This is a genomic window from Streptococcus timonensis, from assembly GCF_047460355.1.
Taxonomy (GTDB): Bacteria; Bacillota; Bacilli; order Lactobacillales; family Streptococcaceae; genus Streptococcus; species Streptococcus timonensis_A.
This window is the reverse complement of the sequence record NZ_JASHGL010000002.1, coordinates 288,358-344,543: the sequence shown is the minus strand read 5'-3', so window position 1 is coordinate 344,543 and position 56,186 is coordinate 288,358. Positions and strand designations below refer to the sequence as shown.

Annotated in this window: 69 protein-coding genes and 1 pseudogene (2 of these 70 only partly in view); 64 read left to right on the top strand and 6 right to left on the bottom strand. The window is 38.7% G+C overall.

Annotation, left to right across the window (positions count from 1 at the left end):
- On the top strand, positions 1–3,632 hold the 3' end of the coding sequence (locus QM941_RS05180; protein ID WP_414339451.1) for a YSIRK-type signal peptide-containing protein. Its footprint begins 3,661 nt before the window's first position; 3,632 of the gene's 7,293 nt are visible here — the last part of the coding sequence; the start codon falls outside the window, past its left edge; it ends in the stop codon at positions 3,630–3,632.
- 109 nt (positions 3,633–3,741) lie between these two features.
- Here QM941_RS05180 and QM941_RS05175 read toward each other — a convergent pair whose 3' ends face one another.
- A complete protein-coding gene (locus QM941_RS05175) occupies positions 3,742–4,287 on the bottom strand; it encodes a biotin transporter BioY (protein WP_414339449.1) in 546 nt (181 codons plus the stop codon).
- 144 nt (positions 4,288–4,431) lie between these two features.
- Positions 4,432–5,778 (bottom strand): glutathione-disulfide reductase, encoded by a 1,347-nt coding sequence (gene gor, locus QM941_RS05170; RefSeq protein ID WP_414339448.1) that lies wholly within the window; start codon positions 5,776–5,778, stop codon positions 4,432–4,434.
- Positions 5,779–6,017: 239 nt separating this feature from the next.
- Here gor and QM941_RS05165 point away from each other — a divergent pair, with 239 nt between their 5' ends.
- The 46 genes and pseudogenes from QM941_RS05165 (at position 6,018) to QM941_RS04940 (ending at position 39,034) form a co-directional block, all read left to right on the top strand.
- Positions 6,018–7,211 (top strand): efflux RND transporter periplasmic adaptor subunit, encoded by a 1,194-nt coding sequence (locus tag QM941_RS05165; protein WP_414339446.1) that lies wholly within the window; start codon positions 6,018–6,020, stop codon positions 7,209–7,211.
- Positions 7,195–7,896, top strand: coding sequence for an ABC transporter ATP-binding protein (locus QM941_RS05160; protein WP_414339444.1), 702 nt, complete (start codon positions 7,195–7,197; stop codon positions 7,894–7,896). Before QM941_RS05165 ends, QM941_RS05160 begins: the two co-directional genes overlap by 17 nt.
- Position 7,897: 1 nt before the next feature.
- A complete protein-coding gene (locus QM941_RS05155; protein WP_414339443.1) occupies positions 7,898–9,157 on the top strand; it encodes an ABC transporter permease in 1,260 nt (419 codons plus the stop codon).
- A gap of 133 nt (positions 9,158–9,290) precedes the next feature.
- Complete coding sequence (metG, locus tag QM941_RS05150) at positions 9,291–11,288, top strand: methionine--tRNA ligase (protein WP_414339442.1); 1,998 nt, start codon at positions 9,291–9,293, stop codon at positions 11,286–11,288.
- A gap of 98 nt (positions 11,289–11,386) precedes the next feature.
- Positions 11,387–12,313: pseudogene (locus QM941_RS05145) on the top strand (aldo/keto reductase).
- A gap of 92 nt (positions 12,314–12,405) precedes the next feature.
- A complete protein-coding gene (locus QM941_RS05140; protein WP_000141913.1) occupies positions 12,406–12,642 on the top strand; it encodes a DUF2829 domain-containing protein in 237 nt (78 codons plus the stop codon).
- Complete coding sequence (locus QM941_RS05135) at positions 12,635–13,333, top strand: 3-oxoacyl-ACP reductase (protein WP_049527858.1); 699 nt, start codon at positions 12,635–12,637, stop codon at positions 13,331–13,333. The genes QM941_RS05140 and QM941_RS05135 overlap by 8 nt, the downstream gene beginning before the upstream one ends.
- Positions 13,334–13,369: 36 nt before the next feature.
- On the top strand, positions 13,370–13,699 hold the full coding sequence (locus tag QM941_RS05130; RefSeq protein WP_049527860.1) for a hypothetical protein: 330 nt from the start codon (positions 13,370–13,372) through the stop codon (positions 13,697–13,699).
- A 25-nt stretch (positions 13,700–13,724) separates the two neighbouring features.
- On the top strand, positions 13,725–14,144 hold the full coding sequence (locus QM941_RS05125; protein WP_414339439.1) for an SMI1/KNR4 family protein: 420 nt from the start codon (positions 13,725–13,727) through the stop codon (positions 14,142–14,144).
- Between the two features lie 18 nt (positions 14,145–14,162).
- Positions 14,163–14,501, top strand: coding sequence for a hypothetical protein (locus tag QM941_RS05120; protein ID WP_414339437.1), 339 nt, complete (start codon positions 14,163–14,165; stop codon positions 14,499–14,501).
- Positions 14,502–14,556: 55 nt separating this feature from the next.
- On the top strand, positions 14,557–14,943 hold the full coding sequence (locus tag QM941_RS05115) for a hypothetical protein (RefSeq protein WP_414339435.1): 387 nt from the start codon (positions 14,557–14,559) through the stop codon (positions 14,941–14,943).
- A 43-nt stretch (positions 14,944–14,986) separates the two neighbouring features.
- Positions 14,987–15,394: a hypothetical protein gene (locus QM941_RS05110; RefSeq protein ID WP_414339433.1), complete on the top strand. Its 408-nt coding sequence runs from the start codon at positions 14,987–14,989 to the stop codon at positions 15,392–15,394.
- The gene (locus tag QM941_RS05105) at positions 15,391–15,951 is read left to right on the top strand and encodes an immunity protein (RefSeq protein WP_414339431.1); all 561 of its coding nucleotides are present in this window, start codon (positions 15,391–15,393) and stop codon (positions 15,949–15,951) included. The genes QM941_RS05110 and QM941_RS05105 overlap by 4 nt, the downstream gene beginning before the upstream one ends.
- A gap of 19 nt (positions 15,952–15,970) precedes the next feature.
- A complete protein-coding gene (locus QM941_RS05100) occupies positions 15,971–16,420 on the top strand; it encodes an Imm26 family immunity protein (RefSeq protein ID WP_414339429.1) in 450 nt (149 codons plus the stop codon).
- An 80-nt stretch (positions 16,421–16,500) separates the two neighbouring features.
- Entirely contained in the window at positions 16,501–17,127 is a 627-nt protein-coding gene (locus QM941_RS05095; RefSeq protein ID WP_414339427.1) for a hypothetical protein, read from the top strand.
- A 74-nt stretch (positions 17,128–17,201) separates the two neighbouring features.
- A complete protein-coding gene (locus QM941_RS05090; protein ID WP_414339425.1) occupies positions 17,202–17,591 on the top strand; it encodes an Imm50 family immunity protein in 390 nt (129 codons plus the stop codon).
- A gap of 164 nt (positions 17,592–17,755) precedes the next feature.
- Positions 17,756–18,493, top strand: a complete 738-nt coding sequence (locus tag QM941_RS05085; RefSeq protein WP_414339424.1) for a hypothetical protein — start codon at positions 17,756–17,758, stop codon at positions 18,491–18,493.
- Between the two features lie 100 nt (positions 18,494–18,593).
- Positions 18,594–19,112: an Imm26 family immunity protein gene (locus QM941_RS05080; RefSeq protein ID WP_414339422.1), complete on the top strand. Its 519-nt coding sequence runs from the start codon at positions 18,594–18,596 to the stop codon at positions 19,110–19,112.
- 48 nt (positions 19,113–19,160) lie between these two features.
- Positions 19,161–19,634, top strand: a complete 474-nt coding sequence (locus QM941_RS05075) for a hypothetical protein (protein ID WP_414339420.1) — start codon at positions 19,161–19,163, stop codon at positions 19,632–19,634.
- A gap of 114 nt (positions 19,635–19,748) precedes the next feature.
- On the top strand, positions 19,749–20,189 hold the full coding sequence (locus QM941_RS05070; RefSeq protein ID WP_414339418.1) for a hypothetical protein: 441 nt from the start codon (positions 19,749–19,751) through the stop codon (positions 20,187–20,189).
- A 98-nt stretch (positions 20,190–20,287) separates the two neighbouring features.
- Positions 20,288–20,572, top strand: a complete 285-nt coding sequence (locus tag QM941_RS05065) for a hypothetical protein (RefSeq protein WP_223339167.1) — start codon at positions 20,288–20,290, stop codon at positions 20,570–20,572.
- Positions 20,573–20,629: 57 nt separating this feature from the next.
- Positions 20,630–20,884 carry a hypothetical protein gene (locus QM941_RS05060; protein ID WP_414339416.1) on the top strand — a complete coding sequence of 85 codons (255 nt, stop codon included), beginning with the start codon at positions 20,630–20,632 and terminating at the stop codon, positions 20,882–20,884.
- Positions 20,885–21,031: 147 nt separating this feature from the next.
- Positions 21,032–21,190 (top strand): hypothetical protein, encoded by a 159-nt coding sequence (locus QM941_RS05055; RefSeq protein WP_414339414.1) that lies wholly within the window; start codon positions 21,032–21,034, stop codon positions 21,188–21,190.
- Positions 21,191–21,223: 33 nt separating this feature from the next.
- Positions 21,224–21,913: an SMI1/KNR4 family protein gene (locus QM941_RS05050; RefSeq protein WP_414339412.1), complete on the top strand. Its 690-nt coding sequence runs from the start codon at positions 21,224–21,226 to the stop codon at positions 21,911–21,913.
- A 158-nt stretch (positions 21,914–22,071) separates the two neighbouring features.
- Complete coding sequence (locus QM941_RS05045) at positions 22,072–22,815, top strand: hypothetical protein (RefSeq protein ID WP_223340907.1); 744 nt, start codon at positions 22,072–22,074, stop codon at positions 22,813–22,815.
- A gap of 83 nt (positions 22,816–22,898) precedes the next feature.
- Positions 22,899–23,297, top strand: a complete 399-nt coding sequence (locus tag QM941_RS05040; RefSeq protein ID WP_223339171.1) for an NTF2 fold immunity protein — start codon at positions 22,899–22,901, stop codon at positions 23,295–23,297.
- 88 nt (positions 23,298–23,385) lie between these two features.
- Positions 23,386–24,315 (top strand): hypothetical protein, encoded by a 930-nt coding sequence (locus tag QM941_RS05035; protein WP_414339410.1) that lies wholly within the window; start codon positions 23,386–23,388, stop codon positions 24,313–24,315.
- A gap of 122 nt (positions 24,316–24,437) precedes the next feature.
- Positions 24,438–24,785 carry a hypothetical protein gene (locus QM941_RS05030; protein WP_414339408.1) on the top strand — a complete coding sequence of 116 codons (348 nt, stop codon included), beginning with the start codon at positions 24,438–24,440 and terminating at the stop codon, positions 24,783–24,785.
- A 207-nt stretch (positions 24,786–24,992) separates the two neighbouring features.
- The gene (locus tag QM941_RS05025; RefSeq protein ID WP_414339406.1) at positions 24,993–25,568 is read left to right on the top strand and encodes a hypothetical protein; all 576 of its coding nucleotides are present in this window, start codon (positions 24,993–24,995) and stop codon (positions 25,566–25,568) included.
- A 224-nt stretch (positions 25,569–25,792) separates the two neighbouring features.
- Positions 25,793–25,927 carry a hypothetical protein gene (locus QM941_RS05020; RefSeq protein WP_414339404.1) on the top strand — a complete coding sequence of 45 codons (135 nt, stop codon included), beginning with the start codon at positions 25,793–25,795 and terminating at the stop codon, positions 25,925–25,927.
- A gap of 16 nt (positions 25,928–25,943) precedes the next feature.
- Positions 25,944–26,873 (top strand): hypothetical protein, encoded by a 930-nt coding sequence (locus QM941_RS05015; protein ID WP_414339403.1) that lies wholly within the window; start codon positions 25,944–25,946, stop codon positions 26,871–26,873.
- 251 nt (positions 26,874–27,124) lie between these two features.
- Complete coding sequence (locus QM941_RS05010; RefSeq protein ID WP_414339402.1) at positions 27,125–27,817, top strand: Imm43 family immunity protein; 693 nt, start codon at positions 27,125–27,127, stop codon at positions 27,815–27,817.
- A 100-nt stretch (positions 27,818–27,917) separates the two neighbouring features.
- The gene (locus tag QM941_RS05005) at positions 27,918–28,238 is read left to right on the top strand and encodes a hypothetical protein (protein ID WP_414339401.1); all 321 of its coding nucleotides are present in this window, start codon (positions 27,918–27,920) and stop codon (positions 28,236–28,238) included.
- Between the two features lie 9 nt (positions 28,239–28,247).
- Positions 28,248–28,841, top strand: a complete 594-nt coding sequence (locus QM941_RS05000; protein ID WP_414339400.1) for a DUF4304 domain-containing protein — start codon at positions 28,248–28,250, stop codon at positions 28,839–28,841.
- Between the two features lie 100 nt (positions 28,842–28,941).
- Positions 28,942–29,328 carry a hypothetical protein gene (locus QM941_RS04995; protein ID WP_414339398.1) on the top strand — a complete coding sequence of 129 codons (387 nt, stop codon included), beginning with the start codon at positions 28,942–28,944 and terminating at the stop codon, positions 29,326–29,328.
- Between the two features lie 105 nt (positions 29,329–29,433).
- On the top strand, positions 29,434–30,078 hold the full coding sequence (locus QM941_RS04990; protein ID WP_414339397.1) for a pentapeptide repeat-containing protein: 645 nt from the start codon (positions 29,434–29,436) through the stop codon (positions 30,076–30,078).
- A 119-nt stretch (positions 30,079–30,197) separates the two neighbouring features.
- Positions 30,198–30,557, top strand: coding sequence for a hypothetical protein (locus QM941_RS04985; RefSeq protein ID WP_414339396.1), 360 nt, complete (start codon positions 30,198–30,200; stop codon positions 30,555–30,557).
- A gap of 64 nt (positions 30,558–30,621) precedes the next feature.
- Entirely contained in the window at positions 30,622–31,203 is a 582-nt protein-coding gene (locus QM941_RS04980) for an SMI1/KNR4 family protein (RefSeq protein ID WP_414339394.1), read from the top strand.
- Between the two features lie 29 nt (positions 31,204–31,232).
- Positions 31,233–31,784 (top strand): hypothetical protein, encoded by a 552-nt coding sequence (locus QM941_RS04975; RefSeq protein WP_414339393.1) that lies wholly within the window; start codon positions 31,233–31,235, stop codon positions 31,782–31,784.
- 59 nt (positions 31,785–31,843) lie between these two features.
- Positions 31,844–32,449 carry a DUF6707 family protein gene (locus QM941_RS04970; RefSeq protein ID WP_414339391.1) on the top strand — a complete coding sequence of 202 codons (606 nt, stop codon included), beginning with the start codon at positions 31,844–31,846 and terminating at the stop codon, positions 32,447–32,449.
- A gap of 40 nt (positions 32,450–32,489) precedes the next feature.
- Positions 32,490–32,975, top strand: coding sequence for an NUDIX hydrolase (locus tag QM941_RS04965; protein ID WP_414339389.1), 486 nt, complete (start codon positions 32,490–32,492; stop codon positions 32,973–32,975).
- The gene (locus QM941_RS04960) at positions 32,968–33,867 is read left to right on the top strand and encodes a putative PEP-binding protein (protein ID WP_414339388.1); all 900 of its coding nucleotides are present in this window, start codon (positions 32,968–32,970) and stop codon (positions 33,865–33,867) included. Before QM941_RS04965 ends, QM941_RS04960 begins: the two co-directional genes overlap by 8 nt.
- Positions 33,812–34,252: an ASCH domain-containing protein gene (locus tag QM941_RS04955; RefSeq protein ID WP_414339386.1), complete on the top strand. Its 441-nt coding sequence runs from the start codon at positions 33,812–33,814 to the stop codon at positions 34,250–34,252. The genes QM941_RS04960 and QM941_RS04955 overlap by 56 nt, the downstream gene beginning before the upstream one ends.
- 121 nt (positions 34,253–34,373) lie before the next feature.
- Positions 34,374–36,920 carry a M1 family metallopeptidase gene (locus tag QM941_RS04950; protein WP_414339460.1) on the top strand — a complete coding sequence of 849 codons (2,547 nt, stop codon included), beginning with the start codon at positions 34,374–34,376 and terminating at the stop codon, positions 36,918–36,920.
- A gap of 115 nt (positions 36,921–37,035) precedes the next feature.
- A complete protein-coding gene (locus tag QM941_RS04945; RefSeq protein WP_414339385.1) occupies positions 37,036–37,707 on the top strand; it encodes a response regulator transcription factor in 672 nt (223 codons plus the stop codon).
- Positions 37,700–39,034: a sensor histidine kinase gene (locus QM941_RS04940; RefSeq protein WP_414339383.1), complete on the top strand. Its 1,335-nt coding sequence runs from the start codon at positions 37,700–37,702 to the stop codon at positions 39,032–39,034. Before QM941_RS04945 ends, QM941_RS04940 begins: the two co-directional genes overlap by 8 nt.
- 26 nt (positions 39,035–39,060) lie before the next feature.
- Here QM941_RS04940 and QM941_RS04935 read toward each other — a convergent pair whose 3' ends face one another.
- Entirely contained in the window at positions 39,061–39,336 is a 276-nt protein-coding gene (locus tag QM941_RS04935) for a DUF3270 family protein (protein WP_414339381.1), read from the bottom strand.
- A 371-nt stretch (positions 39,337–39,707) separates the two neighbouring features.
- Between QM941_RS04935 and QM941_RS04930 the strand changes: the two genes are divergently transcribed.
- The 10 genes from QM941_RS04930 (at position 39,708) to QM941_RS04885 (ending at position 49,024) form a co-directional block, all read left to right on the top strand.
- On the top strand, positions 39,708–40,763 hold the full coding sequence (locus QM941_RS04930; RefSeq protein ID WP_414339458.1) for an ABC transporter permease: 1,056 nt from the start codon (positions 39,708–39,710) through the stop codon (positions 40,761–40,763).
- A gap of 13 nt (positions 40,764–40,776) precedes the next feature.
- Positions 40,777–41,457 carry an ABC transporter ATP-binding protein gene (locus tag QM941_RS04925; protein WP_414339379.1) on the top strand — a complete coding sequence of 227 codons (681 nt, stop codon included), beginning with the start codon at positions 40,777–40,779 and terminating at the stop codon, positions 41,455–41,457.
- 111 nt (positions 41,458–41,568) lie between these two features.
- A complete protein-coding gene (locus QM941_RS04920) occupies positions 41,569–42,498 on the top strand; it encodes a peptidase U32 family protein (protein WP_414339378.1) in 930 nt (309 codons plus the stop codon).
- 104 nt (positions 42,499–42,602) lie between these two features.
- Positions 42,603–43,286, top strand: a complete 684-nt coding sequence (gene rpiA, locus QM941_RS04915) for a ribose-5-phosphate isomerase RpiA (RefSeq protein WP_414339376.1) — start codon at positions 42,603–42,605, stop codon at positions 43,284–43,286.
- 12 nt (positions 43,287–43,298) lie between these two features.
- Positions 43,299–44,510, top strand: a complete 1,212-nt coding sequence (locus QM941_RS04910; RefSeq protein ID WP_414339375.1) for a phosphopentomutase — start codon at positions 43,299–43,301, stop codon at positions 44,508–44,510.
- Between the two features lies 1 nt (position 44,511).
- Positions 44,512–45,072 carry a DUF1697 domain-containing protein gene (locus tag QM941_RS04905; RefSeq protein ID WP_414339373.1) on the top strand — a complete coding sequence of 187 codons (561 nt, stop codon included), beginning with the start codon at positions 44,512–44,514 and terminating at the stop codon, positions 45,070–45,072.
- On the top strand, positions 45,069–45,878 hold the full coding sequence (locus QM941_RS04900; RefSeq protein WP_414339371.1) for a purine-nucleoside phosphorylase: 810 nt from the start codon (positions 45,069–45,071) through the stop codon (positions 45,876–45,878). The genes QM941_RS04905 and QM941_RS04900 overlap by 4 nt, the downstream gene beginning before the upstream one ends.
- 2 nt (positions 45,879–45,880) lie before the next feature.
- Positions 45,881–47,161 carry a chloride channel protein gene (locus QM941_RS04895; RefSeq protein ID WP_414339370.1) on the top strand — a complete coding sequence of 427 codons (1,281 nt, stop codon included), beginning with the start codon at positions 45,881–45,883 and terminating at the stop codon, positions 47,159–47,161.
- Between the two features lie 268 nt (positions 47,162–47,429).
- Entirely contained in the window at positions 47,430–48,140 is a 711-nt protein-coding gene (deoD, locus tag QM941_RS04890) for a purine-nucleoside phosphorylase (protein WP_414339369.1), read from the top strand.
- A 152-nt stretch (positions 48,141–48,292) separates the two neighbouring features.
- Positions 48,293–49,024 carry an NAD-dependent protein deacylase gene (locus QM941_RS04885; RefSeq protein ID WP_414339367.1) on the top strand — a complete coding sequence of 244 codons (732 nt, stop codon included), beginning with the start codon at positions 48,293–48,295 and terminating at the stop codon, positions 49,022–49,024.
- A 91-nt stretch (positions 49,025–49,115) separates the two neighbouring features.
- Here the strand turns inward: QM941_RS04885 and QM941_RS04880 are convergent, their stop codons facing one another.
- From QM941_RS04880 to coaA, 3 genes are all read right to left on the bottom strand, one after another.
- Positions 49,116–49,622, bottom strand: coding sequence for a DNA topology modulation protein (locus QM941_RS04880; RefSeq protein WP_414339366.1), 507 nt, complete (start codon positions 49,620–49,622; stop codon positions 49,116–49,118).
- Between the two features lie 65 nt (positions 49,623–49,687).
- Positions 49,688–49,936: a 30S ribosomal protein S20 gene (gene rpsT, locus QM941_RS04875; protein WP_029689886.1), complete on the bottom strand. Its 249-nt coding sequence runs from the start codon at positions 49,934–49,936 to the stop codon at positions 49,688–49,690.
- A gap of 52 nt (positions 49,937–49,988) precedes the next feature.
- A complete protein-coding gene (gene coaA, locus QM941_RS04870; RefSeq protein ID WP_414339364.1) occupies positions 49,989–50,909 on the bottom strand; it encodes a type I pantothenate kinase in 921 nt (306 codons plus the stop codon).
- A gap of 126 nt (positions 50,910–51,035) precedes the next feature.
- Here coaA and QM941_RS04865 point away from each other — a divergent pair, with 126 nt between their 5' ends.
- From QM941_RS04865 to QM941_RS04835, 7 genes are all read left to right on the top strand, one after another.
- On the top strand, positions 51,036–51,314 hold the full coding sequence (locus QM941_RS04865) for a 1,4-dihydroxy-2-naphthoate prenyltransferase (protein WP_373113171.1): 279 nt from the start codon (positions 51,036–51,038) through the stop codon (positions 51,312–51,314).
- A 57-nt stretch (positions 51,315–51,371) separates the two neighbouring features.
- Entirely contained in the window at positions 51,372–51,962 is a 591-nt protein-coding gene (locus tag QM941_RS04860) for a class I SAM-dependent methyltransferase (protein WP_414339362.1), read from the top strand.
- Positions 51,959–53,242 (top strand): pyrimidine-nucleoside phosphorylase, encoded by a 1,284-nt coding sequence (locus QM941_RS04855; protein WP_414339360.1) that lies wholly within the window; start codon positions 51,959–51,961, stop codon positions 53,240–53,242. Before QM941_RS04860 ends, QM941_RS04855 begins: the two co-directional genes overlap by 4 nt.
- Positions 53,243–53,259: 17 nt before the next feature.
- Complete coding sequence (deoC, locus tag QM941_RS04850) at positions 53,260–53,922, top strand: deoxyribose-phosphate aldolase (RefSeq protein WP_414312787.1); 663 nt, start codon at positions 53,260–53,262, stop codon at positions 53,920–53,922.
- Complete coding sequence (locus QM941_RS04845) at positions 53,909–54,298, top strand: cytidine deaminase (protein WP_223339199.1); 390 nt, start codon at positions 53,909–53,911, stop codon at positions 54,296–54,298. The genes deoC and QM941_RS04845 overlap by 14 nt, the downstream gene beginning before the upstream one ends.
- Before the next feature lie 90 nt (positions 54,299–54,388).
- The gene (locus QM941_RS04840; protein WP_414312788.1) at positions 54,389–55,441 is read left to right on the top strand and encodes a BMP family lipoprotein; all 1,053 of its coding nucleotides are present in this window, start codon (positions 54,389–54,391) and stop codon (positions 55,439–55,441) included.
- A 144-nt stretch (positions 55,442–55,585) separates the two neighbouring features.
- Positions 55,586–56,186 carry the start of an ABC transporter ATP-binding protein gene (locus tag QM941_RS04835; RefSeq protein WP_414339357.1) on the top strand. The gene runs 935 nt beyond the window's last position, so the window shows 601 of its 1,536 coding nt (coding positions 1–601); it begins with the start codon at positions 55,586–55,588; the stop codon falls past the right edge of the window.

Sequence of the window (56,186 nt, the reverse complement as noted above, 5' to 3'; positions counted from 1 at the left end):
ACGGTAAAGATGGTAAATCACCAGTCGTAACCGTTAAAGATAACGAAGACGGCACTCACACAGTTAAAGTTGTGAACCCAGATGGAACAACAACAGAAACAGTTATCAAGAACGGAGTAGATGGTAAGACACCTACAGTAACCGTTAAAGATAACGGTGATGGCACTCACACAGTTAAAGTTGTGAACCCAGATGGTGAAACAACAGAAACAATCATCAAGGACGGTAAGAACCCATCAGTCACAACAGAACGTGGTGAAGACTCTGAAGGTAACACAGGTACATGGGTAATCACTCATGACCCAGAAGGTACTGTAACAGGCCGTACATTCATCAAGGATGCCAAAGACGGTAGAGATGGTGTTGACGGTAAAGATGGTAAATCACCAGTCGTAACTGTTAAAGATAACGAAGACGGTACTCACACAGTTAAAGTTGTGAACCCAGATGGTGAAACAACTGAGACAGTTATCAAGAATGGTAAAGATGGTAAGACACCAACTGTAACCGTTAAAGATAACGGTGATGGCACTCACACAGTTAAAGTTGTGAACCCAGATGGTGAAACAACAGAAACAATCATCAAGGACGGTAAGAACCCATCAGTAACAACTGAACGTGGTGAAGACTCTGAAGGTAACACAGGTACATGGGTAATCACACATGATCCTGCTGGTACAGTAACAGGTCGTACATTCGTTAAAGATGGTAAAGACGGTAGAGATGGTGTTGACGGTAAAGATGGTAAATCACCAGTCGTAACCGTTAAAGATAACGGTGATGGTACTCACACAGTTAAAGTTGTAAACCCAGATGGTGAAACAACAGAAACAGTTATCAAGAATGGAGTAGATGGTAAGACACCTACAGTAACCGTTAAAGATAACGGTGATGGCACTCACACAGTTAAAGTTGTGAACCCAGATGGTGAAACAACAGAAACAATCATCAAGGACGGTAAGAACCCATCAGTCACAACAGAACGTGGTGTAGATGCTGAAGGTAACACAGGTACATGGGTAATCACACATGATCCAGCTGGTACTGAAACTGCTCGTACATTCGTTAAAGACGGAAAAGATGGTAAATCACCAGTCGTAACTGTTAAAGATAACGAAGACGGCACTCATACAGTTAAAGTTGTGAACCCTGATGGTGAAACAACTGAGACAGTTATCAAGAATGGTAAAGATGGTAAGACACCAACTGTAACTGTTAAAGATAACGGAGATGGTACTCACACAGTTAAAGTTGTGAACCCAGATGGCGAAACAACAGAAACCATCATCAAAGACGGTAAGAACCCATCAGTAACAACTGAACGTGGTGAAGACTCTGAAGGTAACACAGGTACATGGGTAATCACACATGATCCTGCTGGTACAGAAACAGGTCGTACATTCGTTAAAGATGGTAAAGACGGTAAAGATGGTAAAGACGGTAAATCACCAGTCGTAACTGTTAAAGATAACGAAGATGGTACTCACACAGTTAAAGTTGTGAACCCAGATGGAACAACAACAGAAACAGTTATCAAGAATGGTAAAGATGGTAAGACACCAACTGTAACCGTTAAAGATAATGGTGACGGTACTCACACAGTTAAAGTTGTGAACCCAGATGGCGAAACAACAGAAACCATCATCAAAGACGGTAAGAACCCATCTGTAACAACAGAACGTGGTGAAGACTCAGAAGGTAACACAGGTACATGGGTAATCACACATGATCCTGCTGGAACTGAAACAGGTCGTACATTCGTTAAAGATGGTAAAGATGGTAAGTCACCTGAAGCATCAGTTAAAGATAATGGTGACGGTACACACACAATCACTATCACTGATCCAAATGGTGTAACTACTCAAACTATTGTTAAAAACGGTGAAAATGGTAAATCACCAAGCGTAACTGTTAAAGACAATGGTGACGGTACTCATACAGTTAAAGTTGTGAACCCAGATGGTCAAACAAGTGAAACAATCGTCAAAGACGGTAAGAACCCATCAGTAACAACTGAACGTGGTAAAGATGCTGAAGGACGTACTGGTACATGGGTAATCACACATGATCCTGCTGGTACAGAAACAGGTCGTACATTCGTTAGAGATGGTATTGACGGTAAAGATGGTAAAGATGGTAAATCACCAGTTGTAACCGTTAAAGATAACGAAGATGGTACACATAAAATCACTGTTGAAAATCCAGACGGAACTAAGACTGAAACTATCATCAAAGATGGTAAAGATGGTAAGTCACCAAGCGTAACTGTTAAAGATAACGAAGATGGTACACACACAGTTAAAGTTGTCAATGTCGATGGTCAAACAACAGAAACAATTATCAGAGATGGTAAATCACCTCGAGTTTCTACTGAACGTGGTAAAGACACTGACGGTAACGATGGTACTTGGGTAATTACTCGTGATCCAGAAGGAAATGAAACAGGCCGTACATTCGTTAAGGATGGTAAAGACGGAGTAGATGGTAAAGATGGTAAAGACGGAGTAGATGGTAAATCTGCGAAGGTTACTGTTACTGAAAATGGTGACGGTACACATACGATCACTGTTGAAAATCCAGATGGAACTAAGACTCAAACAATCATCAAAGATGGTAAAGATGGTAAGTCACCAAGCATTACTGTTAAAGATAACGAAGATGGAACTCATACTGTAACTGTTATTAACGTTGACGGTCAGAAGGTTCAAACTATTATCAAGGATGGTAAGACTCCACGTGTAACAACTGAGACAGGCAAAGACAAAGATGGTAATACTGGTACTTGGGTAATTACACATGATGGTGACGGCAAAGAAACTGGTCGTACATTCGTTAAGGATGGTAAAGACGGTAAAGATGGTAAGGACGGTAAGACACCAACTGTTACTACTGAACCTGGTAAAGACAAAGAAGGAAATACTGGTGTTTGGGTAATTGTACGTGATTCTGAAGGTAACATCACTAGCCGTAACTTTATCCGTGATGGTATTGATGGTAAAACACCAAAAGTTCGTACTGAACCTGGTAAAGATAAAGAAGGAAATACTGGTGTTTGGGTAATCACTGAAGATGGTGATGGAAACATCACTAGCCGTACCTTCGTTCGCGATGGTAAGGATGGTAAGACACCAAGTATTACTACTGAACCTGGTAAGAACAAGGAAGGTCAATCTGGATACTGGATTATCATCAAAGATGGTGATGGTAAAGAAACAAATCGTATCTTTATCCGTGATTGTGGATGTCCTAAGAAAGAGGATCCAAAACCACAACCACAACCACAACCGGATCCAAAACCACAGCCACAACCACAACCAGATCCAAAACCACAACCACAACCAGATCCAAAACCACAACCACAACCGGATCCAAAACCACAACCACAACCAGATCCAAAACCACAACCACAACCAGATCCAAAACCACAACCAAAACCACAACCGGATCCACAACTTCCACCTCAACCAATCGAAGACAAGATTATCCCAATCAACAAGTTTAGAGATAATGAGCCTCAAAAAGAATTACCAAATACTGGTACAGAGGATCTTCCATTCCTATCACTTGCAGCGATTTCTGGATTGGCAACAGCTGGATATGCTTTGTCTCGCAAGAGAAGAGAAGAAAACTAAACAATCATCGCTTTTCTAACTGATAAGTGCTGAATTGAATAGTTTAAAAAGAGAGAACAATTGTTCTCTCTTTTTTGTTTTTAAATAATAATGAATCAATAACTTTTTTCTAAGAATGATTGAACGTAAAACTCTTATCTTTTGTTAATCGTTTAAGTAGAGCTTTTCCAATGAAACTGATGGCAATAATTTTTGCTAGATCTGGTATGATAAAGGGAATGACTCCGACAGCGAGTGCCTTATCAAAAGGCATCCCAGCTAGGAAGTGGAGACTGAGAATACCACCTACAAAGACAAGAGAATCACCCAAGAGATTCGCAAAGAAAATACGTAAGACGCCACTATTTGTGTGAATGAGATAGGAAGCAAGTCCAGCATAGACAAGGTCGAACCAAAGATAACCAGCACTTGGGCCTACCAAAACATGAAAACCAGCTCCTCCACTAGCGAAAACAGGAAGACCAATGGCGCCAAGTAATAGATATAGTCCAACAGAGAGGACAGCTTCTCTAGGTCTAAAAACAGTAGCTATCAGTCCAATAGCAAAGTTCTGCAGAGTGAAAGGAACGGGACCAATGGGAATACTAATCTGGGCTAATACTGCAATAAGTGCAGCTCCTATAGCAGGAATGGCATAGATATGTGCTTTTTTCAAAATAGTTAACCTCTTTTTTTATTTATAGTAACTATTATATAATCTTGTCAGATTAAGTCAACCGTTAATTTAGAAAAAGTTAACTCTTTTTGTGACGGCCGATTGAAATCAATAAAAAAGACCTAAATGGTCTCTTTTAATTGATTAACGCATAGTAACAAATTCTTCTGAACCTGTTGGATGGATAGCGACAGTAGCATCAAAGTCTGATTTTGTAGCTCCCATCTTGATAGCAACTGCGAAACCTTGAATCATTTCGTCAACTCCGTAGCCGATTCCATGAAGGCCAACTACCTTTTCGTCTGCACCAGCTGTAACGAGTTTAAAACGAGCTTCTTGGCGGTGACTAGTAACTGCAGAATACATAGAAGCGAATTTTGAAGTATAAACTTTGACGTTTTCTTGTCCATATTGCTTAATAGCTTCTTCCTCGGTCAGACCAACAGTTCCAATAGCAGGGTGTGAGAAAACTACAGTTGGAATAGTAGTGTAGTCCATTTTGGCATTGGTTTTTCCATTGAAGAGTCGTTCAGATAAAGTACGACCAGCCTTAATAGCGACAGGAGTCAGCTCTTTTTCACCAGTTACATCTCCAAGAGCGTAGATTCCATCAACGACCGTATTTTGGTATTCATCAACTTGGATAAAGCCGCGTTCATTGAGGGTGACACCAACTTTTTCGAGTTGAAGTCCTTCAACATTTGGACGGCGACCAGTTGCCCAGATAACTTGACTGGCAGTATGAGTGCTACCATCTTCGAAATGAATGGTAATACCTTGTTCAGTTTCTTCAAGTTTAGCAGGAACCTTATGTGTGTGGAGGTTTAGTCCTGTATTTTCCATTTCTTGAACTAGACTCTCAACGATATAGCTATCAAATCCACGTAGTGGACGTTCACGACGGACAAATAAATCTGTCTGAACACCAAGTGTATGGAGTACACCAGCTAATTCGACAGCAATGTAACCAGCACCCAGAATAGCTACTGATTCAGGCAACTCTTCCCAGGCGAAGACATCATCTGAGCTACCACCTAGTTCAGCACCAGGAATAGAAGGGATATGAGGATGAGCTCCAGTCGCAATCACAATATGCTTAGCGTGGATCAACTCACCATTAACTCTGACAGTATGAGCATCAACGAACTCGGCACGTCCTTCAATCAAATAAACTCCGTTACGCTTGAAGCTTCCATCATAAGATGAACGAGCACGGTCAATATAGGCTTCACGATTCTTACGAAGAGTTGCATAATCAAATTCGTTGTCAGTGATTGTGAAACCATAGTCAGGTCCATATTTGTGGATACTCTCTGCAATTTGAGCTCCATACCACATGATTTTTTTAGGGACACAGCCGAGGTTGACACAAGTTCCGCCTAATTTCTTTTCCTCAATAACTGCCGCCTTAGCACCATGTTCACCAGCACGATTCATGGTAGCAATTCCCCCGCTACCTCCTCCGATGGCAATAATATCATATTCTCTCATAAGAAAGCTCCTTTAGTTGTTTTCTAGTCATATTCTATCCTTTTTTGGAAGTCAATGCAAAAATCTGCTACGTTTAAATTTCTTAAGAAAATGCTTGCAAAAATAAAAAAGAAGTTGTATTATATAACTAACACAACAATAAAAGATTTGGCGATTGTTTTTGGATATTTAGAAAGCAATTGTCCATTTTTAGGACTTGTGCTATAATTTTAATATATGTTTATAAAAGAGGTATTGAAATGAAAAAGAAGTCAAAATCTAAAAAATGGCCTTTATATACAGCTATTGGCGTTGCGACAGCCCTTGTACTAGGAGCAGGAGCTATCCTACTGTTCAGACAACCGGGTGAGACAGTAGCTAGTGACGAACCAAGTCATATTGTCATTGCAAAAGAAGGGACAGTTGCATCATCAGTTCTCTTATCTGGTAGTGTAACTGCTCAAAATGAGCAATATGTTTATTTTGATGGCAGCAAGGGTGAACTAGATGAGGTCTTGGTTTCGGTTGGAGATCAGGTTAGTGAAGGGCAAGCTTTAGTAAAGTATAGTAGTTCTGAAGCGCAAGCTGCTTATGATGCTGCTACTCGTGCCATTGCTAAGGCTGACCGTCATATCAATGAATTGAATGAGGCTCGAAATACTGCTGCAGCAACACCTATCCTTCCTCAAGTAGGCGAAGAAGGCGGTGCTGATTTGGCACAGACTCAGGGGCAATCAACAGGATCTTCTTTTTCTTCTATTGATTCACAAATTAGTGATGCTCGTGATACTCGTGCGGACGCGGTAGCTCAACTCGAAAAGGCTCAGGCTCAGTTAGATGCTACGACAGTCTTAAGTACAGTTGAGGGTACAGTTGTCGAGGTGAACCGAAATGTTTCAAAATCTCCGACAGGTAGTAGCCAAGTATTAGTGCACATAGTAAGTAACGACAATTTACAAGTGAAGGGTGAGCTTTCTGAGTACAACCTTGCCAATCTTTCTGTCGGCCAAGAAGTAACCTTTACTTCAAAAGTTTACCCAGACAAAACTTGGACAGGAAAGATTACTTACATCTCTAACTATCCAAAAAATAATAGTGAAGCAAGTTCAGGATTGTCTGGCTCAAGCTCAGGGGCCAAGTATCCATATACAATTGAAGTAACGAGTGAGATTGGTGATTTGAAACAAGGATTTACAGTTAGTGTCGAGGTCAAGAATAAGAGTAAGGCTTTGATTGTTCCGATTACTAGTGTGATTTTCGAAGAAGATAAAAGTTACGTTTGGATTCTTGATGAATATCAAAGAGCCAAAAAAGTTGAAGTTGGGTTAGGCAATGCAGATGCCGAAAACCAAGAAATCATATCTGGTTTGACAGATGGAGCTAAAGTTATCAGTAATCCTACAACTTCCTTGGAAGAAGGAAAAGAGGTAAAGACTGATGAAGCAACTAATTAGACTTAAAAATATCTGCCGTAGTTATCGAAATGGGGATCAGGAACTCCAGGTTCTTAAAAATATTAATCTAGAGGTCAATGAGGGAGAGTTCGTAGCAATCATGGGGCCATCGGGCTCTGGTAAGTCAACTCTCATGAATACTATTGGTATGTTAGATACCCCTACAAGTGGTCAGTATTTTCTAGATGGAAAAGAAGTAGCTGGTTTGGGTGAAAAACAATTAGCCAAGGTTCGAAATCAAGAGATTGGCTTTGTCTTTCAGCAGTTCTTTCTCTTATCTAAATTAAACGCTCTGCAAAATGTAGAATTGCCTCTAATCTATGCTGGTGTTTCTACCTCAAAACGGCGTAAACTAGCAGAAGAATATTTAGAAAAAGTAGAATTAACTGACAGAAGCCATCACTTACCATCAGAATTATCAGGTGGGCAGAAACAGAGGGTAGCCATTGCACGAGCTCTTGTCAACAATCCATCTATTATCTTGGCTGATGAGCCAACTGGAGCTCTGGATACCAAAACGGGTAATCAGATCATGCAACTCTTAGTTGAATTAAACAAAGAAGGAAAAACCATCATTATGGTTACGCATGAGCCTGAAATTGCTGCATACGCTAAACGTCAGATTGTCATCCGCGATGGAGTCATTTCGTCTGATAGCGCCCAAGTAGAAAAGGAGGAAAACTAAGATGCAGAATCTGAAATTTGCCTTTTCATCTATCATGGCCCATAAGATGCGATCATTCTTAACCATGATCGGGATTATCATTGGGGTATCATCCGTCGTTGTCATCATGGCCCTAGGAGATTCTATGTCTCGTCAGGTCAATAAAAACATGACCAAATCACAGAAAAACATTCATGTCTTCTATTCACCTACCAAGAGTAAGGACGGTTCCTTTACCCAGAAGCAGTCTGCTCTAACTCTGTCTGGTAAAGAGGAAGATGTTTTTGTTGAACCACCAAAACCTCAAGAATCCTGGGTTAAGGAAGCTGCTAAGCTCAAGGGTGTGGATAGTTACTATGTGACCAACTCAGCCAATGTGACCTTGACCTATAAGGATAAAAAGGTGGAACACGCTAACATGACGGGTGGGAATGTCACTTATATGGATGCGGTCGAAAATGAAGTCATTGCAGGTCGAAGTCTTAGAGCACAAGATTATAAGGATTTTGCAAACGTGATCATTTTAGATGAAGAACTTGCTAATAGCCTTTTTGGTTCTGCACAGGAAGCACTCAATCAGATTGTGGAAGTAAATGAAATCAGTTACCGTGTTATTGGTGTTTATGCAAGTAAAGAAGCTAAGGCTGCAAAATCCTTTGGAGTCGGAGGACTACCAATTACAACCAATATTTCCTTGGCAGCTAATTTTAACACAGACGAGATTTCAAATATTGTCTTCCGTGTCAACGATACGAGCTTGACTCAGACTTTAGGTCCAGAATTGGCAAGAAGAATGACGGAGATTGCAGGTCTCCAACAAGGGGAGTATCAGATAGCAGATGCAACGGAAGCCTTCAACGAAGTGCAACAAATGTTCGGCTTTATAACTACGATTATTAGTGCTATTGCGGGAATTTCCCTCTTTGTTGGTGGTACAGGTGTTATGAACATTATGCTTGTTTCTGTGACAGAGCGTACCCGTGAGATTGGTCTACGCAAAGCGCTAGGAGCAACACGAGCTAATATCCTGGTTCAGTTCTTGATTGAATCCATGATTTTAACCTTGTTAGGAGGGTTCATCGGTCTTGTACTGGCTGCAGGGGTGACCATGCTTGCAGGAGTTCTTCTTCAAAACTTGATTGCAGGAATCGAAGTTGGAGTATCCATCCCAATCGCTCTCTTTAGTTTAGCGGTCTCGGCTGGTATCGGCATGATATTCGGTGTTCTACCAGCCAATAAAGCTTCTAAGCTGGATCCTATCGAAGCACTTCGCTATGAATAATTTAAAAGATAAAAAACGAGATGGACATTTGTCTGTCTTGTTTTTGTATGGATTTCTCTATCGAAAATCACTAAAAATATGGTATAATGAAGTGTTAGAAAAACAGGTTTCATTAGCCTGGAAAGGAAAAAATATGTCTGAAAAGAATTTTTATATTACAACACCGATTTACTATCCATCTGGTAAACTTCATATCGGTTCTGCCTACACAACTATTGCCTGTGATGTCTTAGCACGATACAAACGTCTTATGGGCTATGATGTCTTTTATCTGACTGGTCTTGACGAGCATGGTCAAAAGATTCAACAAAAAGCAGAAGAAGCTGGGATCACACCTCAAGCCTATGTTGATGGCATGGCAGTTGGAGTCAAAGAACTCTGGCAATTACTGGATATCTCATATGATAAATTTATCCGTACAACTGACGACTATCATGAAAAAGTAGTAGCACAAGTTTTTGAACGCTTGCTTGCTCAAGATGACATCTACCTAGGTGAATACTCTGGTTGGTATTCAGTATCAGATGAAGAATTCTTTACAGAAAGCCAACTTGCGGAAGTTTTCCGTAACGAAGCTGGAAATGTAACTGGCGGTATCGCACCATCAGGACACGAAGTTGAATGGGTTTCAGAAGAGTCTTATTTCCTTCGCCTCAGCAAGTACCAAGACCGCTTGGTCGAATTTTTCAAATCGCACCCTGATTTCATCACTCCTGATGGTCGTCTCAATGAAATGCTTCGTAACTTCATTGAGCCAGGTTTGGAAGACTTAGCGGTTTCTCGTACAACCTTTACATGGGGAGTTCCAGTCCCATCTAATCCAAAACACGTTGTCTATGTTTGGATTGATGCCCTTCTCAACTATGCGACTGCTCTTGGTTATGGTCAAGATGAGCATGGTAACTTTGATAAGTTCTGGAATGGAACAGTCTTCCACATGGTAGGAAAAGACATCCTTCGTTTCCACTCCATCTACTGGCCAATCCTTCTTATGATGTTGGATATCAAATTGCCTGACCGTTTGATTGCCCATGGTTGGTTTGTCATGAAAGACGGCAAGATGTCTAAGTCTAAAGGGAATGTCGTTTATCCTGAAATGTTGGTAGAGCGCTATGGTCTCGATCCACTTCGTTACTACCTCATGCGTAGCCTTCCTGTTGGTTCAGACGGAACCTTTACTCCAGAAGACTATGTAGGTCGTATCAACTATGAATTGGCAAACGACCTCGGGAACCTCCTTAACCGTACGGTTTCAATGATTAACAAGTACTTTGATGGTCAAATCCCTGCCTATGTAGAAGATGTAACAGACTTTGATAATGCTCTTGCTGACGTTGCAGAACAATCAATCGCTGACTACAATACCTACATGGAAGCAGTTGACTACCCACGTGCACTTGAAGCAGTCTGGACCCTCATCTCACGTACCAATAAATACATCGACGAGACAGCTCCATGGGTACTGGCTAAGGACGAAGCGCACCGTGACCAATTAGCAAGTGTTATGAGCCACTTGGCAGCTAGCCTTCGTGTTGTAGCGCACTTGATTGAGCCATTTATGATGGAAACCAGTCGTGCAGTCTTGACACAACTTGGTCTAGCAGAAGTTTCTAGCCTTGAAAACTTGAGCCTGGCTGATTTCCCTGCAGGTGTAACAGTAGTTGCTAAAGGAACACCAATCTTCCCACGTCTCGATATGGAAGAAGAAATCGCCTATATCAAGGAACAAATGGAAGGCAACAAGCCAGCCGTCGAAAAAGAATGGAATCCAGATGAAGTCGAACTCAAACTGAACAAGGAAGAAATTAAGTTTGAAGACTTCGATAAGGTTGAGATCCGTGTCGCAGAAGTTAAGGAAGTTTCTAAAGTGGAAGGTTCTGATAAGTTGCTTCAATTCCGCTTAGATGCTGGTGATGGTGAAGACCGTCAAATTCTCTCAGGGATTGCAAAATACTATCCAAACGAACAAGAATTAGTCGGCAAGAAAGTCCAAATCGTTGCCAACCTCAAACCACGTAAAATGATGAAAAAATATGTCAGCCAAGGGATGATTCTCTCAGCTGAACATGATGGCAAATTAACCCTTCTAACAGTTGATCCAGCTGTACCAAACGGAAGTGTGATTGGCTAAAATAAAAAGGACCAGTTTGAACTGGTTCTTTTTCGTTTGATAAAAGTTGATAAAAGTGTCATTCTGCTTTATAATGAAGAAAAACGGAGGAAATTGCCATGAAATACATTCCATTTGGTCAAGAGAAAAGAGAATTGTCCGAAATCGTTCTAGGCATGATGCGAATCAGTGACAAGCCGGTTAAGGAAGTGGAGGAGCTGGTTGAAACAGCCCTATCTGTAGGAATCAATGCCTTTGACTTGGCAGATATCTATGGTGGAGGTCGTTGCGAAGAATTACTGGGACAAGTGTTAAACAATCGTCCTGACCTGCGAGAAAGGATGTGGATCCAGTCCAAGTGTGGCATTCGCATAGAAGAATTTACCTATTTTGATTTTTCAAAAGATTACATTTTAGAATCAGTAGACGGGATTCTAAAAAGATTGTAGGTTGATTACCTGGATAGCTTGCTTCTCCATCGTCCAGATGCTTTGATGGAAGCGGATCAAGTAGCTCAAGCCTTTGATATTCTACACAAATCAGGTAAAGTTCGAGACTTCGGTGTGTCCAATCAAAATCCCATGATGATGGAATTGCTGAAGAAAGAAGTCAAACAACCTTTATCTATCAATCAATTACAGCTAAGCGCAGCTTTCACGCCAGGATTTGAATCAGGTTTCCATGTCAATATGGAAGGTGACAAGGCAGCTTTGCGTGATGGTAGCGTCTTTGAATACTGCAAATTAAACGACATCGTCCTTCAGGCCTGGTCAGTCTTACAGTTTGGCTACTTCAAGGGTAATTTTGTCGGCAATGAGAAGTTCAAACAACTAAACCAAGTTCTAAATCGATTAGCCTTAAAATACAGTGTAAGCCCATCAGCTATTGCTATCGCTTGGGTGTTACGCTATCCAGCCAAGATGCAGGCAGTAGTAGGAACAACTAACCCTAAACATTTGATAGAAGCAAGCCAAGCAAGTCATGTCAACCTGACTCGAAAAGAATGGTATGAGATTTACCTCGCAGCAGGGAATGATTTGCCGTAAGTGGAATTTGCAATTCAGAAATCACAGTCAAAAAGCCGTTGAAAAACGGTTTTTTGTTATAATAAGACAAGAGAACTATTAAGGAGAGAAACATGACATTTGAAGAAATCCTGCCAGGACTAAAGGCAAAAAAGAAATATGTACGTACTGGCTGGGGTGGGGCTGAAAACTATGTGCAGCTTTTTGATACTATCGAGCAAAATGGCGTCGCCCTTGAAGTGACACCCTATTTCCTCATCAACGTATCTGGTGAAGGGGAAGGTTTTTCTATGTGGAGCCCAACTCCTTGTGATGTCTTAGCGACGGATTGGGTGGAAGTTCATGACTAGACGAGTTTTGGTGACAGGAGTTAGCTCAGGAATTGGTCTGGCTCAAGCTCGACTCTTTCTAGAAAAAGGTTATCAGGTTTTTGGAGTGGATCAGGGTGAAAATCCTGATTTACAGGGTGACTTTCACTTTTTACAACGTGATTTAACGCTTGACTTGGAACCAATTTTTGACCGGTGTCCTCAGGTGGATGTTCTCTGCAATACAGCTGGGGTTTTGGATGACTACAAACCTTTACTAGAACAATCCGCCCAAGAAATCCAAGAAATTTTTGAAATCAACTATGTGACACCAGTAGAGTTGACGCGACATTATCTTACGCAAATGCTGGAGAATAAAAAAGGGATCATCATCAATATGTGTTCCATTGCCTCAAGTCTAGCAGGCGGAGGTGGTCATGCATATACCTCGTCCAAACATGCCTTGGCAGGCTTTACCAAACAATTAGCTCTGGACTATGCTGAAGCTGGGATTCAGGTCTTTGGCATTGCTCCTGGTGCAGTTAAGACTGGTATGACAGCAGCTGACTTTGAGCCAGGTGGTCTGGCAGACTGGGTAGCAAGTGAAACACCTATCAAACGCTGGATTGAGCCAGAGGAAGTGGCATATCTTACACTTTTCCTAGCAAGCGGGAAGGCAAGCGCCATGCAGGGGCAAATTCTCACTATTGATGGTGGTTGGTCTTTGAAGTAGCATAGTTGGTATTTAGTGAATATGTGGAGGTGAACTATGAAAAGAGATGAGTTTGGATTTGTCTTACCCAATCTCTACTATCAGTTTTTAACGGAGTGGAAAGAGATTGACCCCTATGAAATTGGAGATTCAGGTATTTGTTTGTATGCTAAGGAGGATTTATTAGAGCGAAATGAGACCTATCAGATAGAAGTAGATGAACCAGACTTCTTTTTGATTGGTCAAGAGGGAGATTTGGCTTATTTTATCAAGAAAAATGCAGATGATTCCATTTATGAAAATGACTTGGGTGCTTTAGGATCCTTAGAAATGCAAAAAGTAGCTGCAAACGTCTATGACTTTATTGACAATATTTTAGAGGAATAATTGTAGAAAACTGAAGGGAGTAATCATGTTTAGAGTGCTAGATGCAGATTCACCGATTTCAAAAGAAGATTTTTTACAATTTGAGGAGATTCTTGGGAAGGAATTGCCAAAAACTATGTTGGACTTTTATCTCCAGCACAACGGTGGTCAACCCCAAGTAAGGGGAGTCCACGATGAACATCATCTCTTTCCTTTTAATTCCTTTGATTCACTTGATGAGATGAAGAAGTCTCTGAAATGGTTTGACGATGAGGCTGTACCTGCAGGATTTAAGGGCACAGATCTTCTCCATTTTGCCTATGATCCTGGATCTGGCAACTATGCTCTTTCCCTAAGGGAAGAGGATTATGGCAAGGTGTATTTCTATGTTCTAGAAGAAACAGCTGAGGTGTATGGTCAATGGCCATCTTTTGAGGATTTTTTGAATTCTTTTGTTGAAGAGTGAGACTAATAAGGAGAAGGGATGCGGAAACACCAAGAACTTTCACTAGAGCAGATCATCGAGCAGATGCGTGTGAACAAGTTATCATCAGATGATTTTTGCCTCTATGCCAAGGAGGATGGAGAACTAGCACTAGCTAGGTCCTATTGGGTATCAGATTATCCAGATGTTGTGGAAGACCGTGATGTCTACCCGACAGAAGTGGCGGAACAAAACCTTCAGCTAATCTACTATGGAGAGCAGTTGCTTGATGTTCTCACCGTAGCGCTTGAAGAAAAGCCAGATGCAAGTCTCCAAGACTTGGTTGATGCTTTGAATTATTATAATCAGCACGATAACTTTATGCCCTTTAGTGATTAGCTAGGTTGATTAGAGAAATGGTATCTGATGACTGATAGCATAAGGAGAGAAAATGATGAGAGAATATAAATTTGATGTCCATAACGAGATGTTTGTATCGATTCCAGAGGAAAGAGAAAAGGTCTGCCTTGCTTTAAGTGATTCTTTAGAGGTTATCAATGAGGAGTTAACTCCGTCTTATAAAGCAAAACTCGATAATCTCCTGGATCAATCATCAGTATGGTATCCAAAAGCCTTGGCAAGAATTCAGGAGGAATTTTCAGAACTAGCGCACGCCAGACTCCTATCCATTTTTATCTTGTCTGAACAGACGGACATAGACCTGATTTTTGGTTTGGAATTTGGACTAAGAGAGGACTCGGAGCATGGTAGAGGCTTTAAATTCTCCCTCAATAGTCTTGAAATATTAGAATATGGTTTAGGGGAAGTCGCTTACTACTAGGTGTATTCGATGATGAGAGAAGTACTAGAAGATGGAGCAGGATATGATAGAGAAAGAATGGCGTTTTTATTCATCAGAGGATGATAGGGAGTGGGTGATTTTATCAGATCGTGATAGAGCTGAAACAAAAGAGGATATCCACTCTGTTAATCAGAAAGAATCCGTCATGCGAATGTATCGAAGACCGGGGGACTTTATCTCAGTGTCTTTGCTGTCTGCTTCTTATGAGATAGACGATGTAACAGGGAAACTTGGACAAGAGCGAGATTTCTATTTAAAAATTGAATGCCTGCAAGATGGATGGGCCAGTATTAGTTCTCAAGTCTATAAAAAAGAGGAAGCAGTAACTTTAGCAAGCCTCTTTATGGGACTCAGAAAAGATGCGGCTATCAAGCTTTGGAAGTTAAAAAAATTGGGTGAAAAGAATCTAGGAGATCGGATAGAGAAATGACAGTCAAAATCAATGAATTAGTGAAGGAGCTTGGTTTTTGTGTGGTGCCTACAAAGGAGAAACCATTTAGTCTGGATGAGGTCCGTTTCAACCTTTTGGCATATTTAGAGGATTATTCCAAAATGGGTTTTTCTTTTGTTAAAGTAGCTACTGATCTAGTAGAACTAAGGAAAGAGCAAGAGAGTTATAGGCTTGTTGGCCAGTGTTTTTTAGGTGCTTTTGTAATTGGAGAAGAGGAACAAGTCTTCTTACTTTGCAATCGAGAAGGAAGAGAAGTTTTTCAAGAATCAATGGTTTATGTCAATTCTTCCTTACATACTTTTGTTTCCTCTTATTCGCTCTTTCTATCAAGCATCTTTCTTTTGAAAGCAAAGTTTTATGAGATTGAGCAAGATGAAGTCGAAGAAATTGCAGCAAACTTGAAGGATCAAGTACTTGCCTTGGAGAAGCCCCTTGAACAAGAATTGCCCTTCTGGGAGCACATGGCCTATTTGATAGAAGACGATGGAATCGTTCTAAGAGATGATCTCTTTCATATCTTAAATAAAGAGCAGTAGGAATAGAATTAAATTAATTATGGAGAAAAAATTGCCCCAGATAAAGATTCGTGAGTGGAATGAAAAGCCAAGAACAAAACTTCGATTTATTAAAATTGGTGATATTTTTTGCTATCAATTTTCAGAGGAAATGTTTGTATTTGGTCAAATCCTTGGAAAAGTGAACGTTGGTCATGTCATTCAATTTTTCGATATCTTTCAAGCAAGTCCTACTATAACAGTTGAGGAGCTAAGTCGTGCTCAATTTATAGGTAAGCCCATCATTATAGATTCCTACACCTTGTTTGATCGAAGTCCAGTATGGTCTTGGCAGATAATTGGTCACCAAGCGGATTTTGATCCAAGCCCTTTTAAGGATTTAGCCTTTAAATGGGGAGACCCAAATGGTCTTCACTTTGGGAAGGTCTGGCTAGATGGTAGGCGGAAACCTAAGATTTTTTCTAGGGAAGAAGTTGAGGAGCTGGACTAGGAAGCTTGTGTCGGAACTATAGTTTATAACAGAATCTTGGAAGAAGAACTGGACAAGAAAATGAAATAAAGGAGTTTGAGATGGACTATGTAGATGAGTTAACTTCAGGACGTACGCCCTTGGTAAAAAAGGCAGCGAAAAAGATTTTAAAGGGCAGACTAAAAGGATATGGACCATTCTTGCATCAGGCCTTGGAAGGGGAGATGGAAAAGCCTAGATCGTGGGAATCACAAATGTACTTGCTCTACGCCATGGCCGCAACGGATTGCACAGAAGAAGTCCCCTATCTCAAGTCATTGCTGCTGAGAGATATTCCAACCCCTGTAACCTACCGCTCTCTAGCAGTAGCGATTGCTTATCTAGAAAATTCAGAAACAGAGAACTTGTCTTTTGTCTATGAGTCTTTGGAATCGAATAACCCATCTCAAGCTGCAGGTGCTTGTGCTGCTATTTATATGAAAAAAATAGTACTTAAAGATGGCGATTTTAACAAAATTATGTCTTATGTAACTCAGCCTAAATACCTTGAGCATATTGGCAAAGTCACAAATCCATTTTTATTTATCTTAGCAGCATCTTATCTATATCCAGAAGAAAATCGCCAGAAAATTGTAGACTTTTCCCGTCAGTTCGATATATCTATCGTCAAGGACTTAATCAATGACGTTATGAAAGGAAAGGACGGCAGGAGGGTCAGTCTATTCTAAAATCTCCTTAAAGAGCGAAACAATAACTCTTAAAAACAAGACTTTTATTCATTTTTAAAAAAGGAGTTCATATTGTGAAATGGTTTGAAAAAGCAGTGGGCAGGGAAAAGATTATTCATCTGTTTGATGGTGATTTGGAATTGAAGAATGTATTTCTTGATACTGTATTATGTTACGATTACAAATTAGATCTTGTCTTTTATTTATTTGATTTGCCAACTAATTTCCCTGAAAAGTGGCAGAAAAGTGCATTTAATGCCATAAAAATTAATTTAGAGTTTTTTAATTTAGATGAAATCCATTTTTATTCTAAGGGGATTCATAAGGTGAATGGTCAACTGGAACTGCTTTTTTTAGAGAATAAGGTTGAATTCAATTTTAAAAACCAAAATGATGTGATGTTATCAGGATCTTCTGACCTTATTAGAATTGCTGAGATTGGTCCTGTGAAGATTGATACTTAAAGATGTATTCCTAGCTTATTTGCGGAGATTCTGGATGATCAAACAATCCTCCATTGCTAGTAGGGACACCGAGACTATGGGAAAAAGTGAAGGAAGAGCACAAACATTAGACCTTGACCTAAGGCTAAACCTTTCTGCAAGAAAAAAACGACGAGACCACGAATATGAAGTTACAGTATTTTGAATTAGATAAGCCCTATGTGGAAAATCAACAGAGGGTTGAGGAGCTGATGGACTCCGCTGCGCTAACTTACGAGGAAGCTAGAATTAAGGACTATCGACAGAATTGGAAAGACCTGCGAAGAGCGTTCGTATATGAATCCAAATGTATGACCTCTATGGTAGAGCGCCTCTTCAAACCAGTTGTGACCAAGGATTGTTGGAAAATCATCGTAGAATGTGTAGATACGATTAGCAATCCAGCTATTATGAACCTACTTGGTGTCTATACTGTCCAGGTCCTATTTGATTTTTCTAGCTATAAAACCTTGAGTCCATTGGAACAGAAAAAGCTACTCTTAGAAGCCTTGCTAAAAGGGGTAAAGAGCGTGTTTCAAGAGCTCTCTATTCCCTGCTCCTTGATAGAGGATGTAGTCAATGAAATAGAGAAAAACGATTACGAAAATAGCTGGGAGTGGAAAAGGAAGAAGATCCAATCCACGATCTATTTCATTCAAGTGGAGCATCAGCTTGATAAGGTGGATTTGTTTTGGAAGATAGAGCATAAGGATAAGAGCATCCGTCAGTTGATTCAATCCTGCCCTGCTCACGAGATGGACTATGGGGCTAAGCTTGGTAAACTGGAAACAAAAGGGAACTTCCTTTATCTGTTGGATAAACAGAATGAGGTTGTGAGCAAGCTAGAGTTCGAAAACATAGCTGAACGAACCCAAAAAAACTAGCCATTGTCCATAAAATACTTGTCAATAGCAAGTAATTAAGGTAGTCGAAAATAGCAAAATAGGACAAGGTAGAAATATAAAAAGTTGAGGCTCAAAAACTATGGTAAATAAATTAGCAAATGTTACCGGTGGAGATATTTTCGCAATTCCTTTGTTTTTATCTGATAGATCCGAATTAGAGCGGTTTAAAAAGTCTAATTTCTTAGGAGAAGATAAAAAATTCGCTTATTGTCGGGTCATTAAGGATCTTGGCGGTGGAGGAATACTTATAGAGGTTTTTAACTTAATTGATGGATTATCACCTACAGTAGATGGGATCATTCAATCAGGAAGGTTATTTCCACCAATTGCGATCAATGGACTTGGTATATATAAGAAACGCTGGCCAAAAGTCGGACAAGAAGAGAAGTATGACTGCGAAATAGATTCTCATTTTTCTCAAATACAGTTGCTACTTCCGGCATTACCAGGTGAATCACCGAGATTATGGCAGAATGGGCAAGAAAAGTTTATTTCTCTTGAGGAAAGTAAGGATTATGAAGAATGGACAATTTGGCTTTCTTCTCATTTAGAAAAAAGAATTATTGAAAGTTTAAAAGCAAGAGGAATCAACATTTAGTTATGAAATCAGATAATTTTTTTAAATGACAGAATTGAGGTAGACTGGATGACTTGGGATGATGAGATTGAACGTCTTATAAAAAGTGATTTCTTTTTTAAAATGGGAGAAACTGAACAAATAGATCATGTTATCTTTATAAAAAACGTCAATGAAGCTTTTATAAATCCTACGGAAGAAGCTTTTGAGAATCTATATAGAAAGATGAATTGGCTTCCGTCGTCGCTGAGTGATAAAGATCCATTTTATGGGGATCTTAAGGTTCCAGAGGAACTTGTATATTATAGGAAAAGGGTTAGTCAAATTATATTCCAAAAGGCAAGAGAGATGGATAAAAGCCTGTTTGTATCCAGAGCGCATGATTTCTCAAATGTTGCTAAAATGGGAATGGCCTTTGCTTTTAGACAATATTTAGTAGAAAAGTCCTTGTCGTTAGGGTCTTATTGGGAAAATATTGTTAACTTGTATTATATGGGACATTGGCCGATAGGGTATTTTGAAGGGATCCTGTTTGCTATTTAAGATAACATGATTAAAAGTAAATATAAAAGTATGAGGCTTTGCTAGAGACTTATTCTGACCTATCAATGTTTTTCATGAAGCAAGCACCCTTTAGCTAACGAGAGAGCAAGAACCATGAGTGACTTAAAAAAGAGATTATCCTTATTAAAAGTAGAAAAACGAATCAATCAGTTGAGGGGAGTTAAGGATGTCCATTTTCTGACCGATAAACCTAAAGAAATTGATTGGTATGCTGGGGAGTTGAATCCTATCGATTCTCCGATTTCTTGCCTTTATGAGTTTTCTATCGACCTTACTACTAAAGATCTAAGTAGGTCAATTCAAAGTCTTGTTGGCAATAGCAGTCGGTTTATCCTAGTTTTTTGGGAGTTTTCACCAGTTTACGTCTTGTTTCAAATGGAGTCTTTGGATGACCTTTTGCCCTCTTATTTTACTGAATTTTCTACTAAGGACCTGACACTTTTCTTTCAAGACCAGGAAAAAGTACTGGATCTCCATTTAGCGGAGGATAAAGTAGAAGTGAGAGTCTTGGAGAATAAGGCTAAGAACCGGTAGATTCTATAAATTGAAAATGAACATAGAATTAATAGATGAAAGAGGCAAATAGGAAAGAATGCCATTCTTGGAGAGACAAATGATAAAGGAAGATTCTAATGTGTGAAAAAGAATATTATTATTATGGCAATAGTGAGTTTATGTCAGGCCTAGGAGTTATTTATACAGAGTTTACTGGTCAGTGTGCAAGTCGACAAATTAACGTTTTGAATGGGCACTCTTATGCTTCTTCTTGCCTACAGGATTATGTTCCAGAAGTAGGGTTTCTACTCTATGATGGTCGAAAAGATGAGTTGGATCTATCAGACTCCATCAAGATTAGTCAAGAGGAATTTGAACGAATTTGGGCTCAGGCTGTCGCTAACGGTCAGAATGATACGTAATCGTCAGTTGAAAATAGCCAAATATAATCCCAAAAATGTGAGAGGAGTCCAATAGTGATGCTCAATTTGTTGAAGGAATTCGTAGAAGTCTATCATAGAAACAAGGGCTTAGGAGAGCTTGTATTTACTAGTGACTGTCTCCATGTCGAAAAGCCAGATTTGTCTGGTCAATTGAAAGAGTTCTACCAGCATTTAGACTTTGATGAAGAAGCTTATTTTAGAGGAGCTCCCTATGATCTTGCTCTAATTCCTCTCCCTCTATGTGAAGATGCATCAGAAGGATGGCAGGATCCTAGCTGGAAAGAGAGTTAGATGGTTTTTGCTCACATGATGGGAGATGAGCCAATATTTTGTGATCTAACTAGTGAGCTTAGTCCTGTATATGGCAAGATTCCTGGAAATTCCAAGCTCTATAGCTTAAGCCCCTCTTTATCTACTTTTTTGTCTACCTATAGTCAGATGAAAAAGCTAGAAATCACCAAGTTTGAGAATAGCATCTACATTGATGAGGACTTGTCGGACTATAAAGAAGGTTTTTTAACAGGAATCAATGCTATTATCGAGGAGCAACTTCCTGAAGACTATCGAAAAGACTTTATTGAATTTATGCTTGGTTAAAGCCAAATAGAGAGAGATGAGAAGCAAATGGAAATGAAGAATTTTTTAAAATGTTGTGAGGATCTGGTCATACAAGAAAGTGGGGCCTCAGCTCTTGAACTAGAAAAACTCAAAGCCAGACAGTTTCCTCAAGCTCACCTGGATTTGCTCTCCATAACCAACGGCTTGGAATTTTATGGTGGCTATTATCGTTTGTTTGGTACAGATTCTGCTCAAGCCATCACGCTGGACTCTTGGAATTCGGATGAGCTATGGAAAGATGTCTGGAGAGATTATGCATCAGACTACTATTTTTTTGGTATGTCTGCTATTGGAGATCAATTCGCTTATAGATTGAAGGATGGGAACATTCAAAGTCATCAAGTTTATTATTTAGATGGGATTACTATGGATGTCATCGAGATCTACGACAGTTTTGAAGCATTTTTCGAGAGGGAATTTATTCTGAAAGCCCAAGGTGGGATGGAATCTATTTTTGTGTCTGCTAGGGAGCGATTTGGAAATCTAGACCTCTCCACAAGCTGTATTTATTCCCCTTCCTTAATGATTGTGAATGATCCAAGCGTTGAGAATCTCATGCTTTTACCGACAAAGGATGTCATGACTATCAATGGGGATTTGCTTGTTCAATTATCTGATTCGGAGGAGTCGATTACGAAACTGGAGCAATATCTAGACGCTTTGGGTAGAGCTAGAGTCAAGGTTATCTTTGATCGAGATTGAGCAAGCAGGATAAAGTTTATATAGAAAAGAATACTCTTGAGATTCATGATTTTAGTTTTTGAGACAAGCAATGGCTTATTCTTCTTGTAAAAGTGTCATTGTAAAAATAGATAGGTTGAACAAAGAAAACGAAGTATGATATTCATGAAAAAAGGTGAATGATGACCAGTTTAGATAAATATTTAGAGATCATTAAAAAAGGATTTTCCGAAAGAGAGAATCTAATGGCAATGGAGCCTCTACATTCTATTGAAGAGATTGCACCATTATTGGATGAAACATTGACTTATAAAGAATTCATCGATATCAATCGCTTATTAAGACAAAAGTACATTGTTGAAAACCCAGAGGATATGCTGAAGAATGTGGATTTTAATCAGCTTTCGTTACCTAGCAATACGAGAGTGATTTACTTGATGGGAAGTAAATCTGATGTGCTAGACTTTTCAACATACGAACAAGTAGAAAAGATTTTATTAGTTGGGGCTAGAAGAGTAAGAAAGATCATCTTACCCCAGAAAGATTGTGTGAAAGCTCTAGGGATATCTTCTATGACAAATTTGGAGACGATAGAGAACATTTCTTTTCATACAGGTATGCGTTATCTGCACGTTGATTATGGTGTAAAGTTGCCGGACTTTGATTTTATAAGGGATTTAAATCAGTTGCTCTATCTTTCATTTACAGCAAATAAAAATTTACCAGAATTGGATTTTATCCAGTCCTCTAGTGAGCTTCGTTTTTTAGATTTTGTTGACACGTCTATTTTTAACTACGCATCAACAGTTAGCTACTTGAAGAGTCTGAAACATCTTCGTTTTTTAACAACGGGAAGAACAAATCAAAAGCAAAGGGAACTTCTTAGAAGCGAGTTACCACATGTTTGCATGCGTGAGGAGTAAAAAATGCCTTTAATACAGCTTTTTATGACCGATGTCTTCATAATAAACGAACCTTTAGTCCCGTTGTTTAAGTAGGAGGAAATATGAGCCATACGAATCGAGCAAAAGAAACCTTACTCCAGTTTATGCAGGCTATGTATTCTTGGGAGAAAAAGGCCACTAGGAGCCTAAGAAACAAAGCTGATAAAGAGATGTTGAAGGATGAATTAGCTCCGATTTTTGATCAGTTTTGTACATCTAAAAAAACACTCAGAGCAAGGGAAGTATCTTTATCTGTCCGATTTCCGTTTGACTATAAATTGGAAACGCATCCCATCGTGGATGAAGAGCATGACGGGAATCAAGCTTATTTCTACATCAAGGAGAATCGTTCTGGTATAGAAACTCTCTATCGTTTTCAAATGGTGTTTCAAAAGGGAAAATGGTGGATTAATAAGAAAGAATGGCTTGATGATGGGAAGTGGATTAATTCTTTCTTGTGATATACTAGATGGTATAGGAATGTAGGAGAGATGTACATCAAAAAACAGTAGTAGTTAGGTGTAAGTAATGAAATTCGACGAGGTAAATATGAACAAAATACTTTCAAATCAAAAAAGGAAATTAGCAACCAGCAGAAATCAAGTACTCATGGAGAGAGATTTTGCTCTTGAAAAAGAACAGCTTTCTACCACAGAAGCAATTTTAGAAGCATTAAAAGCTGGTAAAAAAAGCCTTGTACTTAGTAGTGAAGTAAATGGAAAACTAAGAACGTACTCTTATCAATACGTGAAAATGATTCAAGCTATTAAACCATATACTTTGGTTTCTAAGTTTATTAAAAACAAGACATCAGAAACCTATCAATCTCTACTAAATGGCTGTTTTTGCTCGGTAATGGCAGATATAGCTTCAGCTAAATATTTAGCTGAAGGTGGCTCAAACTTTGATACAGATATTTGTTTGAATATATTATTTGCCTTAGCTTATTTAGATCATACCTATGTAGAGCTTTTAATTGATAAATTAGTTTATTTTAAAGAAGTTCAAGTTAAGAAAGGCGAAAAATGCATTTTCCTTTCGTCTGGTAGTTTATTGCCTTTAGTTGTTTTTCTTTATGGAAATGGTAAGGGTAAACGACTTGCTAACCTACTGGAAGATACTTGTGATGCTACATATAAACCATTGAACTCGAATCCTTATTATAATGTAAATGATACCTATAAACGGGTTATTGAAACTATTTTTTCAGGGGATATTGATGTTTTTAGAGAAACAATTTTATCCATGTGTGATTATCATTTAGAGAATACTCAAGATAGCCATTTAGTAGAATTCAATACCTTGCTTTGGAAATATTTTCCAATTGAAATCTTAGTTTTATTAAAAGAACGCCAAAAAAGAGGGTTACCAATAGACGGTATTGACCATCTCTTGATTAATGACTTCCTACCCTATTTCATGGATGACTTTCAGATATCCGAACAAAACAAGATGATTCTAAAAACAATTTTAGACTAGTTGTGTAGGATAGAAGGGAATTGTCAACATCCCGTGGAATCGATTGTCATTGTAAGGAAAAGACTGAAAAGAGGGGAAAACACGTGAATCTAGAATCTATAAAATTTGATGATGGTCTTTAAATGAACGTTTTTATATCAGAGCAAGAAGATTCTATTCGTCTGGTTCTATCGGATGAGCTTGCTTTAGCAGATGAAATAATGGCTAATGACTACAAAGAAAAAATCGTTCATATGCTTGGGTCATCTGCTTATTGGCATGAGTTAGCTGAAAAACGAATCTTTTCGGAACTATCCATGATGGGGCAGTTAATGGCGATCTATCTGCTCCCCGAACAGACATCATCCGATTTTATTTTTGGCTTATTATTTAGAGTGGACGCTGAAGTAGAGCATGGAAGAGGAATGAAGATTTCACTTGAAGAGATGACTATCATTGACTATGGAGATACTGATAGAGCATTTTGTTAGATTAGAAATGCAAATTAGTGAGTTTAACGAATTGCGAATCATACTCTCATTCAAAACCATTAGCATCCTAGTGGAATAAACATGTTCATTTATTCCAAGGACATGGGGGACTACAGGCAATAAAATAATAGGGCTCTTAATAGATCGTGAAGCGACATTAAAACAAAGATTCAATCAACAACAAAGTAAATGTCCGTAGGAGGCTATATGAATTTAGAAAATTTATTACCAGATTTAGTGAAATGTTTTTATTTTAGCGATCCCATAGGTGGAGATATCGAATATACAAAAATGCCGATAAAAGTTAATGCAGAGAATATTTCTGGTCAATTGTTGGAATACTATCAACATCTTTCTTTTGAAAGTGATTGTTATTTTGGCGATCAATTTTTCGGATTAGTATTGTTCTCAATACAATCAAATGGTAGAGAATTAAGTTCTTGGGGGCTAGAAGATATTCATGAATGGAAAAATGGAAGGTATACAATCTTTGCTAAAAATACTTCAGATGATGTTATCTTTTGTGATACTAGCGATGAGAAATGCCCTGTTTACGGGATAATTTCAGGGGGGGAGTATCATCACGAGTTAGGTGATTCTTTATATGATTTTTTATCTTTTTCTATCAAACTTATTCGCTTAGAGATAATAGACTATCAAGGAGAAATTTATTCTGATAATAATTTTAATATAAAAGAAGAGTTTATTAATGATGTATCCAGTCTAATAAATAGTAGTTTTTCTGGAAAGGCTCGAGAAGGAGTTACTAAATTTTTATTATAACTAGATAGATGGAAATCATTAATAACCCATGCAGTCACACGGAATTGTAGGGATAACCTATATCCATTTAGATTCCTAGGAAAATGCACTGAGGAACACTCCACATTCTGTTAGAATAAGTGAATCCTTATTAGAAGAAGGTATCACTTATTTGAAATCAAAGGGTTTTATTTTAGCCGAGCACTTTAGTCCTTTCGATTTGTTACAAGCACAAGGTGGTAGTTATGGTATATCACGGGGGTAAAGCAAGAGATATTTTAAGAAACTATGGAGATTTTAGGGTACTTGATATTTATGTGAAAAGTGGTGATAACGGTCGCTGGTATATTGATAAGACAATGATTAGTATATGGGATTAATTTTTAGGAGAATGACATGAATAAAACACTTTCAAATCAAAAAAGAAAATTAACAAGCATTAGAAATCAAGTACTGAAGGCGAGAGATTTTGATCTTGAAAAAGCACAGCTTTTTACTACTAAAGCAATTTTAGAAGCATTAAAAGCAGGTAAAAAAAGCCTTGAGATCAATTGGGAGGAAAACGGGAAAACAGAAATCTACTCCTATAAACATGTACGGATGGTTCATGCTATTAAACCATATACTTTGGTTTCTGAGTTCATTGAAAACAAGTCATCTGAAACTTATCAATCTTTGCTAAACGGCTGTTTTTGTTCTGTAATGGTTGATATGGCTTCTGCTAAATATTTAGCTAAAGGTGGCTCAAACTTTGATACTGATATTTGTTTGAATATCTTATTTGCCCTTGCCTATTTAGATGATACTTATGTAGAGTTTCTAATTGATAAATTAGTCTATTTTAAAGAAGCTCAAGTTGAAAAAGGGAAGCAACCTATTTTTTTTTCATCCAGTAGTTTATTGCCTTTAGTCGTTTTTCTTTGTGGAAATGGGGAGTATGATCGGCTTGCTAGCCTACTTGATAATGCTTGTGATCCTAAATATAAACCATTGGACTCTGATCCTTATCTTAATGTGAATGATGCCTATAAACAGGTTATGGAAACTATTTTTTCAGAGGATGTTGATGTTTTTAGAGAAACAATTTTATCCATGTGTGATTATCATTTAGCGAACACCAAAGATAGTCATTTAGTTGAATTCAATACCTTACTATGGCAGTATTTCCCAATTGAAATCTTAGTTTTATTAAAAGAACGCCATAAAAGAGGCCTCCCAATTGACGGGATTAGCCATCCATTGCTTGATGACTTTTTACCCTATTTCATGGATGACTTTCAGCTATCCGAGCAAAACAAGATGATTTTAGGAACAATTTTAGACTAGTTGTGTGTAATACATGGAGAAGTCAATAGGAACAAAAGAATTTCAAATAAAAAAGGAAACGAACAGTAATCAGAAATCAAATACTAAAAGCCAGAGACTTTGCACTTGATAATGAACAGCTTTCTGTAACAGAGGCTGCTTTAGCTGCACTAAAAGCTGTTAAAAAAGTATAGAAGTTACTGATAGGAGCAATGGTAAAACCAAAATCTAGAATTATTAATTGTAAAGGTAGATTAAGCTAGGAGAAAACGATGAATTATTATTTTATGATGGATGATAAATCCAATAAGACTTTTAATTTTGATGTTGAATATGGGCGAGTTGATTTTGAAATACAAAAAAGACCTTACGAAGAAGAATGGACTAAACCTATAGATTATATTTACGATCCAACTTCACCAGAAGTAATTTATTATAATTTCGTTAATAAAAAAGAATACTTAAGTAAAGTTAACTTTAATTATGATTATTATTGGTATGCTCATGGTTTTATACTTTCTGAAAGATTATTAAAGGTTTTTAAGGAATTCAAGATTCAAGGATGTGTTTGCAAAAAAATGAAGTTTACTGTTGGTGGAGAAATTATTGATTCACCAGATTTTTATCTTTTGAAGTTTAATACTTATAATGTAGCTAAACCAGCTCCTGATTTTGTAGACTATGATAAAACTGAATTATTACCTTCTAAAACTAATTATGTCGTTACAAAGAAATTAGTTTTAAAAGAGAATATAGACTTTGATATTTTTAAACCCGGAAAAGTTGAATTATTGGCATCAGCAGGTATAGTTGTGACAGAGAAGGTGAAAAATGCTATAGAATTTAATAATTGCGGGAGGGGGATTCGCTTTTTACCAATAGAAACTGCTCAAGAAGAATATTGTAAGAATAGTTTTAAGGATTTTACTAGTTTATTAAAAAGAGCAAAGCCTAAATTACCCTAACATTAAGTATTCCTTAAAAAAATACGACTCTAGTCTTCATTATTCTAGATTTCAGGCAGAAAATATCAGAAGAAAATGCTTCTAAAAGGAGAGATAAGATATGAAGAAAACTTACTTTGTTTATCGAGATAGTGGAGCGATAGAAAGGCAAAGTGACGGAGTTGAGTTCTGTAAAATACCTGAGTTTTATGATGATAAAATATATTTTTATTGTGATGAATATATGCTGTTCTGGACCGATATTGATAAGGTAGGGGATTTGAATAAATCTAAGGATTTTAAATTAAAAGACAAAATAGTTCCAGCAACTCTAGAGGAAATCAGTAAGGAAGGTTTGATCAGTTCCATTCATTCTGTTAAGCAATATGCGATTGAGAACGGGAAAGTTGTAGGGATAACCTATATCCATTTAGATTCCTAGGAAAATGCAATGAGAAATTCTCCACATCCTGTTAGAAATAGAGGTAATAAAATGAAAGAGGCCAAAGAACTCTTCCTAGAAAATGGCTTTTCGCGACTAAAGCGAAGCAATAACTATTATAAAATCAATCATGATTTTTACACGGTAATCTATTTTCAACGAAAATCAGATGGGACTGCCTATTTCGTGAATATTGGCATTCATCCCCTCTTTCTGGACTCGGAACTGTTAGAAGAAGTGGATTGTGCTTTAAGGACACGATTAGGTTCTATCGATCATAGAAATGGCATGGATCAAGCTGAATTGGAAAAGGCTGTGCGAGAGGCTATCGATTTTACTGCTCAGTTTTCATCGTATCCTACCGTATTTTCGAGCATAGATCCTGAGAAGGATCTTGATAAGGATTGGTTGTTAGAACAATTCTCTATCACCAAAGTGAACTTATGCAGATTGTATGTTGAGTATTATGATGCCATCGATTCTAAGAAGTTAGCTTTGGATTTTGCAAACTATGGATTATCCATTACGCCTAAGATTGCCTCTATTCCTAAAAACTTCTTTAAAACCTATATTCGTTCGGGAAATGTTTTAAAAAATTGTTAGTAGTACATTGAGATTAAGGAAGTTTGATGGTCAAATGGAGACTTTCACACTAAAGTAGGGAATAGCCAGAATGCTAGTCTAATCTTGTTCAATAAAGGATGTGCCACAAGAATTGGGGGAAAAGTTGAAAAGTAGAGACAATTTTCATAGACAATATTCAGTATTGTGGAATCTAATGATGTCCTTAGAAAGTAATGTTGTTACAAGTAAAGAGGCAGAGTTTCTATATCCTTTTGATATGAGTAAAAAGGAAGATGTCCTTACAATATTTGATGCATTTGTGAAAGAGTATTTCTTGAAATTAGAAGAAGAAAAACAACACCAAGTGCTAAAGGTCATTGAGGATGTATTACAGGCTGGAGATAAAATAGTTGAGTATTTCTTTGAATATGAATTTGGTTTTGCTTCAAAAGAGCCAAAAAATAAAGTTGCCTTTCTAAAATTAGTAAAGGATATTTTAGTCTCATATTTAACCTTCTCTGACTAGTCGTCATCTTTCCCTTAAATTGGAGGAATGGTATGAATTTGTTTTTTGATGACTTATATCTGAGATGGACTAGGGAGGATTATCTTGCTCTTAATAGCTTACACTATGAAAAATAGAGATAACTGGCAGAATAAGCGTGAGAAAAATATTCTCTTTTCTAAGGACAAGTTTGGCTTAACCTTAGATGAAAAAATAGACCTTAGAGGCTTCTATTTTGATGTTGGGTTGAGTTTTCAGCACTTAGATGGAGTAGATTTTTCTTATTGCAATACAAAAAAATCTTTTGAAGTCTGTCAGCAAACAACGAATCGGGCGTTCGACTTTAGGAATCGCATAGCTTTTAGTGATTCCATTATTGAAAACTGTAACTTTGCTCATGTAGCATTATCAGGTTGTATTCGAATCCTCCTATCCTCTTCTTGTTTTGACTATGCCACGATTGATGGTGGAGGTCTAGGAGTAAGCCAAGAAATAGTCAATTGTAGTTTTCGTCATGTCAAGTTTCAGAATGCCCTTCTTTCAGGACTTGTATTTCGCAACTGCGACTTTACGGGAGCTATCTTTTATGGAAACTCTACGGTTGAACAGTGCAAGTTTATTCATTGTACTTTTGATAAAGTTCTTTTTAAGACAACACTGTTAAAAAGATTAGTGAATATTGCGCCTTTTTACGGTTGTGAGTTTTTTGGGGCTTCTCCCTTATCTCTTAAACAAAAGTCGAAGTTGTCCAAAACAATTTCAGTGATGTAACGCTGGTTCTTTAGAGTCAGTCTAAACAGTTTAAAGAGATGCAAGAACTAATCGAAGAGGTTGAAAATAATCTTGAGCTGGCATTCTATGTCGGTCTTGTACCAAAAAGGAAATAAGAAATGAAGAACTATTTACTGGATGAAAGGATATTTCAGTATCCTGAATCGTTTAAAAAATTGATCGAACTTAATTTAGTTGATTTTGATATTTGGTATCTGTTGGATTCAGAATGGGCCCTGTCTTTGTATGAGGGATTGCAGGAAAGGTACCCAAGCAGAAAGTTGATTCCATTTGCTAAAAGAGGAGATTGTGATGATACAGCTTGTTTTGAAATAGGAAAGGGCAATAAGGTCCAACTCATTCATGATTTTGCTACAGAAGGCTGGGAGCAACGAAAAGAGTTTAATGATTTTTGGGAATGGGTAGAATATGCAGTCAAATGCATGATAGAGTACAATAAAGAAGATGGGATTGAATAATCGCAAGCTCTTTTCTAGGGACGAAGGAACTCGTCTCTAATGATTTACAAGGCAAGGAGAACAAATGGAAATGATCATCCAATTATTAAATGAGATCGAAAAATGTCTCCAACAGCTAGATCATCCTTGTGTAGACCATCTAAATCTGGGAATAACTTCTCTAAAAATCCAAGAATTATTTGAGAAAATCCCATTGCAGCTAACTCAGGACTTGCGTGCTCTTTATACTTGGAGAAACGGATCAAAAGATTGTGAGGGAATCACACTCGGTGAGCTGGCATTTTTTCCTGGTTTCTATTTGATGTCTCTGGAAGAGAGTATCCAGACCTACTTAGAACTAAGAGAAACGGATGCTTGGGGCAAGTCTTGGTTCCCAATTTTTGCCAGTGGAGGGGGAGATTTTTATGCCATGAACTTGGCTCCAGAAGCTCAGGGACAAATCCTTGGTTTTTATGTATTTGAAGAAGAGTCCCAGGTCGAATACTGGTCATTAGAATCTATGCTCACAGCTCTTAAAAACTGTTATGAACAAGGCATTATTTTCCGGAATGAACAAGGCTACTTGGATATGGATTATAGGAAGCACGCTGAGATAGCGCATGACATAAATCCAGATCTGAAGATATGGCTTGAATTCTTAAAGTAGACGTAATAGGAATGACCAAGGAGAGAAAAATGGCAGTAGTGACTGTATTAAAAAAGATCATTAGACTCTATAAGGAAACAACGTTTATTCCCCAACCAGTGAGTTTTTCAAACGAAAAATTAAGGATCCAGTCCTCAGATTTGACAGGAGAATTACTTGATTATTATCAACATATAGTGTTCAATGAGGATTTATTTTTTGCTAATCAAAATTTTAATATCATTTTGTTGGCATTAGATTCTCCTGCAAGGACAGTTGAATGTTGGGCCTTACAAGATATTCTTCAGTTTAGTGAAGGGCAATACCAGATATTCGCTACTACAGATACAGATGATATTCTTTTCTGTGATATGAAAGATGACAGTTCTCCAGTTTACGCGGGCAGTCCTGGAGATCCTAATTTCTACAAACTCAGCGCAAGTTTGACGGAGTTTTTGGAGTTCTATTTCGCTTTTTCAAATTTTTGGGGCCAAAGAGAAGATGTCCCTCTGGAGGAATATATTGTAGGGACAGGTGACTTAATAGATCGCTACCTTTCATCAGACGTCCAAGCGACAGCGAAAGAATATCTACTTCGGTAAGATTGACCTGAGAAAAGCCTTTCTCGGTAACAAAAAGTGAATTGGATAGGAGAAAAGAAATGAATGTGAAAGAACTAATCGAAGAGATTGAAAATGATCTTGAGTTAGTTTCGTATTTAAACCTAATCCCAAAAAAGAATAAGAAGACCCGAGATAGCTATCTCGAATCGCTGAATCATCTGGCCTATTTACTTTATCTGGATGGTCAAGAGGAAATGACTAAGGAATTATTAGATAGGATTATACAAGTCCCATTTGAAGGGAATTATAATACTTGGACCTTTGTTGATAGCTCTCTGGTTTTATTGGCCTATCTGGAAAGAGAAAAAGAAAAACAGGTACTCGTCTATAAAAAGCTTCTTTTATCTCCATTAGAACAAGGGGAGGAATCCACTAAAAAAATTAGAAGGAGAGTTCATCAGAGATTTTTGAATGGTGATAGCTTGGAGCAAAAGCTTGCAAAAATCGAGCAAGCCTCAAGTCATGAATCGGAAATGGAACGCCGTTTGCTTTACTTAACAGATCTATTGAAGATTCAACTCTTTATTGCTGATTCAACTTGTGAAGAGACAGATATTCAGACAAAAATCGAAGAGAATATGGAGATACTGAAGAAGTATATCAAGGAGCATGAAATTTATAGCCTCTTGCCTTTTAAGGGATAAGGTAAGTTATCGATCTTGGACTTTTAGAAAAGAATAGAATATGGAAATCAAAAATCACTTTGGGGTATACGGAGTCTGTCTTCAAGAGGGGAAATTGCTCTGTATTGAAAAAACAAGAGGCCCCTATCAGCATCGTTTTGACCTACCGGGTGGTAGTCAGGAACTCGGTGAGGGGTTGACGGAAACCCTCAAGAGAGAAGTTCTGGAAGAGACAGGATATACACTTAACAGTTACTCAAATCCTAGGATTTATGACGTGCTAGTTCATGAAGAAGGGAAAGATTTCGCTGTACATCATATCATGGCCTTTTATGATATCGTACTTGATTTCGAGAGCTCTCAAAAATCACTTCCTCATGAAGTACTTGATGGAAGCAATGATTCAGCAAATGCAATTTGGTTGAATTTGGAAGAAATTACTGCAGACAATGCCTCTCCCTTAGTATTAAAGGTGAAGGCAGAGTTATTAGGATTTCCAGAATTAGAACTGACAAGCTATAGAAATTGGAAGGTAAAAGATGAATAATCAACTGGCTCTTAGTGGAGAAAAAATTATTGAAAAAGTTTATCCTCAACTATTTCACCACATTGGTATGATTCGTGGGGAATACTTGTTGAGAGAGCTCAATCAAAACATCTTGTTACCAAGTTGTCAGCAATTTGTAAAAGATTATCTAGACACTATTTGCCGTTTATATTCAGATGAAGAAGTCTGGTATCGCTTTTCAGAGTTAACAAATGCAGAAGAAAATATTCTAGACGGGACTAAAGAGTATTTTGACGAACGCCATCCCTTATTTGGATATAGAGGGACTAGGCGTTTATTGGCGTGTCCAGATGAATTTCAGGCTGAGGCACATGTCGTTACAGAAGTTTATCAAACCAATCCCAATCTGTCTCTTATTTTTCCTTTTGTCAATGATGCCGAACAATTAAAACAAGCTATTAGAGTATTACGCCAGCATGGTTTTACTGGGAAAGTCGGCACGATGATTGAATTACCGTCAGCTTATTTTGACTTAGACAGGATACTGGAAACGGGCATTTCAAAGATTATAGTTGGAATGAATGATTTGACTTCTTTTGTTTTTGCGACTGTGAGGAACAGTCAATGGCATGATATGGAAAGTCCCATTATGTTAGAAATGCTGAGACAGATGCAAGATAAAGCAAGGACGAAAAAGATAGATTTCGCCGTGGCAGGATATCTGAATGCTTCTTTCATACAAAAAATGAATCAAATGGATATCAAATGTATTCTCCATTACAGCTCTATTCCAGAGATTTTTGATTTAGAAATTGACCATCCAGATCATCTCAAACGTGTAAAAGAAGAAAGTAAAAAATTACAAAGGAGAACCCATGACACCTCAAGACATGTGGAATGCCTACAAGCAAATCAACCCCTCTATCGGTGATGAGTTAGACGCTTGGGCTTTTGGAGTGGAAGCTGATCTCTTGGCAGATTTGGTTTTAAAATGTGAAAAGACGGCAACCGCGTCAGCTTACGACCTCTACGCACTAGAGGACGAACCCCTTCCACAAGAAGGGACTTTCGATGTCATTTTGGACAGCCAAGATCAGGCTGTCTGCATTGTCGAAATTACAAAGGTTTCCGTTCAGCCTTTTCATCAAGTGTCTGCTGACCATGCCTACAAGGAAGGTGAAGGAGACAAATCCTTAGCCTATTGGCGTCAGGTTCATGAAGAGTTTTTCACAGCTTGTCTAGGAGAAGCAGGTCTGGCTTTTACACCTGACAGCAAGGTTGTTTTGGAAGAATTTCGCAAGGTCTACCCTCTCTAGACTACTAGAAGGAAGAAAGTTTTGGAAATCACTGTCCATTCCTTTTTTATTAAGAAAAACATGATATAATAAGTTTGTTTGAATAAGAGTAAAACTCTTAAACTTAGAATAGGAGAATATGATGCAAGCAGTAGAACATTATATCGAAACATTTGTTCCTGAACATTATGATTTATTTTTAGACTTGAGTCGTGAGACCAAGACGTTTTCAGGAAAAGTAACCATTTCTGGTCAAGCTAAAAGTGACCGTATTTCCCTTCACCAAAAAGACTTGGAAATTGCTTCAGTTGAAGTAGCAGGTCAAGCTCGTCCATTTACAGTTGATAACGAAAACGAAGCTCTTCATATTGAACTTGAAGAAGCTGGTTCAGTTGAATTGGTTATTGCTTTTTCAGGAAAAATCACAGACAACATGACAGGAATCTACCCTTCATACTATACAGTTGATGGTGTTAAGAAGGAAGTTTTGTCAACTCAGTTTGAAAGTCACTTTGCTCGTGAAGCCTTCCCATGTGTGGATGAGCCAGAAGCGAAAGCAACCTTTGACCTAGCTCTTCGTTTTGACCAAGCAGAAGGTGAACTTGCCTTGTCAAACATGCCGGAAATTGACGTTGAAAACCGCAAGGAAACTGGTATCTGGAAATTTGAAACAACTCCACGTATGTCTTCTTACTTGTTGGCTTTCGTAGCTGGTGATTTGCAAGGGGTAACTGCTACAACTAAAAATGGTACTTTGGTAGGTGTATACTCAACCAAGGCACATCCACTTTCTAACCTTGATTTCTCACTAGATATTGCTGTTCGTTCAATCGAGTTTTACGAAGACTACTACGGAGTCAAGTACCCAATCCCTCAATCTCTTCACATCGCCCTTCCTGACTTCTCAGCTGGTGCTATGGAAAACTGGGGTCTGGTAACTTATCGTGAAGTTTACTTGGTTGTGGATGAGAACTCAACCTTTGCTAGCCGTCAACAGGTAGCCCTCGTTATTGCCCATGAGCTTGCTCACCAATGGTTCGGTAACCTTGTAACTATGAAGTGGTGGGATGACCTCTGGCTCAATGAAAGCTTCGCGAACATGATGGAATACGTCTGTGTGGATGCCATCGAGCCAAGTTGGAATATCTTTGAAGATTTCCAAACAGGTGGAGTACCTCTTGCTCTTGAACGCGATGCGACGGATGGCGTTCAATCTGTTCACGTTGAAGTCAAACACCCAGATGAAATCAATACGCTCTTTGATGGAGCTATCGTCTATGCCAAAGGAAGTCGCCTCATGCACATGCTTCGTCGTTGGTTAGGGGATGCTGATTTTGCCAAAGGTTTGCATGCTTACTTTGAAAAACACCAATACGGAAATACCATTGGTCGTGACCTTTGGAATGCTCTCGGACAAGCATCTGGTCGTGATGTAGCAGCCTTCATGGATTCTTGGTTGGAGCAACCTGGTTATCCAGTTTTGACTGCCACAGTTGAAAATGATGTATTGAAGATTTCGCAAAAACAATTCTTTATCGGTGAACACGAAGATAAGAACCGACTTTGGGTAGTGCCACTTAACAGCAACTGGAAAGGAGTACCAGATACTCTCGAAACTGAAAGTATCGAAATCCCTGGCTATGCAGCACTTCTTGCTGAAAATGAAGGAGCACTTCGTCTCAACACTGAAAATACAGCCCACTACATTACAGACTATCAAGGTCAATTACTTGATGCTGTGCTTGCAGACCTAGTAGAACTTGATAACACAAGTAAACTTCAAATCGTCCAAGAACGTCGTTTGCTTGCTGAAGCAGGGCACATTTCGTACGCAGACTTGCTTCCAGTAGTGGATCAATTGGCTAAAGAAGAATCTTATCTCGTTGTTTCAGCAGTTTCACAAGTTATCGGAGCGCTTGATCGCTTTATCGATGAAGGAACTGAGACAGAAAAAGCCTTTAAAGCCCTTATTGCTAAACTGGCTCGTTACAACTATGACCGTCTTGGCTTTGAAGCTAAAGAGGGTGAATCTGATGAAGATGAATTGGTTCGTCAATTGACAATTTCTATGATGATTCGTTCAAATGATGAAGAAGCTAGTCAGGTTGCTAGTCAAATCTTCGCATCCCATAAAGAAAATCTTGCAGGACTTCCAGCAGCCATTCGTTCTCAAGTCCTTATCAATGAGATTAAACATCACGAAACTAAGGAATTGGTGGCGACTTATCTGGATCTATACACTCATGCAACAGATGCAGTTTTCAAACGTCAATTAGCAGCTGCGCTTGCATACAGTACAGATGCAGAAAACATCCAAACTCTTCTTGCAACTTGGAAGGACAAATTTGTGGTGAAACCTCAAGATTTGTCTGCATGGTATTATCAGTTCTTAGGTCATAAGGAAACTCAGGAACCAGTTTGGGCTTGGGCGCGTGAAAACTGGGATTGGATTAAGGCTGCTCTTGGTGGAGATATGAGCTTTGATAGCTTTGTTATTCTGCCTGCCCATGTATTTAAGACAGAGCAACGCTTGACAGAATACAAGGCCTTCTTTGAGCCGCAACTTTCTGACCTTGCCCTTAGCCGTAACATCGGTATGGGAATTAAGGAAATCGCAGCACGCGTTGAATTGATCAAGCGTGAAAAAGCAGCAGTTGAAGCAGCTGTTGCTCAATATAGCAAAGCTTAAAAGATTCTAGTCTAACTAGATTACAAAAACTCAACTTTCTCTTGGAAAAACAAGGGAAGTTGAGTTTTTTTTAAGATATTTTTGCTATAATAGGTATAATAAGGAGGAATTTTTGATGATTAAAATTCTATTAGTGGAGGATGACCTAGGTCTGTCAAATTCAGTTTTTGATTTTTTGGATGATTTTGCAGATGTCATGCAGGTTTTTGATGGCGAAGAAGGTCTCTATGAGGCTGAAAGTGGCGTTTATGATTTGATTCTATTGGACTTGATGTTGCCTGAAAAAAATGGGTTCCAAGTTTTAAAAGAATTGCGTGAAAAAGGCATTTCGACTCCTGTTCTGATCATGACAGCCAAGGAAAGTCTCGATGACAAAGGTCATGGATTTGAGCTTGGGGCAGATGATTATCTAACAAAACCATTCTACCTAGAAGAACTCAAGATGCGTATCCAGGCTCTGCTCAAACGTTCTGGTAAGTTCAACGAAAATACCTTATCGTACGGTGACTTGACAGTCAATCTATCTACAAATGAGGTTAAAGTCAATGATACTGTTGTGGAACTCTTGGGTAAAGAATTTGAGCTTCTAGTTTATTTCCTCCAAAATCAAAATGTTATCTTACCAAAAACACAAATTTTTGACCGGTTGTGGGGATTTGACAGTGACACAACCATCTCCGTGGTAGAGGTCTATGTATCAAAAGTTCGTAAGAAATTAAAAGGCTCAGTCTTTGCTGAAAACCTCCAGACCTTGCGTAGTGTTGGGTATATTTTAAAACATGTTTAAAAAAATTAAAAAAAATTGGTATGAGGAGGATTTTAGTTACTTTATTCGTAACTTTGGAGTATTTACTCTGATTTTCTCCGCTATGACCTTGATTATCTTGCAGGTTATGCATTCGAGTCTTTATACCTCAGTTGATGAGAAGCTATTGTCACTCAGTGCTAATCCTCAGGATGTTATCCAGTTGGCTGTCAATCGTGCGACAGAAGATGTAAAAGATTTGAATAGTGAATCGGTAGGGCCATCTTCAAACAGAAAACCTACAGTCAGTTCCAATACGGAAGTAATTTTATTGGACTCTAGTTTAAATCAACTAGTAGCTGGAAATCGTTTTTTGGGCCTTGACAGGGTTACATTTAATAAAAAGGACTTGAATCACATTAGACAGCTTCATGTTCAGAATAGCTATGGGCAGGATGAGATTTATCGAGTGATTCTGACTGAGATGAATATTGAATCTGTCTCGACCAATATTAAGTATGCCGCTGTTCTGATTAATACCAGTCAGCTAGAGCAAATCAGTCAAAATCATGAGCAGTTAATCGTAGTAGTCATGGCCAGCTTCTGGATTTTATCACTCCTAGCTAGTCTGTATCTTGCTAGAGTTAGTGTCAAACCCTTGCTTGAGAGTATGCAAAAGCAACAGAGTTTTGTGGAAAATGCCAGTCATGAGCTACGAACTCCACTTGCTGTTCTCCAAAATCGCTTGGAAACTCTTTTTCGAAAGCCTGAGGCTACCATTTTAGAATCAAGCGAGAGTATTGCTTCTAGTTTAGAAGAAGTTCGGAACATGCGCTTTTTAACAACCAATCTTCTCAATCTAGCCCGTCGTGATGATGGGATAAAGCCTGAATTAGGAGAAGTACAGCCAGATTTCTTCAACACAACTTTTACCAACTATGAAATGATTGCATCTGAAAATAATCGCATTTTTCATTTTGAAAATCGTATTCATCGAACCATCATAACAGACAAGCTTCTTCTTAAGCAACTGATGACTATCTTGTTTGACAATGCTGTCAAGTATACTGAAGAAGATGGAGAAATTCATTTTGTAATCGCTGCGACAGAGCGTACCCTCTATTTGTCAGTGGCTGATGATGGAATCGGTATTTCTGCAGTAGATAAAAAGAAAATCTTTGATCGTTTTTACCGGGTAGACAAGGCTCGTACTCGTCAAAAAGGTGGCTTTGGTTTAGGCTTGTCTTTAGCTAAGCAGATTGTCGATGCCTTAAAAGGCTCTATCAGTGTGAAAGATAACAAACCTAACGGAACAATTTTTGAAGTCAAGATAGCTATCACAACACCATCAAAACGAAAGAATAAATAAAAAAACCTTCGATTCATCGAAGGTTTTTATTTAAATTTCTTTTTGATAATTGTACGTTGAACTTTCAAAGCTAGCAGACTAAATGCAATAGCCAAACCAAAGCTGATTACTGTGTTAAATTTTAAGGCTAAAAAAATGAAACTGAAAACAGCTAAAAAGACGCAGAAACAAGCAATATTTACAAAGAATAGCACTTCCTTTACACTGGCGACAGAAGTATTCTCAGAAACATAGTCTTGATAGACTACTGTTTTGGATTTATTTTTTTCTAACTCATACGGGTATAATTTTCTTGCAGGCATCTCTCTCTCTCCTTAACAGTACATTACTATTTTATCATTTTTTAAAAAGAGAATTATTACAGGAATATTACAAAAAGAATAAAGTCTCTTTTCATTCGCAAATTCACAATACTTGACACCCTAGTAGGAAAAATGATAGGATGAGTAAACCGTTTAAATCTTATCATTTTTTTTAACTTATATGATGAAAAATTTGATGCATAAAACGAATAAAAATCATACACAGTTGCAAATAAATTCAATTTTGAAGTAAGGACAGGATTCTTTTAAATTGATTCTAGTTGTTCATGACGAGTTAGTTTTCTAGCTTTAGTGCTATGGTAAAGAGGAGATTTGTTCCCTCGACAACAGAATACTTGAAGGAGATTGGCATGTATCTTGCTATCAAAGAAATTTTACAGAATAAACTGCGTTACAGTTTAATTCTAACAACCATTTTTCTCATTGCTTTTATGGTCTTTTTTATGACCAGCTTGGCTCTTGGGCTTGTTCGAAATAACAGGGCTGCTATTGATAATTGGCAAGCAACAGGAGTTGTGCTATCCGATTATGCAAATGATAATTTGACTGCATCCTTTATACCAGAAAAAGACTACAAAGATAAAGTGTCTAAGGATGCTGTTCCCCTAAGCTACATGTTTGCGGTGACAAACCTTGTCGATAGTAGTGACAAGATGAATGTCTCTGTTTTTGGTCAAGAGTGGGACAGTTTCATCTCGCCAACCTTGATTGAAGGTCGTTACCCAGAAAATGACCAAGAAGTGGTAGTGGATCAGTCTTTTGAAAATTACGGCCTCAAACTCGGGGACGCTATTCAACTCAACGGAAGTGAGACAAGTTTTAAGATTGTAGGTTTGACCAGAGAAAATAAATTTTTTACGGAACCTGTTGTCTTTACAAGTTTAACAACGTATTGGAATTTACAAGGAACAACAAAAGGCAATCGTTCGATCTCTGCGTTGGTATTGCAAAATGATGTAGAAGTGACTGGCGATGGCTTGAAGCAGATTTCTATTCAAAAAATGATTTCGAAAATTCCTGGCTATACCCCTCAGGTCAATGTATTCTCAGGAATGATTCTAGCTATGATTGTCATTACAGGTTTGATTGTAGGAATTTTTATCTACATCATTACTATTCAAAAATTAGGCCTCTATGGAATTATGCGAGCGCAAGGGATTCAGATAAAATCTATCGTATGGTCCCTTTTCTGCCAAATCTTTCTTTTATCTGGTTTGGGTATAGGATTGGCTTTATTAGCCATTTGGGCTGTCATTTTAGTCTTACCTGCAACCTTCTTTTTCTACCCTAGTTGGTTGTCATACTTTGTGTTAAGCCTGGTCATTTGCTTTATGGCACTACTAGGTGGCGTCATTTCGCTTCCGCGTCTACTTAAAGTAGATCCAATTACAGCGATTGCAGAATGATAAGGAGAATGATATGACGACATTAATTGAGATGATTCAAGTGACAAAAACTTATGGCGAAGGCAAGATGAAAGTTACAGCTCTCCATGAGACCAATTTTCAGCTAAACGCTGGGGAGTTTGTAGCGATTGTGGGACCTTCTGGATCAGGTAAAACAACCTTTTTAACGACTCTAGGCCAACTTCAGGAAGCTTCAAGTGGAAAGATTCTAGTAAAGGGAAAAGAGACTGGACATTTATCTGAAAAAGAAAAAACGGATTTGCGCTTCAGAGAATTTGGTTTTATCCTCCAGGCTTCAAATCTGATTCCCTTTTTAACGGTTAAGGAGCAATTAGATTTAATTGACCGTTTGGATAAAAAGAAATCTATAAAAAGTAACCGACAAGAGTTATTTAGTTTGTTGGATTTGGAAAAGGTTCAAAATCACTATCCCAAAGCTCTCTCTGGTGGTGAACGTCAACGAGCTGCAATTGCTAGAGCCCTTTATAATAATCCTAGTATCGTGCTTGCAGATGAGCCGACAGCTAGCTTGGATACAGAACGTGCTTATCAAGTGACGGATATGCTGGCTTCAATTGCCCATGAGCAAGGTAGGGGTGTTGTCATGATTACACATGATACTCGCTTACTAGATAAGGTTGACCGTATTTATGTGATGAATGACGGACGACTTGTTGAAAAGACACAAGCATAAATCTAAAAAGTGAACTGTTATTGATACGGTTCACTTTTTTTGAAAATTTGTGCTAACAAGACTCACTTTTCTATCTAGCTGATTTTTTGGAAATGTGGTATAATTTTCTTTATGGAAAAGATTATCATTACAGCAACTGCTGAAAGTATTGAACAAGTAAAACAGCTACTTGAAGCTGGTGTCGACCGCATTTATGTCGGTGAGAAAGATTTTGGTCTTCGTTTGCCAACTACCTTTAGTCATGAAGAATTGAGTGAAATCGCAAAAATCATTCATGATGCCGGTAAGGAATTAATCGTTGCGGTCAATGCTCTTATGCACCAAGACATGATGGACCGTATCAAGCCCTTCTTGGACTTTTTAGAAGAAATCAAAACGGACTATATCACAGTTGGGGACGCAGGTGTCTTTTATGTGGTTAACCGTGATGGCTATTCTTTTAAAACAATCTACGATGCGTCAACCATGGTAACCAGCAGTCGTCAGATTAATTTCTGGGGACAAAAAGCAGGAGCGTCAGAAGCAGTTTTGGCGCGTGAAATCCCATCTGCAGAACTTTTCAAAATGCCTGAAATTTTAGAAATTCCTGCTGAGGTCTTGGTATACGGTGCTAGTGTCATCCACCATTCGAAGCGTCCACTCTTGCAAAACTACTATAATTTCACACAGATTGATGATGAAAAATCTCGTCAACGTGACTTGTTCTTGGCTGAGCCAAGTGACCCAGAGAGCCATTATTCTATTTTTGAAGACAATCATGGGACTCATATCTTTGCTAACAATGATCTTGATTTGATGACCAAGTTAACAGAATTAGTTGAGCATGGATTCACTCATTGGAAACTTGAAGGTCTCTACACTCCTGGCCAAAACTTTGTAGAAATTGCAAAACTCTTTATCCAAGCGCGCAATTTGATTCAAGAAGGTAACTTTACACATGACCAAGCCTTCTTGCTTGATGAAGAAGTTCGCAAACTTCACCCTAAAAATCGTTTCTTGGATACTGGATTTTACGACTATGACCCTGATATGGTTAAATAAACATCACAAAACCCGACATAAATTGTTCGGGTTTTTCTAGTGTAAGGATGAATTTGAAGCGTATTCATGATATAATAGAAGTAGCTCTATTTGGAGGTGTATAAGTGGAAAATCTGAAAAAAATGGCAGGGATTAAAGCTGCCGAGTTCGTCAAAGATGGTATGGTTGTCGGGCTTGGAACAGGCTCAACTGCCTACTATTTCGTAGAAGAAATAGGTCGTCGTATCAAGGAAGAAGGCCTACAGATTACAGCTGTAACGACTTCTAGTGTAACTAGCAAGCAGGCAGAAGGTCTCAATATTCCTCTTAAGTCCATTGATCAAGTGGACTTTGTAGACCTGACAGTTGATGGTGCAGATGAAGTAGACAGTCAGTTTAACGGAATCAAAGGCGGTGGTGGAGCCCTTCTCATGGAAAAGGTTGTCGCAACTCCATCTAAAGAATATATCTGGGTTGTTGATGAAAGTAAGCTAGTAGAGAAACTCGGTGCCTTTAAATTACCTGTAGAGGTTGTTCAATATGGTGCCGAACAGGTATTTCATCGATTTGAGCGAGCTGGCTATAAACCGAGCTTCCGTGAAAAGGATGGCCAACGTTTTGTGACGGATATGCAAAACTTTATCATCGACCTTGCCTTGGAAGTGATTGAAGACCCAATTGCTCTTGGACAAGAATTGGACCATGTCGTTGGTGTCGTCGAGCATGGCTTGTTTAACCAAATGGTGGATAAGGTCATCGTTGCTGGACAAGAGGGTGTTCAGGTTTTAACTTCAACAAAAGGGAAATAAAGGAGGCAAATGATGTCAAAATTTAAACGTATTCACTTGGTGGTACTCGATTCTGTAGGAATCGGTGCAGCACCAGATGCTCATAACTTTGTCAATGCTGGTGTTCCTGATGGTGCATCAGACACGCTTGGACACATTTCAAAATCAGTAGGTTTAAATGTACCAAATATGGCAAAACTTGGTCTTGGAAACATTCCTCGTGAACAAGCCTTGAAGACAGTTCCAGCTGAGAGCAATCCAACAGGTTATGCGACTAAGCTTGAAGAGGTATCTCTAGGTAAAGATACCATGACTGGTCACTGGGAAATCATGGGGCTCAATATCACTGAACCTTTCGATACTTTCTGGAATGGATTCCCAGAGGAAATCCTTACTAAAATCGAAGAATTTTCAGGACGTAAGGTTATTCGTGAAGCCAACAAACCATACTCAGGAACAGCAGTAATCGATGACTTTGGACCACGCCAAATGGAAACTGGCGAGTTGATTATCTATACATCAGCTGACCCAGTTCTTCAAATCGCAGCTCATGAAGACATCATTCCTTTGGATGAACTCTACCGTATCTGTGAATATGCTCGTTCAATTACCCTTGAGCGCCCAGCTCTTCTAGGACGTATTATTGCTCGTCCTTATGTTGGTGAGCCTGGAAACTTCACTCGTACGGCTAACCGTCGTGACTTGGCTGTATCTCCATTTGCTCCAACTGTTTTGGACAAATTGAATGAAGCAGGTATCGATACATATGCGGTTGGTAAGATTAACGATATCTTCAACGGTGCTGGTATCAACCACGATATGGGCCATAACAAATCAAATAGCCACGGTATAGATACCTTGATTAAGACCATGGGACTTCCTGAATTCCAAGAAGGCTTCTCATTTACCAATTTGGTAGACTTTGATGCTCTTTACGGACACCGTCGCAATGCGCACGGCTACCGTGATTGTTTGCATGAGTTTGATGAGCGCTTGCCTGAAATTATGGCAGCCATGAGAGAAGACGATCTTCTTTTGATTACTGCGGACCACGGAAATGACCCAACCTATGCTGGAACTGACCACACTCGTGAATATATCCCACTTTTAGCTTACAGTCCTTCCTTTAAAGGAAATGGTGTCATTCCAGTTGGACATTTTGCAGATATCTCAGCGACAGTTGCAGATAACTTTGGTGTGGAAACTGCCATGATTGGGGAAAGTTTCTTAGATAAATTGGTGTAAGATGAAACGCTATGCTTTACTGGTAAGGGGTATTAATGTCGGTGGGAAAAATAAAGTTGTCATGGCGCAACTTCGTCAAGAACTGACAGAGTTGGGACTGGAAAAGGTTGAGACCTACATCAACAGTGGCAATATTTTCTTTACTTTGACAGACCCCAAAGCCCGATTGGTTGAAAAGTTAGAGGCTTTCTTTGCAGTCCATTATCCATTTATTCAGAGCTTTTCTTTGCTGAGTCAGGAAAATTATGAAGAAGAGCTGAAAAATCTGCCAGATTGGTGGACCAAAGATTTGGCACGAAAGGATGTCCTCTTTTACACTGAGGGATTGGATGTGGCTCAAGTCATTGAGACAGTTGAAAGTTTGGAATTGAAAGATGAAATCGTTCATTTTGGAAGACTTGGGATTTTCTGGGGGAAATTCTTTGAGGAATCCTACTATGCAACCGCCTATCACAAGTACTTACTCAAGATGCCTTTTTATCGCAACATCACCATTCGCAATGCTAAAACTTTTGACAAAATCGGTCAAATGCTAAAAAATAATAAAGGAGACACACAATGACATTTTTAGATAAAATCAAGGAAACAGCTGCCTTCCTGGAAGACAAGGGAATCCAAGCTCCCAAGTTTGGTCTAATCCTTGGTTCAGGACTTGGAGAATTGGCAGAAGAAATCGAAAATCCAGTTGTAGTAGACTATGCAGATATTCCAAACTGGGGCCGTTCGACAGTAGTCGGTCACGCTGGTAAATTGGTATATGGAGAACTTGCAGGTCGCAAGGTCTTGGCTCTTCAAGGTCGTTTCCATTTCTACGAAGGAAATCCTCTGGAAGTGGTGACTTTCCCAGTACGTGTGATGAAAGTTCTCGGATGTGAAGGTGTCATTGTAACCAATGCTGCAGGAGGTATTGGATTTGGTCCTGGTACCTTGATGGCTATCTCAGACCATATCAATATGACGGGGCAGAACCCATTGATGGGTGAAAACTTGGATGATTTTGGTCCACGTTTCCCAGACATGTCTAAAGCCTACACTCCAGAATATCGTGCTACTGCCCATGAAGTGGCTAAGAAACTTGGTATCAAGCTTGATGAAGGTGTCTATATTGGTGTAACAGGTCCGACTTATGAAACACCTGCAGAGATTCGTGCATATAAGACTCTTGGTGCAGATGCTGTTGGTATGTCAACTGTTCCTGAAGTTATTGTGGCCGCTCACTCAGGCTTGAAAGTTCTAGGAATTTCATGTATCACTAACCATGCTGCAGGATTCCAAGAAGAACTTAACCACGAAGAAGTTGTAGAAGTGACTGAGCGCGTCAAAGGAGACTTTAAAGGATTGCTGAAAGCGATTCTTGCTGAATTATAATCATGTTACAAGAGTTGAGGAGTAGTCTTCAGAAAATCCCATATAATCTCAAATTAGTTCTAGCGGTCATCATGCTAGGGCTAGTTTCAGGTATATTCGGAATTTTGCTCCATTATCTTTTAGAGTTGGTTGAAGGGCTTGCTTTTGGTCAGACAGAACATAACACTGGATTCTTGACAGATGGTGTTGCCTCATCACGAATAGGCATCAGTTTAATCATCGTGGGCGTCAGTTCTGCCTTGGTATGGTATTTCTTGCAAAGAAAAGCAAAGATTTTTTCCATCAAAGCGCAGATGAAAGATGAAACATCACAATACAAACTTCATTTTTTAAAACAGCTAGTTCATTCAATTTGGCAGATTATTGCAGTTGGAGGAGGGGCACCTATCGGTAAGGAAGCTGCGCCGCGGGAGATTGGAGCTTTATTTGCAAGACCTATTGCCAATATTTTTTCTCTATCCGTGAAGGACCAAATCTTTCTCATTGGCTGTGGAGCTGGTGCGGGTTTAGCGGCTGTCTATCAGGTTCCATTAACGAGTGTGTTTTTCGTTTTTGAAACCTTGGGAATTGCTTTATCTGTCAAACGTTTTTTCTTGGTCGGTCTGACTACATATGTATCAGCCTTTACAGCAGGCTTTGTTGTTTCAGATCATGCTCTCTACCAGATTCCAGCTCTGACTTGGTCACTAGGTGATATGTGGCTTGTTCCCTTATTAGTTCTTTTCCTGACTCCACTCGCTTGGCTTTTTGGTCGCTTCAACAAACAAGTTTCTTCAAAGAGAATAAAGGACAAGCGGATACTCTGTACTCTGCCTGTAACATTCCTTTTCCTTGTTGGATTAGCTATCTATATGCCTCATCTACTTGGTAATGGGCGTATGATGGCTCAGGAGATTTTAAACGGCAGTAATGCCAAGACGGTAATCCTCTTGTTTGTCTTGAAAGCCTTGGTCGTTTTAGTTATCCTTTGGGCAGGTGCCTATGGCGGTACCTTGACCCCATCTTTTGCCTTGGGGATGGCAGGAGCTGCACTCTTGACCATGATTTTAGGTAGTGGTAACCAGCCAGCAGTCTTACTATTAGGTTCGGTTTGCTTTTTAGCAGTGACCTTGAAGGCACCCCTGTCTGCAACTGGATTGGTAATGGGTTTCACTGGTCAGTCATTTGAGGCTATACCTTTTCTTTTGGTGACTGCTTACTTGGCATTTGGTTTTGCTAAAATACTGGACCGAATCCCTTGGGAGAAATACTTACGACCAAAGACAAGGATAAAAGAAAATTAATAAGAATACTCTAGTTTTTCTAATCCAAAATATATTTTTGTTTTATAATCAATATCATTTAATAAAGAAAGGTAGAGCATGTGTTCAGATTTGAACACGAGCGGAAAGCTTTTCTCTATAAAAATACACAGAAAGGATGGGTTAATCGTATTCGCAGAACTGAATACGGGCGGAGAACTGTGTAAAAAAGATAAACTGTCTAGCATCTACGATGCGTCGTCAGTTTCCTATTTTTACTTTGTTCTCTGGCGCCCTTTATATCTTAATTATGTCTATCCATATTGCTGCTAAGCAGGGTGAAATTGCTGATAAAATTCTTCTTCCTGGGGATCCTCTTCGTGCGAAATTTATCGCTGAGAATTTTCTTGAAGATGCTGTTTGCTTTAACGAAGTCCGTAACATGTTTGGTTACACAGGTACTTACAAAGGTCACCGTGTATCTGTTATGGGAACAGGAATGGGGATGCCATCCATCTCTATTTATGCGCGCGAGTTGATCGTAGATTACGGAGTGAAAAAATTGATCCGTGTGGGAACGGCTGGATCTTTGAATGAGGATGTTCACGTCCGTGAATTGGTCTTGGCACAAGCTGCTGCAACCAACTCAAACATCATCCGCAACGATTGGCCTCAATACGATTTCCCACAAATCGCTAGCTTTGATCTTTTAGACAAGGCTTACCACATTGCCAAAGACCTTGGTATGACTACTCACGTCGGAAATGTCTTGTCATCAGACGTTTTCTATTCAAACTATGGTGAAAAGAACATCGAGCTTGGCAAGTGGGGTGTGAAGGCTGTCGAAATGGAAGCAGCAGCTCTTTACTATCTTGCTGCTCAACACCATGTTCATGCTCTAGCTATTATGACGATTTCTGACAGCTTGGTCAATCCAGATGAGGACACTACAGCAGAAGAACGCCAAAACACTTTTACTGATATGATGAAGGTTGGTTTGGAAACATTGATTGCTGACTAAGGCACTTAGATTTGAAGCTAGTCTTCTTGCTTGCGATTTCTAATAGTTGTGAGCGTGATATCCTATAATCATCCAATAAAAGTTGAAAGCCCAGTTGACAGTAGCCAAAGGTTTTCAACTTTTTTAGAACTAAAAACTTAAGGAGGAGTAAGATGGATAAAATGGAACAAATACAGGAACTGATAGATCAAAGTCAAAGAATTGTCTTTTTCGGTGGAGCAGGAGTTTCTACTGAGTCAAATATTCCAGATTTTCGTAGTTCAGATGGTATATATAGTCTTAAGTTAGGTAGACATTTTTCTGCGGAACAATTAGTTTCTCATACTATGTTTGTGCGTTATCCAGAGGACTTTTTCGATTTTTATAAAAAACATCTAGTATATCCAAAAGCCAAGCCCAATGCAGCCCATTATTATCTGGCTTCGTTAGAAAAGGCTGGTAAGCTTAAGGCTGTTGTAACTCAAAATATTGATAGTCTTCACGAGATGGCAGGTTCGAAGAAGGTTTTGAAACTGCATGGAAGTGTGGATCGTAATTACTGTCAGGGCTGTCATCGTTTTTATGATTTAGAAAGCTTTTTGGCTCTCGAAGGTCCTGTTCCGTATTGCCAAGATTGTGGTCAGGTAGTTAAACCTGATGTAATTCTTTATGAGGAGCCACTCGATATGGATGTTTTTAGCCAAGCTGCTCAAGTTATCCAGAAAGCTGATTTATTGATTATAGGTGGGACTTCTTTGGTTGTTTATCCTGCAGCTAATTTGATTAATTACTTCTCAGGTTCAAAACTTGTTGTTATAAACAAGTCAAGCACTCCTCAAGACAGTAAAGCTGATTTAGTCATTGAAGGAAAAATTGGAGAAGTTTTTTCTAAATTGAGGCAATAATATATAGCTAAAGAAAGAGTAGCCTATTTATTTCAGTTTTCCTTATCAAATGAAGAAAAATATATAAAAGGAGGGCTCAATTTTTGAGTCCTCATTTTTGATTTAAGAATTGATCTAGTTCTCTTTGATTATGAATAATTGTAATCTTTTGAGCAAAATCGAGACAAATTTGTTTGTACTGTTCTTTATGTACAGAGCTACGTCCATCCCAGAGAATCCAACGAATAAATTCCCAGTTGAATTGCTCGGGGCATCCCTTAGCCATACTTTCTCTAACTTTTCCTCTGTATTTTAAATAGCGCTTAAAGGCTCTTAGCAAACAATTCCAAGCAGAGAAGTTTAAAAAGATGATCTGGTCAGCTTGCTCCATTCTTTCCTCATAGCAGCACCAAGAATAGTTGCCATCAATAACCCAGTTCTCGTTTTCTGCTAAAAAAGTTTGCATTTCTTTTAACATCCAATCTCGATTACTCTCTTGCCAACCTGGCTGAAATTGGAGAGTATCTATATGGAGTTTGGGAATAGAATAGTGATTGGCAAGTTTATCTGCTAGAGTTGATTTTCCTGCCCCAGAGTATCCAATTATGGAAATTTTCATAATGCTCCCTCTAAAATTTGGTACAAAAAAAGCTCCGTAGAGCTCATTTTGTATGCAGTTTTTGCTTAACCAAGTTTAGCAGCAAGACGTGCTTTGTCACGGTTAGCTTTGTTTTTGTGGATCAAACCTTTAGTTTCTGCTTTATCGATAGCTGAGCTAGCAGCACGGTAAAGTTCTTCAGATGGGTTTGCTTCAAAAGCTTTGATAGCAGTACGCATAGCTGATTTTTGAGCTGAGTTTTTTTCGTTTTGTTTAACGTTCAATTCAGCGCGTTTGATAGCTGATTTAATGTTTGCCAATGTTCTTACCTCCATATTTACTAACTATACCATTATATCTGAAAACTTATCTTTTGACAAGGGGAAATCATTTTTTTAAATAAATTTCATCAATTTCATGATTTTTTGACTTATGAAGAATGACTTCAGCCCGATTACGTGTAGGTTCTATATAGTTTTGAAGGTTAGTCAGATTAATACTAGTCCATACTTCATGAGCTAAATTTTTCACCTCGCCTAAGGGTAGTTGAGCGAAACTATAATAGTAACTATCAGGGTCGTCTTGGGCCATACTAAGTAATTTAAGGAAACGATCCAAGTACCAGCTTTCGATATCTTCGACAGAAGCATCCACATAGATTGAAAAATCAAAGAAATCAGTGATATAAAGACGCTCATTTTGCGGGTTTTGGAAAACGTTGATTCCCTCCACAATGATAAAGTTTGCAGCTGCAACTCGTTGTTTCTCTCCAGGAACAATATCATAGATTTCATGAGAATAAACTGGAATATCAACATCTTGACCATTTTTTAGTTGATCAAGGAAATTGATTAAGGCTTCCATGTCATAGCTTTCAGGAAAACCTTTGCGGTTTAAGATGCCTTGTTCAATTAAGGTCTCATTTGGGTATAGGAAACCATCAGTCGTCACTAGTTCCACACTAGCGCCTGGAACGATACGTGAAAGCAAGATTTGAAGAAGGCGACTGGTTGTAGACTTACCAACTGCAACACTGCCTGAGACACCAATGATAAAGGGTTGGTTTTTACTTTCTCGTTGGAGAAAGATACTTTTAGAGAAAGCTAAATCTTCTTTAGATCTCTTGTAGATTTGAATCAAGTTGGCAAGTGGTAAATAGATATCTGTTACGTCATCCAGGCTTACTTTGTCGTTAAAACTTTTGATAGAATCCAACTCTTCTTCAGTCAAAGGTGGAGTTGTTTTACGATGTAAAGATTGCCAGGTTTTGCGGCTAATTTTTTCAAAATGTAAAAATTCGTTAGTCATAATTTTTCCTCATTAACCCCCCTAGTATAACATATTTCTAATTTAAAGGGGGAATAAAAGATTTGAATCAGATCGCTTTCTTTGTTAAAATAAAGCTAAGGAATACCAATAAAGGAGTGTGGGGTTATGGCAAAATTTTTAACTGATAAAAAATTGGCTGGCTCTATTTTATTAGTCATCCTTTTATGGATATCGGCAATTTTATGGAACTTTGATATTTCTATTGGAAAATTTAATATCAACTGGCTCTATTTCGTATTTTTTAAGCTATTACCAGCTTTAGGCATTCTCTATATTTTCTTAGCATTTTTGTTAAAGAAATGGTGGCTGATATTGATTGGTCTAGCTTGTCTATTTTCATTTTTTATTAGTATGTTCCTAGGTTATCTCTTCTTAGGACCTTAGTTGGTATAGACCGTGTAAACGATTTAAAATATCTAAATTTTATGGTAAAATAATCCTATGAGTAAAATGTATTATGCAGAAAACCCGGATGCAGCTCACGATATTCATGAGTTGAAAGTTGAGCTTATTGGACAAAAAATGACCTTTTTAACGGATGCAGGTGTTTTTAGCAAAAAGATGATTGATTTCGGAAGTCAGTTATTGTTAAAATGTCTGGATGTTGAAGAAGGTGAAAAAATTCTTGATGTTGGTTGTGGCTACGGTCCAATAGGCTTGTCTTTGGTTAAAGCTTATGGTATCCAAGCGACCATGGTGGATATCAACAATCGTGCTTTGGATTTAGCCCAGCAAAATGCTGTGAGAAACAAAGTTCAAGCAAGCATCTTCCAGTCTAATATTTATGAGCAAGTTGAGGGTCAATTCGATCATGTCATTTCGAATCCACCCATTCGTGCAGGCAAGCAAGTCGTTCATGAAATCATTGAAAAAAGTATTGATTTTTTAGAAGACGGTGGAGATTTGACTATCGTTATTCAGAAAAAACAAGGAGCTCCTAGTGCCAAAAACAAGATGGAAGAAGTCTTTGGTAATTGTGAGGTTGTGAAGAAAGACAAAGGATATTATATCCTTAGAAGTGTGAAAGAATGAGAGCAGTAGATCTAATCCAGAAAAAAAGAGACGGTCAAGAACTAACCTCAAGTGAAATCCAATGGCTGATTGAAGGTTATGTTGCAGGAACTGTTCCTGATTACCAGATGTCAGCCTTTTCTATGGCTGTTTATTTTAAAGGCATGACCACTAGAGAGATTTCTGATTTAACCATGAATATGGTCAAGACAGGTCAGGAATTTGATTTATCCGCTATAAATGGTGTGAAGGTTGATAAACACTCTACGGGTGGTGTTGGTGACAAGGTAACTTTAATCCTAGTACCCTTGGTAGCTAGTTTTGACGTACCAGTTGCAAAGATGAGTGGTAGAGGTCTAGGACATACTGGTGGAACCATTGACAAATTAGAGTCCATCAAAGGATTTCAAGTAGAACGCAGTCAGGATGATTTTATCAAACAAGTCCAGGATATTGGTGTCTCAGTCATTGGTCAGTCAGAACATTTAGTTAAGGCGGATAAACTTCTTTATGCCCTTCGTGATGTGACAGCAACGGTTGATACCATTCCTTTGATTGCCAGCTCTGTCATGAGTAAAAAGATTGCCGCTGGAGCTGATGCTATCTTACTGGATGTTACAGTCGGTGAAGGTGCCTTTATGAAGACAGTTGACGAGGCGCGTGAATTAGCTCAAACCATGGTGAATCTTGGTAAGGCTGTAGGTAGAAAAACTGTAGCAGTTATTACTGATATGAGTCAACCTTTAGGACGCGCAATCGGTAACCGATTAGAAATCCTAGAAGCATTGGATATTCTTCAAGGAAAAGGACGTCAAGATATTAGCCACTTTATCTGTGAGTTAGCTCAGATTATGCTATCTTTGGCAAATGTTGAAAAAACGGTCGAGGAAGTGAAAAAGCATCTTGAGAATGGCAAGGCTCTTAAAAAATTTGAAGAGATGGTTCTTGCTCAGGGTGGTGATTTAGAAGATCTCTATCGCCCTGTGAATGTTGCTCATGTTATAGAAATACCAGCACATGAGGAAGGTGTCATTGCAGAACTACCAGCTATGGAATTTGGTCTCTATGCTATGAGATTAGGAGCTGGGCGAGCCGTGAAATCAGACCAACTTGACTATGAGACTGGCATTGTTTTCGACAAGAAAGTTGGAGATTCGGTCAAACAGGGTGAAATTGTCGCAAAAGTATATACAAATGGCAAAATTTCTCCGGAACTAGTTACAGATTTCCAAAAATATGTTAAAATTAAGGTGAGTGATGAAGCGTTCATATTACGTGAAATCATTGAAATCATCTCCTAATTTAAGGAAAAACCGAAATGAAATTAAATAAATACATTGATCATACGCTTTTAAAGCAAGATGCATCAGAAGAACAAATTGATCGTTTGTTATCTGAAGCTAAAGACTATGATTTTGCCAGTGTTTGTGTCAATCCTTGCTGGGTTTCGCATGCAAAAACTGCACTCGTAGATTCTGATGTCAAGGTTTGTACAGTAGTAGGCTTCCCTCTAGGAGCCACAACATCTGCTGTTAAAGCCTTTGAAACCAAAGAAGCCATCCAAAATGGTGCTGACGAAATTGATATGGTTATCAATGTTGGTGCACTCAAATCAGGAAATGCCGCATTAGTTGAGTCAGACATTCGAGCTGTTGTTGAAGCAAGCGGAGATAAACTCGTTAAGGTTATTATCGAAGCTTGTTTATTAACTGATGAGGAAAAAATTCTCGCTTGTCAACTAGCCCAGAAAGCAGGAGCTGACTTTGTCAAGACTTCTACTGGTTTCTCATCTGGTGGAGCAACTTTAGCAGATGTGAAGTTAATGCGCCAGACAGTTGGACCTGTTATGGGTGTTAAGGCTGCTGGTGGAGCTCGTTCTTATGCAGATTCTGTAGCTTTTGTAGAAGCAGGTGCGACACGTATCGGAACATCTTCTGGTGTAGCAATCTTAAAAGGAGAGTTAGCAGATGGCGACTACTGAGTTGATTGACTTAGCGATTGAGACTAGTAAAAACGCCTATGTACCCTATTCACACTTTCCAATTGGTGCCGTTCTGGTTGCCAAGGACGGCAGTGTTTATACAGGATGCAATATTGAAAATGCTAGCTACCCCTTGACCAACTGTGGTGAGAGAACAGCCATTTTTAAAGCTGTCTCTGAAGGACAACGTGAGTTTTCAGAGTTGATTGTCTACGGTCAAACTGAAAAACCTATTTCTCCTTGCGGAGCTTGTCGCCAAGTCATGGTCGAATTTTTTAAACCAGATCTAAAGGTGACTCTAGTCGCCAAAGATAAAACGACGGTCGAGATGACGGTCGGGGAATTACTTCCATACTCATTTACAGACTTGAAATAGTCTGTGTCACTCTCTGAGTGGCAAGGGTCCTTGTGACCAATCAATCCATACTTGCAACTTCGTTGCGCATCTTATTTAGGAGGTTCAGTAATGAACAAGAAACAATGGCTAGGCCTTGGTCTAGTTGCAGTAGCAGCATTTGGACTTGCTGCATGTGGTAATCGCTCTTCTCGTAACGCAGCTTCTTCTTCTGATGTGAAGACTAAAGCAGCTATCGTTACAGATACTGGTGGTGTTGATGATAAATCATTCAACCAATCAGCTTGGGAAGGTCTTCAAGCTTGGGGTAAAGAGCACAATCTTTCAAAAGATAATGGCTACACTTACTTCCAATCAACAAGTGAAGCTGACTACGCTAACAACTTGAACCAAGCAGCGGGAAGCTACAACTTGATTTTTGGTGTTGGTTTTGCCCTTCACAATGCAGTTGAAGAAGCAGCAAAAGAACATTCAGATAAAAACTATGTTTTGATCGACGATGTAATTAAAGATCAAAAGAACGTAGCAAGCGTAACATTTGCTGATAACGAAGCAGCTTACCTCGCAGGTGTAGCAGCAGCTAAAACTACTAAAACAAAACAAGTAGGTTTTGTAGGTGGTATGGAATCTGAAGTTATTTCTCGTTTTGCAGCTGGTTTCAAAGCTGGTGTTGAATCAGTTGACCCATCTATCAAGGTTCAAGTAGACTATGCTGGATCATTTGGTGATGCTGCTAAAGGTAAAACAATTGCTGCAGCACAATACGCTGCAGGAGCAGACGTAATCTACCAAGCAGCTGGTGGTACTGGTGCAGGTGTTTTCTCAGAAGCTAAATCTTTGAACGAAAGCAAAAATGAAAGTGAAAAAGTTTGGGTTATCGGTGTAGACCGTGACCAAGTTGAAGAAGGTAAATACACTTCTAAAGATGGTAAAGAATCAAACTTCGTACTTGCTTCTACTTTGAAACAAGTTGGAACAACAGTTCAAGACCTTTCTAACAAAGCAGAAAAAGGTGAATTCCCTGGTGGTCAAGTTATCGTTTACTCATTGAAAGATAAAGGTGTTGACTTGGCAGTGACAAACCTTACTGAAGAAGCTAAGAAAGCTGTTGAAGATGCAAAAGCTAAAATCCTTGACGGTAGCATCAAAGTTCCTGAAAAATAATTAAAGGAAGTCATTTCTTAGGAAGCGGCCTTGGGCCGCTTCTTTAAGAATTGGGGCAAATGAATTTTGTCTCAATAGAGCTTGTTAAGATCTCATTTTAACAAGTTTTATTGAAATAAAATAAAACTCTGAAAGGAAGAGCATATGGCACACGAAAATGTCATTGAGATGCGTGAGATTACCAAGATCTTTGGTGAGTTTGTCGCTAACGACAAGATCAACCTAGAACTTCGCAAAGGTGAAATTCATGCACTTTTAGGAGAAAACGGAGCAGGTAAGTCCACTCTTATGAACATGCTAGCAGGGCTTCTAGAACCGACTAGTGGTGAAATTGTGGTCAACGGTCAAGTTGTGGAGCTAGACTCGCCATCAAAAGCAGCTAGCCTCGGAATTGGGATGGTCCACCAACACTTTATGCTGGTTGAAGCTTTCACTGTTGCTGAAAATATCATTTTGGGGAGTGAATTGACCAAAAATGGTGTGCTAGATATTGCTCGTGCAACTCGAGAAATCAATGAGTTGTCTGAACGCTATGGTCTTGCTGTGGATCCTTCTGCCAAAGTGGCAGATATCTCTGTCGGGGCTCAACAACGGGTTGAAATCTTAAAGACACTTTATCGTGGAGCAGACATCCTTATCTTTGACGAACCAACTGCTGTTTTGACGCCATCAGAAATTGATGAATTGATGGCTATCATGAAGAATTTAGTTAAAGAAGGTAAATCAATTATCTTGATTACTCATA

Excerpts from the sequence above, each read along its gene's own strand:
- gor (WP_414339448.1), bottom strand. The coding sequence starts at position 5,778 with ATGAGAGAATATGATATTATTGCCATCGGAGGAGGTAGCGGGGGAATT.
- QM941_RS05165 (WP_414339446.1), top strand. The coding sequence starts at position 6,018 with ATGAAAAAGAAGTCAAAATCTAAAAAATGGCCTTTATATACAGCTATT.
- QM941_RS05160 (WP_414339444.1), top strand. The coding sequence starts at position 7,195 with ATGAAGCAACTAATTAGACTTAAAAATATCTGCCGTAGTTATCGAAAT.
- QM941_RS05155 (WP_414339443.1), top strand. The coding sequence starts at position 7,898 with ATGCAGAATCTGAAATTTGCCTTTTCATCTATCATGGCCCATAAGATG.
- metG (WP_414339442.1), top strand. The coding sequence starts at position 9,291 with ATGTCTGAAAAGAATTTTTATATTACAACACCGATTTACTATCCATCT.
- QM941_RS05140 (WP_000141913.1), top strand. The coding sequence starts at position 12,406 with ATGACATTTGAAGAAATCCTGCCAGGACTAAAGGCAAAAAAGAAATAT.
- QM941_RS05135 (WP_049527858.1), top strand. The coding sequence starts at position 12,635 with ATGACTAGACGAGTTTTGGTGACAGGAGTTAGCTCAGGAATTGGTCTG.
- QM941_RS05130 (WP_049527860.1), top strand. The coding sequence starts at position 13,370 with ATGAAAAGAGATGAGTTTGGATTTGTCTTACCCAATCTCTACTATCAG.
- QM941_RS05125 (WP_414339439.1), top strand. The coding sequence starts at position 13,725 with ATGTTTAGAGTGCTAGATGCAGATTCACCGATTTCAAAAGAAGATTTT.
- QM941_RS05120 (WP_414339437.1), top strand. The coding sequence starts at position 14,163 with ATGCGGAAACACCAAGAACTTTCACTAGAGCAGATCATCGAGCAGATG.
- QM941_RS05115 (WP_414339435.1), top strand. The coding sequence starts at position 14,557 with ATGAGAGAATATAAATTTGATGTCCATAACGAGATGTTTGTATCGATT.
- QM941_RS05110 (WP_414339433.1), top strand. The coding sequence starts at position 14,987 with ATGATAGAGAAAGAATGGCGTTTTTATTCATCAGAGGATGATAGGGAG.
- QM941_RS05105 (WP_414339431.1), top strand. The coding sequence starts at position 15,391 with ATGACAGTCAAAATCAATGAATTAGTGAAGGAGCTTGGTTTTTGTGTG.
- QM941_RS05100 (WP_414339429.1), top strand. The coding sequence starts at position 15,971 with ATGGAGAAAAAATTGCCCCAGATAAAGATTCGTGAGTGGAATGAAAAG.
- QM941_RS05095 (WP_414339427.1), top strand. The coding sequence starts at position 16,501 with ATGGACTATGTAGATGAGTTAACTTCAGGACGTACGCCCTTGGTAAAA.
- QM941_RS05085 (WP_414339424.1), top strand. The coding sequence starts at position 17,756 with ATGAAGTTACAGTATTTTGAATTAGATAAGCCCTATGTGGAAAATCAA.
- QM941_RS05080 (WP_414339422.1), top strand. The coding sequence starts at position 18,594 with ATGGTAAATAAATTAGCAAATGTTACCGGTGGAGATATTTTCGCAATT.
- QM941_RS05075 (WP_414339420.1), top strand. The coding sequence starts at position 19,161 with ATGACTTGGGATGATGAGATTGAACGTCTTATAAAAAGTGATTTCTTT.
- QM941_RS05070 (WP_414339418.1), top strand. The coding sequence starts at position 19,749 with ATGAGTGACTTAAAAAAGAGATTATCCTTATTAAAAGTAGAAAAACGA.
- QM941_RS05065 (WP_223339167.1), top strand. The coding sequence starts at position 20,288 with ATGTGTGAAAAAGAATATTATTATTATGGCAATAGTGAGTTTATGTCA.
- QM941_RS05060 (WP_414339416.1), top strand. The coding sequence starts at position 20,630 with ATGCTCAATTTGTTGAAGGAATTCGTAGAAGTCTATCATAGAAACAAG.
- QM941_RS05055 (WP_414339414.1), top strand. The coding sequence starts at position 21,032 with ATGAAAAAGCTAGAAATCACCAAGTTTGAGAATAGCATCTACATTGAT.
- QM941_RS05050 (WP_414339412.1), top strand. The coding sequence starts at position 21,224 with ATGAAGAATTTTTTAAAATGTTGTGAGGATCTGGTCATACAAGAAAGT.
- QM941_RS05045 (WP_223340907.1), top strand. The coding sequence starts at position 22,072 with ATGATGACCAGTTTAGATAAATATTTAGAGATCATTAAAAAAGGATTT.
- QM941_RS05040 (WP_223339171.1), top strand. The coding sequence starts at position 22,899 with ATGAGCCATACGAATCGAGCAAAAGAAACCTTACTCCAGTTTATGCAG.
- QM941_RS05035 (WP_414339410.1), top strand. The coding sequence starts at position 23,386 with ATGAACAAAATACTTTCAAATCAAAAAAGGAAATTAGCAACCAGCAGA.
- QM941_RS05030 (WP_414339408.1), top strand. The coding sequence starts at position 24,438 with ATGAACGTTTTTATATCAGAGCAAGAAGATTCTATTCGTCTGGTTCTA.
- QM941_RS05025 (WP_414339406.1), top strand. The coding sequence starts at position 24,993 with ATGAATTTAGAAAATTTATTACCAGATTTAGTGAAATGTTTTTATTTT.
- QM941_RS05020 (WP_414339404.1), top strand. The coding sequence starts at position 25,793 with ATGGTATATCACGGGGGTAAAGCAAGAGATATTTTAAGAAACTATGGA.
- QM941_RS05015 (WP_414339403.1), top strand. The coding sequence starts at position 25,944 with ATGAATAAAACACTTTCAAATCAAAAAAGAAAATTAACAAGCATTAGA.
- QM941_RS05010 (WP_414339402.1), top strand. The coding sequence starts at position 27,125 with ATGAATTATTATTTTATGATGGATGATAAATCCAATAAGACTTTTAAT.
- QM941_RS05005 (WP_414339401.1), top strand. The coding sequence starts at position 27,918 with ATGAAGAAAACTTACTTTGTTTATCGAGATAGTGGAGCGATAGAAAGG.
- QM941_RS05000 (WP_414339400.1), top strand. The coding sequence starts at position 28,248 with ATGAGAAATTCTCCACATCCTGTTAGAAATAGAGGTAATAAAATGAAA.
- QM941_RS04990 (WP_414339397.1), top strand. The coding sequence starts at position 29,434 with ATGAAAAATAGAGATAACTGGCAGAATAAGCGTGAGAAAAATATTCTC.
- QM941_RS04985 (WP_414339396.1), top strand. The coding sequence starts at position 30,198 with ATGAAGAACTATTTACTGGATGAAAGGATATTTCAGTATCCTGAATCG.
- QM941_RS04980 (WP_414339394.1), top strand. The coding sequence starts at position 30,622 with ATGGAAATGATCATCCAATTATTAAATGAGATCGAAAAATGTCTCCAA.
- QM941_RS04975 (WP_414339393.1), top strand. The coding sequence starts at position 31,233 with ATGGCAGTAGTGACTGTATTAAAAAAGATCATTAGACTCTATAAGGAA.
- QM941_RS04970 (WP_414339391.1), top strand. The coding sequence starts at position 31,844 with ATGAATGTGAAAGAACTAATCGAAGAGATTGAAAATGATCTTGAGTTA.
- QM941_RS04965 (WP_414339389.1), top strand. The coding sequence starts at position 32,490 with ATGGAAATCAAAAATCACTTTGGGGTATACGGAGTCTGTCTTCAAGAG.
- QM941_RS04960 (WP_414339388.1), top strand. The coding sequence starts at position 32,968 with ATGAATAATCAACTGGCTCTTAGTGGAGAAAAAATTATTGAAAAAGTT.
- QM941_RS04955 (WP_414339386.1), top strand. The coding sequence starts at position 33,812 with ATGACACCTCAAGACATGTGGAATGCCTACAAGCAAATCAACCCCTCT.
- QM941_RS04950 (WP_414339460.1), top strand. The coding sequence starts at position 34,374 with ATGCAAGCAGTAGAACATTATATCGAAACATTTGTTCCTGAACATTAT.
- QM941_RS04945 (WP_414339385.1), top strand. The coding sequence starts at position 37,036 with ATGATTAAAATTCTATTAGTGGAGGATGACCTAGGTCTGTCAAATTCA.
- QM941_RS04940 (WP_414339383.1), top strand. The coding sequence starts at position 37,700 with ATGTTTAAAAAAATTAAAAAAAATTGGTATGAGGAGGATTTTAGTTAC.
- QM941_RS04935 (WP_414339381.1), bottom strand. The coding sequence starts at position 39,336 with ATGCCTGCAAGAAAATTATACCCGTATGAGTTAGAAAAAAATAAATCC.
- QM941_RS04930 (WP_414339458.1), top strand. The coding sequence starts at position 39,708 with ATGTATCTTGCTATCAAAGAAATTTTACAGAATAAACTGCGTTACAGT.
- QM941_RS04925 (WP_414339379.1), top strand. The coding sequence starts at position 40,777 with ATGACGACATTAATTGAGATGATTCAAGTGACAAAAACTTATGGCGAA.
- QM941_RS04920 (WP_414339378.1), top strand. The coding sequence starts at position 41,569 with ATGGAAAAGATTATCATTACAGCAACTGCTGAAAGTATTGAACAAGTA.
- QM941_RS04910 (WP_414339375.1), top strand. The coding sequence starts at position 43,299 with ATGTCAAAATTTAAACGTATTCACTTGGTGGTACTCGATTCTGTAGGA.
- QM941_RS04905 (WP_414339373.1), top strand. The coding sequence starts at position 44,512 with ATGAAACGCTATGCTTTACTGGTAAGGGGTATTAATGTCGGTGGGAAA.
- QM941_RS04900 (WP_414339371.1), top strand. The coding sequence starts at position 45,069 with ATGACATTTTTAGATAAAATCAAGGAAACAGCTGCCTTCCTGGAAGAC.
- QM941_RS04895 (WP_414339370.1), top strand. The coding sequence starts at position 45,881 with ATGTTACAAGAGTTGAGGAGTAGTCTTCAGAAAATCCCATATAATCTC.
- deoD (WP_414339369.1), top strand. The coding sequence starts at position 47,430 with ATGTCTATCCATATTGCTGCTAAGCAGGGTGAAATTGCTGATAAAATT.
- QM941_RS04885 (WP_414339367.1), top strand. The coding sequence starts at position 48,293 with ATGGATAAAATGGAACAAATACAGGAACTGATAGATCAAAGTCAAAGA.
- QM941_RS04880 (WP_414339366.1), bottom strand. The coding sequence starts at position 49,622 with ATGAAAATTTCCATAATTGGATACTCTGGGGCAGGAAAATCAACTCTA.
- rpsT (WP_029689886.1), bottom strand. The coding sequence starts at position 49,936 with ATGGAGGTAAGAACATTGGCAAACATTAAATCAGCTATCAAACGCGCT.
- coaA (WP_414339364.1), bottom strand. The coding sequence starts at position 50,909 with ATGACTAACGAATTTTTACATTTTGAAAAAATTAGCCGCAAAACCTGG.
- QM941_RS04865 (WP_373113171.1), top strand. The coding sequence starts at position 51,036 with ATGGCAAAATTTTTAACTGATAAAAAATTGGCTGGCTCTATTTTATTA.
- QM941_RS04860 (WP_414339362.1), top strand. The coding sequence starts at position 51,372 with ATGAGTAAAATGTATTATGCAGAAAACCCGGATGCAGCTCACGATATT.
- QM941_RS04855 (WP_414339360.1), top strand. The coding sequence starts at position 51,959 with ATGAGAGCAGTAGATCTAATCCAGAAAAAAAGAGACGGTCAAGAACTA.
- deoC (WP_414312787.1), top strand. The coding sequence starts at position 53,260 with ATGAAATTAAATAAATACATTGATCATACGCTTTTAAAGCAAGATGCA.
- QM941_RS04845 (WP_223339199.1), top strand. The coding sequence starts at position 53,909 with ATGGCGACTACTGAGTTGATTGACTTAGCGATTGAGACTAGTAAAAAC.
- QM941_RS04840 (WP_414312788.1), top strand. The coding sequence starts at position 54,389 with ATGAACAAGAAACAATGGCTAGGCCTTGGTCTAGTTGCAGTAGCAGCA.